Consider the following 56,164-nt stretch of genomic DNA (forward strand, 5'->3'; position numbering starts at 1 on the left):
CGCCGCGCGGACCATCGACGGGCTCTGGGATGCCATCCGCGACGCCCTGCCACGCTTTACCCCGGAAGAGTGCCGAAACTACTTCACCGCCGCAGGCTATGAACCAGAATGATCGGATTCCGCCCTATCCCGGCGACGCCTGCGAGGTCGCCTTCGAGGTCGAGGAGTTCATGCTGAACCCGCGCGGCACGCTGCATGGCGGCGTTCTGGCGACAGCGCTCGACATCTGCATGGGGCATCTGATCAACCGGCAGTCCGGACCCGGCGCGACGCTGGAGCTGAAGATCCAGTACATTGCGGCATTGCGCGCCGGTCGCGTGGTCTGCCGCGGCGAATCGCTGCGTCGCGGCGGCACTTGGTTTCTGCGCGCCGAGGCGCGGGATGCGGAAGGCGGGCTGGTGGCCTTCGCCACCTCCACCTGGAAGCTGCTGCGGAAGCCGGCGCCGGCTGCCGTGATGGTGGAAGGCGCCTGAACGGCCGGGTCAGTCGGGCGCGTTTCGGCTGAGTGGAAAGACGATGTCGCAGGCCAGCCCAGGGGCGTCCCAGGTCTGGCACAGCCTACCCTTGAGCTGGGCGCAGATGGTAGCCTGCAGCACGCGTGAGCCGAAGCCCCGGCGCGCCGGCTCACCCGCCACCGCGGGCCCGCCCGTCTCCGCCCAGCGCAGCCGCAGCACCCCTGCGGCCTCGTCGAACCGCCAGGACAGGCTGACGCGCCCATGCGGCGCCGACAGGGCGCCATATTTCATGGAATTCGTTGCCAGCTCATGCAGCGCCATCGACAGGGGCTGCGCTGCCGCCGGCGGCAGGATGATCGGTGGTCCGTCCAGCGTGGCGCGAGGCTCGGGGCTGCCGGCGCGCACGTCGGGGGCCAGGAAGGGCGCCAACTCGCCCTCGATCAGGCTGCGCATGTCGGCGCCACGCCAGCGTGATTCGGCCAGCAGGGTATGCGCCCGCGCCAGCGCCATGACACGCCCCTCGACCGCCCGCGCATAGGCCTCCGCATCATCCCTCGGGGTCAGCCGCAGCGCTGCCTGGACCACCGCCAGAACGTTCTTCGCCCGATGGTCCAGCTCCCGCGTCAGCAGCGCCTGGCGGTCCGCGGCGGCGCGCCGTTCGGTGATGTCCTGGGCAACGCCGGCGATCCGCAAGACTCGGCCGGACTGCCGGTCGCGCTCGACAACGGCGCCGTGAGAGGCGATCCAGAGCCACTGGCCGCTGGGCGCCCGGGCACGGAATTCGGCGGCGAAGGTCTCACGGCTGCCGTCGATCACCTGGGTGAAGGCCTGCTCGACATCCGCCTGGTCTTCGGGGTGGATATGCGCCAGCCAGTCGCGCAGGCCGAAGCCTGATTCCGGCACCGTCGGGATGGTGTTCGTCAACTCGCCCCAGCGCGAGCCGACCCCCTGGGATACATCGAAGTCCCAGGTGCTGAACCGTGCCGCATCGATTGCCATCCGAAGCCGCGCCTCGCCGGCCTGCAGCGCCTCATTGGCGCGGTGGAGAGAGCGTCGGAGATCCTCGAACTCGGCGACCCGACACGGCCTCCCGGCGCCGAGGCCGGCGAGGGCGTCCCCGGTGCCGGCGGCGACCTCATTGGCGTGCCGGCGCAGCGCCTCGATCGGCTGCAATATGCCACGCGCCAGCCAGATGGCGGCGAGCGAGCCGAGCAGCATGGCGCCAAGCGCGCCGCAGGCCAGCAGCATGAAAGGCTCGCGCCACATCGCGCGGGAGACGGCGCTCGGCTCGCCGACGATGACGCCCCAGCCCGTGGTCTGCGGTAGCCGGCGGAAGCCGACCACGACCGGCTTTCCCCTGGTGCTGACGCCGCGGAAGATGCCCTCCGTGCGGCCGCTGGTTGCCGCGTACCAGGATGGCAGCGGCTGGCCGACGAAGCGCGCGGCGTCGTGCGACCGGGCGATGATGCGCCGCTCGGCGTCCGCCAGCGCCGCGCCAGCGCCCGGGGTCATGACCTGCGCCCTGAGGATCGCCGAGAAGCGGTCCGGCGCCACATGGAGCACGACAATCCGCTCCACCCGGCCATCGCGCATGACCGGCGCCGCCACCGCGATAAGGTGGGTGCCGGGAGGCGGTGCGACGAGCAGGTCCGACACCGCGGGGCGGCCCGTCTCCACCACCTCGCGCAGCACGGCCGCGGCGCTCTCCGGCGGGGCCACGGCGCTGCCTGCCGTCACCGCTGTCGTCAGCAGCCGGTGCTGATCGGGCGCCGCAGCATGGACGTCGACCTGGGTCGCGCCGACTGCGGCGCCATACTCCGCGGCCCAGCCGGCAAGGCCGGCCATCTCCACATCCCCGATGAGGCGTAGCAGGGGCGATGTCGCCAGCGCCATGGCCGCGACCCGGACCGCCTCGAGTTCGCTGTCGAGGGCGAGCGCCAGGGCGCGCGCGGTGTCGTGCAGCCGGGACTCGAATTCGCGCTGATGGGACTGGATGGATTGCCACGCGGCCATGGCCCCCAGTCCGAAGGCCGGCACCAGCAGCACCAGGCCGAAGGCCAGCAGATACCGGGAAAGGCTCCAGCGGCGTTGTTCTCTGGCCTGATTGCGCAGGCCGGCGTGCGGAGGGGTCATGGCGGAGCACACGCCTCTGGCGCAGTGCTAGCGCTCATGGCCACGGAGTTGGATGTCATGGAAGCTATCGGCCGTTGTTGATCCGCCTTCCGGCAGCCCCAGCCATATCGGTCGCGCGCTCCTTCGACATACGCCGTCTTTGCGCAAAAGCATCTTGCCAGCAATCATCACGTGCAATTCTATCGCCGCATACACGTTGTTGTTCCATGGTGTCGGCGACATGCCGGCGATCGTGAGGCATGGCGAGTTGGGCTTCTTTCGCAGGCCGAATGCAGGGCCGGGGCCGGCTTCGCCGCATCGGCAGCGGGGCCGCCTTCGCAATCAGCGGCAGGGTGGGGAAGCGATTGGTTGCGCTTGCCGTCCCGCCGACTCAGCCGGTGGCGGAAAGCCCCTGCGCCTCGCTTGGCCAGTGCACCGCCTTGGGCGGCAGCATCATGTGGCATTCCAGCCCGGCGGGCTCCCAGTCGAAGGTGATGAGGCCCTGGAGTTGCCGTTCCACCGTGCGCGTCACCAGTTGCGAGCCGAAGCCACGGTGCAGCGGCGGCGCCATCACCGGCGGGCCGCCGGTCTCCCGCCAGTGCAGACAGAGGCCGCCATCGAACTGGCGCTGCCAGCGCAGCGCCACCCGGCCGCCCGGCGTGGAGAGTGCGCCGTATTTCGCCGCATTGGTCGCCAACTCGTGCAGGGCCATCGCCACCGGCTGGGCAGCGCCGGGGGCCAGCCCGGCCGCCGGCCCGGCCAGGGTCACCCGGCCACCGGCGAGATGCACTGCCAGCTCCTCCTGCAGCAGCGCCTGAAGGTCGACGGCATCCCAGCGGGTGCGCGCCAGCAGCGTATGGGCCCGCGCCATGGCACCGATTCGCCCGGTGACGGCGGTGCGGAAACCACTCAGGTCGTTGGCCCGGGTCAGCGCCAGCACGGATTGCACCACAGCCAGCGAATTCTTCGCCCGGTGATCCACCTCGCGCATCAGCAACAGGTGCCGCTCCTCGGCCTCGCGCCGGTCGGTCACGTCCCATGCGAGGCCGACGAAGCGCGCGCCGCCATCGCCGCGCACCAGATTGCCGCGGGCGGCAAGCCAACGTTCCCGGCCGCTATCGGGGCGGCGGATGCGGAACTCATGAGCGAAGGCCCCGCCCGTGGTCAATGGACCTTCGGCCGCCGCCCGCAGCGCCGGCAGGTCGTCCGGCAGGACCAAGGCCTCGAACTCCGCCAGAGCGATCGGTGCCGGTCCGTCCGGGCGTGGCGACGGCAGGCCGCAAAGGGCGAAGGCACGGGCGTCCCAGCTCGCCTGCCCGGTCGCCACATCCAGCTCCCAGGCACCCATGCCGCCGGCCTCAAGCGCCAGCCGCAGCCGCTCCTCGCTCTGTGCCAACGCCGCTTCCGCCGCCTTCCGCCCGGTCGCGTCGCGGACGATGCCGGTGACGAAGATGATGCCGTCGCTATCGAAGGAGCCGACCGAGAGCTCGATGGGGAATTCCGCGCCGCCGGCCCGTATCCCCAGCAGCTCGCGGCCGGGCACGCCGATGATCCCTGGCGGCGCCCCGCTCCGTCGCGCCGCGAGATAGGTGTCGTGCCGTGCCGACTCAACCATCGGAATAAGTATGCCAAGATCCTGGCCGAGCAGCGCCGACTCGTCCGGATAGCCGAACATGCGGAGGGCAGCGGCATTGGCCGACAGGATCTGCCCCTCGGCAGTGGCCAGCAGGATGCCGTCGGCGGCGCTATCCACCACCGCCCGCCAGCGCGCCTCGCTGACCCGCAATGCCGCCTCCGCCCGATGCAGCGGGGTGAGGTCGGCGATGCTTTCGACCACCTGTGACGGTCGGCCGGGCGTGCCACGGCGCAGCGCCTTGTTGACGGTGACCACCAGCGGGGTGCCGTCGCGGTCGCGGTGGCGCAACTCGCCGGTCCAGGTGCCGTCGCGTTCCAGCCGCGCCGCGATCTCGGCCTGCGGCACCGGGAAGACTGTCCGCAGCAGCGCCGGCGCGGATTGCCCGATGGCCTCTGCCGCGCTCCAGCCGAACAGCTTCTCGCAACCGGCCGACCAGCTGCGGATGGTACCGTCGGTGTCGCGCGTCATCACCGCGACGAGGTCGATCGTCGCCAGCAACTCGCGGTGCTCCGCCTCGCTGCCGGCGAGCGCGGCATGGGCGGCGCGCGCCTCCGCGGCCGAACGCCGCAGCGCCGCCTCGGCCTCGGCGAAGCCCTGGCGCAGCTCTTCCAACTCGGCGATCGGGGCCGGCGGAATGATGGAGGCGCTCTCCGCGGCACCGGCGGCGACCGCGCCGGCGTGCCGCGCCAGGCGGCGTACCGGAGCCAATACCCGGCGGGCGAGGGCCAGGGCAAGAACGGTGGCAAGCAGCAGCGCCCCGCCGCTGCCGATCGCCAGCCGCTCCAGTGGGCGCCAGACCGCGTCGTAAGTGGCTTCCGGCTCGGCGACCAGGATAGTCCAGCCCGGCACAACGGACAGGCGGCGGAAGGTGAAGATCCTTGCCTCCCCGTCGAGCCCATCGCCAACGAAGCTGCCTTCCGTCCGGTTGGTAATGTTCTGCCAGTTCCTCGCCGGCATTTGCTGGCCGAGCCGGCGATAGTGCCATTCATCCGAGCGGGCGACCACCCGGCCCTGGCTGTCGATCAGCGCGGCGAAGCTGCCCTGCGGCAGGTTCTGCCCCACCAGGATCCGCCGCAGCCGCTCAGGTGGAAGTTCGAGCGCCAGCATCGCGACCAGCTGTTCGCCCTCCAGGACCGGCTGGAAGGCGATCGACAGCCCGCCCTCGGGCAGCAGGTCGCCGACCCGCGGCTGCCGGCTCGCGGCGGCCGCGCGGAAGGTCGGGTCATCGGCCGCTTCCAGGGGTGGGCTCCCGGATGGCCGGCCGATAGCATCGGCGGAGGTGATGGTGTCGGCCAGGATCCGGCCGGCGGGATCATAGGCGCGTAGCGGTGCGCCCAGCAGCGCGGCGGCGCGGTGGAGCTGCCCCGCGACATCCTCCGTCTCAGCCGCGCCGAAGGCTGGCAGGGTGGCGAGGACGGCAAGGGCGCGAAGGTCGCCGCCGAGCCTGGCATCGATGGCAAGGGCAAGGGCGCGGGTGGTATCCGCCATCCGGGCGTAAAAGGCCGCGCGGTAGCCTGCCACCGCGTACCAGGCGGCCAGCCCGCCGGCTCCGACGGCCGGAAGCAGAACGGCGAGCACCAGCGCCAGGAGATGCGCGCGCAGGCCCCGCCGCCAGCGCGTACGTGTGGCCCGGTCCACCGGTTCCAGCGCCAGAGGCGATATGATCGACGTTTCAGCCACTCCTTGCCGCGGCGCCGCATGCCTCCCCACCTGGGACGCGGCGCCTGCTGCGCACTGTATTCAGACGGGCTTTCAGTCGGGCCAGGTCAGCCGCAATGAGCGCAAAGGTTGTATACTCAGCGCGTGGCGGCGAGCAAGCACCAGTGCGGCCTCGAGGCGACCGCTGGAGTCGCCAGGCCGTTTGACGGGCCGCTGCCGTTCCCCGAACCGGGGCCTGGAGAGCATGGCGAGGTGGGCGTGAATGCCCCGAAGCAGGACTCCGCCCTACAAGTCAATTGCCAGGATGGAATGACGTTCAGGTATGAGCTCAATCCGCTTTGACAGGCTGCGAAAAAGCCGACGCGCCTCCATGTCCGTCATGGCGGGATTGACCCGCGCATCCGGATGTTCAGCGATATAGGTTGGTTAGGGATGCCCAGGTCACGCCCGGGCATGACGAGGAAGGTGGCGGTCACGAGCGTTGTCTGCGCTGTTCCGCAGCCTGCCGAACCTGCGAAGGTTCAGGGTCGCTGCCTCAGGAGAGGATATCGGCGGGCGCGTCCCGCCGCAGTGCCTCGCCGAGGCTGCGGCCGAGCGCCTCGGCCTCCGCCGCGGCGCCTTCGATGCGGCGCTTCAGCAGGTAGCTGCCATCCGGCCGGGCGATCAGCCCTTCCAGCGCCAGCCGATCGCCCGGCAACAGCCGCGCATGCGCGCCGATCGGCGTGCGGCAGGAGCCGTCGAGCGCGCCGAGCATCGCCCGCTCAGCGGTGCCGACCAGCCGCGCCTCCCGGTCCTCGATGCCGGCCAGCAGGGTGCGCAGCGCGGTATCCTCGGTGCGCACCGTGACGCCGACGATGCCCTGGCCGGCCGCCGGCAGCATCACCGTCGGGTCCAGCACCATCGCCGCCTCTGCCTCCAATCCCATCCGCTTCAGCCCCGCCAACGCCAGGAAGGAGGCAGCAAAATCCCCGGCCCGCACCCGGCCGAGCCGGGTCTGCAGATTGCCACGGATGATACCGCAGCGCAGGTCCGGCCGCAGGTGCAGGACCTGCGCCTGCCGACGCACCGAGGCGGTGCCGATCAGCGCCCCGCGCGGCAGGCAGGCCAGCGGGTCGGCCGGATCGGGCGCGCCGCAGGCCTCGTTGAGGATGATGGCGTCACGGCAATCCTCCCGCGGCAGCAGGCAGGCGAGGGTGATGCCGGGCGGCAGCTCGGTTTCCAGATCCTTCAGGCTGTGAACCGCGCATTCCACCTGGCCATCCAGCAGCGCCTCATGGATCTCCTTGGCGAAGAGTCCCTTGCCGCCGATGTCGGCCAGGCGGCGGTCCTGAACCCGGTCGCCGGCGGTGCTGATGACCTGCTCCTGCAAGGCCCCGGCCTCGCGCAACTCCGGACAGGCGTCACCGAGCCGGGCCAGGAAGTAGCGGGCCTGCCACAGCGCCAGCGGCGAGCCGCGGGTGCCGGCCCGCAGCGGAGGCATCGCCGGTCCCGGCGGGCTCACGCGCCCACCCGCCCGAATGGCCGGGCCGCAGCCCCGTTGAGGCGCCGGATCCGCGCCGGCCGGGCGCGCCGCGCCACTGTCTTGGTCATATCGAGTCCCAACTGAGCCGCTGCCGTCCCTGTCGGCAAGGCGGGCGCGAGGCAATCCTGCCGCCTCATTAGAGCAGTTTCATACAGGTTGGAAACAGTCTGCGTGAAAAGCTACCATAGAATCAAACGCTTCCAACGCAGCTTCGGGCTGACCGCCACGGTCAGCCCGAAGCTGCTCTAGCGGACAGCCGCGGTAATGCGCCTATCCGGAAGGCCGCGTCGCGCGGCAGATGGCAGGCACCGCCAGCGCGCCCATGCCTCCGCCTGAGAGCAGGCGCCCCGGCCGGTGTTAGGCCACCACCCGCCGGTACAGGTGCCAGGTCGCATGCCCCAGCACCGGCATCACCACCGCCAGACCGATGAAGGCCGGCAGGCAGCCGAGCAGCAGCAGCACCGCAACAATCAGGCCCCACAGCGCCATCGGCCCAGGGTTGGTCAGGCAGGCCCGCACCGAGGTCTGCACCGCGGTTGCCATGCTGACGTTGCGGTCCAGCAGCATCGGCACCGAAACCACCGTCATCACCAGCACGAACAGGGCGAAGAGGAAGCCAGCGCCATTGCCCAGCAGCAGCAGCCGGTGGCCCTGCGGCGTGTTGAAGGTCAGGTCCAGCAGCGCACCGAGGCCGGGGGGGACGGTGCCGATGGTTGCGGCGAAGATCGCCCTTGCGGCGAAGAGCCAGGCGACGAAGACGATCGCCAGCATCAGACCGATGCCGGCGATGGAGCCGAATGCGGGCGAGCGCAGCACGTCGAAGGCGTTGAGCCAGGAGGCGTCCTGCCCCGCCTCCCGCCGCCGGCTGATCTCGTAGAGGCCGACCGCGGCGACCGGGCCAACCAGCGACAGCCCGGCGACCAGCGGCCAGAGCAGCGGCAGCAGGGCGCCACCCGACATGGCCCGCGCCGCGACCAGTCCGACGAGGGGATAGAGTACGCAGAGGAAGATCAGCTGGGTCGGGGTGGCAAGGAAATCATCAACCCCCCGCGCCAGCGCCTCACGCAGGTCATGGAGGCCGATCCGGCGAATGGCCGGGGCGTCGGTGGCGGTGGGGACGGCATGCAGCAGGGCTTTGGCCATGGCCTGTCCTTCCGTGGCGGCCCCGGTGCGGCCGGGCCGCATGGTGGTGCTGGTCGCCCGAGCCTGGGCCCAGCGATAGCGACCAATTCCTACGCCTGCGCGCGGCAGGCGTGCTTCACCATCCCGCGATGCCATGGGCGCAACGGGACGCCGGTACCCGGGGGTGACACCCGAACTGCCTGCGGCTCGGGCGGCGCGCCGGGTTGCGGGATTTGCCGCTTCGGTTATATCGGGCCTGTCCTTTCCCTTGCCTTGCCGAGGTCGTCCTCTCCGATGAATTCTCTCGAGCTGAACAAGGCCTGTGCCGCCGTCCTGACGGCGGGCATCGTCTTCATGCTGGCCGGCCAGCTGGGCAAGGTGCTGGTGCATGGCGAGAAGCCGCATGAAAGCGCGATCCGCATCGGCGACGTCGGCGCCAGCGCGCCCGCCGCCGCACCAGCCGCGGCGCCGGCGCTGGAGCCGATCTCCGGCCTGCTGGCCGCTGCCAATGTCGACAACGGCAGGACCATCGCCCAGCGGCAGTGCGCGTCCTGCCACACCTTCACCGAAGGCGGCCGGAACGGCGTCGGCCCCAACCTCTACGGCATCGTCGGCGCGCCGCATGGTCATGTTGAGGGCTTCAACTACTCCGCAGCCATTAAGGGCAAGGCCGGCCCCTGGAACTACGAGGAGCTGAACGCCTGGCTGCACAAGCCGAGCAGCTATGCCCCTGGCACCCGCATGGCCTATGCCGGGCTGTCGAACACCCAGCAGCGGGCCGACCTCATCGCCTATCTGCGTAGCCTCGCCGCCAATCCGCAGCCGCTGCCATAAGGCGGCGATACACCCCGGCCGAAGGGCCGGGGCTCTGGTTTCAGCGGCTCAGTTCGCGGGTCATCGCATCGATCCCGCCCAGGGTCAGCGGGAACATCCGCCGTTCCATCAACTGCTGGATCAGCACGGTGGAGTGGTTGCGATCCCAGACCGCCTCCGGCAGCGGGTTCAGCCAGGCGCTGCGGCGGAAATGCCGAGTGAGGCGGTCGATCCAGACGTTTCCTGCCTCCTCGTTCCAATGCTCGACGCTGCCGCCGGGCTGTACCACCTCATAGGGGCTCATCGCCGCGTCGCCGACGAAGATCGCCTTGTAGTCGGGGCCGTATTTCCGCAGGACCTCGAAGGTCGAGACCTCGCTTTCCTTGCGCCGGCGGTTGTTCTTCCATAGCCGCTCATAGGGGCAGTTGTGGAAGTAGTAGTGCTCCAGGTGCTTGAACTCGGCGCGGCAGGCGGAAAACAACTCGGCGCAGACGCGGATGTGGTCGTCCATCGATCCGCCGATGTCGAGGAACAGCAGCACCTTCACCGTATTATGCCGCTCCGGCACCAGCTTCAGGTCGAGCGTGCCGGCGTTGTTGGCGGTGGAGCGGATGGTGTCCGGCAGGTCGAGCTCGGTCGCCGCGCCCTGGCGGGCGAAGCGGCGCAGCCGGCGCAGCGCCAGCTTCATGTTGCGGGTGCCAATCTCGATGTCGCCGTCCAGGTCGCGGAACTCGCGTTTGTCCCAGACCTTCACCGCGCGACGGTGGCGGCTTTCCTCCTGCCCGATGCGCACGCCTTCGGGGTTGTAGCCATGGGCGCCGAAGGGTGAGGTGCCAGCAGTGCCGATCCATTTGGAGCCGCCCTGGTGGCGGCCCTTCTGTTCCGCCAGCCGCTGCTTCAGCTTCTCCATCAACGCATCGAAGCCGCCGGCGGCCTCGATCGCGGCCTTCTCCTCCTCGGTCAGCAGCTTCTCCGCCATTTTGCGGAGCCATTCCTCCGGCAGGGTCTGGGTCGGGTCGCCCTCGGGTGGCTCCAGCCCCTTGAACACCTCACCGAATACCCGGTCGAAGCGGTCCAGCAGGCGCTCGTCCTTCACCAGGGTGGCGCGGCTGAGGTGGTAGAAATCGTCAATGTTGTAATCGGCGACTCCCTCCCTCATGCCGCGCAGCAGGGTGAGGTATTCGGTGATGCTGGCCGGAATTCCGGCACCGCGCAGCGCGACGATGAAATGCGCGAGCATGGCGGTCTCCTACAGCAAGCGGTTCAGCGCTGTTGGCGGCGCGACAGGAAGGCCAGCCGCTCGAACAGGTGCACATCCTGCTCGTTCTTCAGCAGCGCGCCATAGAGCGGCGGGATCGCCGTCTTCGGGTCGGTGGACCGCAGCACCTCGGGCGGCAGATCCTCGATCATCAGCAGCTTCAGCCAGTCCAGCAGCTCGCTGGTGGCGGGCTTCTTCTTCAGCTCGGTCACGCCGCGCACCTGGAAGAAGACGTTCAGCGCCTCCCGCGCCAGCTCCTGCTTGATATCGGGGAAATGCGCCTGAACGATCTTCTCCATCGTCTCGCGGTCGGGGAAGCGGATGTAGTGGAAGAAGCAGCGGCGCAGGAAGGCGTCCGGCAGCTCCTTCTCGTTGTTCGAGGTGATGATGACGATCGGCCGGTGCTTCGCCACCACCGTCTGCCGGGTCTCGTAGACGAAGAACTGCATCCGATCGAGTTCGAGCAGCAGGTCGTTCGGGAATTCGATGTCCGCCTTGTCAATCTCGTCGATCAGCAGCACCTGCTGCGCATCGGCCTCGAAGGCGTCCCACAGCTTGCCACGGACGATGTAATTGCCGATGTCATGCACCCGCTCGTCGCCGAGCTGGCCGTCGCGCAGCCGTGACACCGCATCGTACTCGTAGAGGCCCTGCTGTGCCTTGGTGGTGCTCTTGATGTGCCATTCGATCAGCGGCCGGCCGAGCGCCTTCGCCACCTCATGCGCCAGCACCGTCTTGCCGGTGCCGGGCTCGCCCTTCACCAGCAGCGGCCGCTGCAGTGCGACGGCGGCGTTGACCGCCACCTCCAGATCGCGCGAGGCGATGTAATTCTCGGTGCTCCTGAAGCCGGCCACGCCTACCCCCCATTCTGCTACGGGATAGCGTGGCGTTTCTCACCGCATCGCACAAGGTGCCCGGCGGCTCGGCATCACCTGGGGCGTTCGGCCGCGGCCGGGATCGGCCAGTGGCGCTGCCCCGGCTCTCATACCGCTCCTGTCGCATGCGTCAGGCGGTCATTTGCCCTTTTCCTTCTAAGAAGCTGCAGGCAAACCAAGCGGGTGCCTTCAGGCCGGTATCGAGACATAAGCGTGATGGCGGCTGAGCCTGACCACGTTGGGCGGATACCGGGCACCAGCTTCCCGAAATTTGCCGATCTGGCTCCGCCTTCTGTCCTGTGTGTTCCTTGCCGGGCAGGTTTGGATTGCGCTGATCTCCAGCATCTCTCGCCACCTCGTCGCCCGAGCCGAGGCGCAGCAAGGCTTATGATCGCGTACAGCTTCTCACCCCGAAGCGCGGCAGCAGGGCAGTGCACCGGGCCTCCGCCATGGGCCGCAGCATAGCGGAGGTCCGGTCTACCTCCATCCTTCGCTCGCCGTGGGCGACAGCCGCTCGGCCTCAGTCGCTCAGCACGAAGCCCTCATACCCCTTGGCCGCCACCGCGTCACAGATCTTCCGGTAATGTGCCATGCCGCCGGCATAGGGCATGAAGACCCGCGGCTTGCCTGGCACATTGGCGCCGAGATACCAGGAATGCTTCGCCTGCGGCAGCAGCGTGGCATCGGCCGCCCGGTTCACCTCCTGCACCCACCCCTCCATCGCCTCCGGCTTCGCTTCGATGCGGGCCATGCCTTGGTCGCGCATATGGGCGATGCAGTCGGTGATCCACTCCACATGCTGCTCGATGCAGACCGGCATGTTGCACAGCACGGAAGGGCTGCCGGGGCCGGTGATGGTGAAGAGGTTGGGGAAGCCCGCCACTTGCAGACCGAGGTAGTTGCGCGGCCCGGCCTCCCAGGCATCGGCCAGCCGCTGCCCATCGCGGCCGCGGATGTCGATGCGCAGCAGCGGCCCGGTCATCGCATCGAAGCCGGTGGCGAAGACGATGATGTCGAGCGGGTACTCGCCCTTCGTCGTCCGGATGCCGCCCGGCGTGATGCGCTCGATCGGCTCGGCGCGGAGGTCGACCAGCGCGACATTGTCGCGGTTGTAGGTCTCGAAGTAGTCAGTGTCGATCGGCGGACGCTTTGCCGCATAGGGATGATCGATATCGGAGAGGATCGCTGCGGTCTTCGGATCCCTCACGATCTGGCGGATCTTGTTGCGCAGGAACTCCGCGGCTGTGTCGTTGGCCGCCTTGTCGGCCAGCAGATCCTGGAAGGTGGCGCGGAATTGCAGCCCGCCCTTCTCCCATGCCGCCTCGTACAGCGCCTGCCGCTCCTCCGCCGTCACGTCGAAGGCCTTGCGCTCGGCGATGACGAAGGGGTGGCCGTTCGGCGTGCCGTGCATCACCTGGCGGATCTCGGGGTGGCTGCGCTTGACGTATTGCTTGAACTCGTCCGTCAACGGGACATTGCGCGCCGGCACGCTGTAATTGGCCGTGCGCTGGAAGACGGTGAGGTGACCGGCGGCCGCGGCGATAACCGGTGCCGCCTGGATGCCGGTGGAGCCCGTGCCGATCTGGCCGACCCGCTTGCCGGAGAAATCCACCCCCTCATGCGGCCATTGGCCGGTGTGGTACCAATCCCCGGCGAATTCCTCGAGGCCCGGGATCTTCGGCACATTCGCGGTCGAGAGGCAGCCCACCGCGGTGATCAGGTATTGCGCCGAATAGCGCTGGCCGGCTTCCGTCGTCACCTGCCAGCGGTTGGCCGAAGCGTCGTAATGCGCGGCGGTGACGCGGGTGTTGAAGCGGATGTCGCGCTTCAGGCCGAAGCGATCGGCCACATGGTTCAGGTAGCGCATGATCTCGGGCTGGCCCGGATAGCGCTCAGACCATTCCCATTCCTCCAGCAACTCCTTCGAGAAGCCGTAGCAGTAGGAATGGCTCTCGGAATCGCAGCGCGCGCCGGGGTAGCGGTTCCAGTACCAGGTGCCGCCGACGCCCTCGCCGGCTTCCAGCACCAGCGCCTTCAGCCCCAGACGGTCGCGCAGCGCATGCAACTGATACATGCCGGAGAACCCGGCGCCGATGATCAGTGCATCACAGCTTTCCGCCCGATCCGGCGACGAGGTGGTGGTCATCACTTCGGACATATCCATCCCGCTCTGCAATAGTGTGGGCCCGCCGCTCCGCCCTGCCGAAGCAGGGTGGGGCGCGGCCGGCGCATGCTTCCATGCACCGGCCGGCGTGAACCGGCAGGCCCCTGCACTATAGCCAGCTTCGGCCGGCGAGTGGAAATCGCCGGATGGAACGGGCGGTTCAGGTCGCCTTCGCCAGCCCCGCGGCCTTCATCGCATTGCCAAGCGAGGCATCGGCCTGTTCCATGAACTTCCCGAAATCAGCGGCATTGGCATAGACCAGGCCGAAGCCGCGGGCGTTCAGGAAGTCCTGGTATTCCTTCGATTTGAACGCGCGGTCCAGCGCCGCATCCATGGTGCTCCGCGCCTCCGCCGGAATGCCCGGCGGGCCGGCGATGCCCCGCCAGGCGCCGGTCTGGTAGTCGATGCCCATCGCTTCCTTCAGGGTCGGAATGTTGGGGAAGGCGGTGATCCGCTCGCCCGCCATCACCGCCAGGCTGCGGGCCCGGCCGGCATCCAGCATCGCCCGTGCCTCAACCACGGAGTTGGTGGTGAAGTCGAGCCCGCCGGCCGCGAGGTCCTGCATCGCCGGCGCCGCGCCATTGCTCGGCACCCAGCGGACATGGTTGGCCGGCAGCCCCATGGCACCGAGCCAGCCGGCCAGCGCCAGGTGCCAGATGCCGCCCTGGCCGGTGCCGCTCGCTTTCATCTGTCCGGGGCGGCTCGCCTTGATGGCATCGGCCAGCGCCTTCACATCGCGATAGGGCGAGCTGGCGTTCACCTGGATGCCCGGCGGGTCGTTGTTCATCAGGCCGAGCGGCGTGTAGTTCTTGTAGGTGATCTCGGTCAGGCCCTGCCAATGCAGCATGCAGATCTCGGCGGTGAGCATGCCGAGGGTGTAGCCGTCCGGATTGGCCTGCGCGATCGCCGCATGGCCCACCACGCCGGAGCCGCCGGTACGGTTCACCACGTTGAAGGGCTGGCCGAGATCCTTCTCGAGGATGGCGGCGATGATGCGCAGCACCGCGTCGGTGCCGCCGCCGGCCGCCCAGGGGCAGAGCATCTGCACCGGCCGTACCGGCCAGCGCGGCTGGGCGAGGGCAGGGGCCGCCAATGGCGCGGCAATCAGCGTGGCGCCGAGCAGGGTGCGGCGGGTCGTCTCGGTCATGATGTCCTCCCGGTTGTTACGACCATTGCTACTCCGCGGCGCCCGAGGCCGGCAAGCGCCGCCCCTGCGTGCGGTTCCAGATCCAGACGCCGAGCGGCCAGAGCAGCGCGCCGAAGGTCAGCGCCGCCAGCACGCTGGAGACCGGGCGTTCGATGAAGGGCATCACGTCGCCGTCCGACTTGATCAGGCTGGTGATGAAATTCTGCTCCACCATGCTGCCCATGACGATGCCAAGGACCAGGGCCGCCACCGGGTAGCCGTTGCGCTCCATGACAAAGCCGAGGATGCCGAACAGCCCGACCAGCAGCACCGCGAACAGGTTGTTGCCGGTGGCGAAGCTGCCCACCGCGCAGAGCAGCAGGATCAGCGGCATGATCCCGGCCCGTGGCGCCCGCAGCACCAGCGAGGCCATGCGGATCATCATGATGCCGAGCGGGATCATGATGATGTTGGCCAGGATGAAGATGATGTAGAGCGCGTACATGCTGCGCGCATTCTCGGTGAACAGCGTCGGCCCGGGGTTCAGCCCCTTCATGTAAAGCACGCCGATGGCGATGGCCGTGATGGTGTCGCCCGGGATGCCGAACAGCAGCGACGGCACCCAGCCGGAGGCGAGGGAGGCGTTGTTGCTGGCGCTCGCCTCCACCAGCCCTTCGGGATGGCCGGTGCCGAATTTCTCCGGCTCCTTCGAGAATTTCTTGCTTGTGGCGTAGCTGACCCAGGCCGCCATGTCGGCGCCGGCGCCTGGCAGCACGCCGATGATGATGCCGATGACGTTCCCTCGCCACATCGGCCACTGGTACTTCTTCGTCAGCGTCCACTGGTTGGCGAGGATCGAGCCGAACTTCCGCCGCGGCAGCTTTGGTGGCTCCGCCGTCACCATCGCCCGCATCACCTCGCTGACCGCGAAGACGCCCACCAGCGCCGGGATCACCTCGATTCCGCCCAGCAGGTCAGGCACGCCGAAGGTGAAGCGCGGCGTTCCGGCCGGGTTCTCCATCCCGATGCAGGCGATCAGCAGCCCCAGCAGCATCGAGGCGATCGCCTTGATCGGCGAGGAGCGTGCCACCAGGGTGGCGCACATCAGCCCGAGGAAGGCTAGCCAGAAATACTCATAGGTGGAGAAGGACAGCGCCACCTCCGCCAGCAGCGGCGCCATCAGCACCAGCGAGAGCGTGCCGACGATGCCACCGATGGCGCTGAACCAGAGCCCGGCGCCGAGCGCCAACTCGGCCTGGCCCTTCCGGGTCAGCGCATAGGCCTCATTCGTATAGGCGGCGCTGGCCGGCGTGCCGGGAATGCGCAGCAGGCAGCCCGGGATGTCGCCGGAGAAGATCGCCATGGCCGAGGCGGTGATGATGGTGGCGATGGCGGCGATGGGCGACAGCCAGAAGGTGACCGGCACCAGCAGCGCCGTCGCCATTGTGGCCGACAGGCCGGGCAGCGAGCCGACCACCAGCCCATAAATCGCCGAGGCAAGGATGGCGATCAGCACATCCGGCGCGGCAACCAGCCGGGCGCCTTCAAGAAGCTCGGTCATGCTGCCGCCATCCTACCACGGTGCCGCCAGCAGCCCTTCGGGCAGCGGTACCCGCAACAGCTTGTAGAAGGCCAGATGCATCAGCGGCGGCGCAACCAGCGCCAGCGGCACCGCCAGCGACAGCCGGGCGCCCAGCGCCAGCGCCGCGGCGAAGACGATGACCGCCGCGGTCAGCAGGAAGCCCAGCGGCTCACTGGCCAGCATGTAGAAGAGCAGCAGCGCAAATGGCACCAGGGCGCGCAGCCCGTACCACCAGGGGTGCGGCGCCTTGGGCTCCTCCGGTGCCTCGAAGCTGCGGCCGATGCCAAGGGCGATCAGCACCCCGCAGCCGATGAGGCCGCTGCCGATGAGCATGGGGAAAGCGGCTGGCCCGACGTCCTGGCCCGGCACCGCGGGCAGGCGCGACCCGCCCCAGGCCGCGAGGCTGCCCAGAACCACCAGGACTCCACCACTGACCCGGTCGGATATTTGCACGCCGCCGCCTCCCGTTCTGCCGTTGTGACCAGCATAGAGACGGCGTGGTGGGTCATTCCAGCCGGATATTCGCTTCCGCAATCATCCGCTGCCAGAAGGCCATCTGCTGGCGGACGAAGCCGGCGAGATGTGTTGGCGAGGAGTCCGGCAGCACGATGCCGAGCTCGGCATAGCGCGCCCGCAGCGCCGGGTTGCGCGTCGCGGCGGCGATCAGCGCCGACCAGCGCGCCACCACCTCGGCCGGCAGCCCGGCCGGTCCGGCGATGCCGTTCCAGCTTTCCACCAGATAGCCCGGTAGCTTCTCCTGCACCGCCGGCACATTTGGCAGCAGTGTGCTCCGCTCGGTGCCGGTCACCGCCAGGATGCGCACCCGGCCGGCTTGGTGATGCGGCATCGCGGTCGGCAGGTTGTCCACGATCAATCCAGCCCGGCCGCCCAGCAGATCCGCCCAGGCCGGGCCGGTGCCGCGGTAGGGCACGTGCAGCAGCGGCAGGCGGCCCATCACCCGCAGCATCTCGACCCCCAGATGCCCGCTGGTGCCGTTGCCGGGGGAGGCGGCCGGCATCTCGGTCTTCAGCGCGAGCAAATCATCCAGGCTGCGCAGCGGCGAATCGGCCGCCACCGCCACCGCCGTCGGCTGGCGCGACACCAGTGCGATGAAGCTGAAATCGGTCAATGGATCAAAGCCCTGGCGGGCGAAGAGCCAAGGGTTGGTGCCATGTGTCCCGATGGTGATGAAGCCGAGCGTCTGCCCGTCCGGCGGCGATTTCGCCAGCACCTCCGTTCCGACATTGCCGCCGGCGCCTGGCCGGTTCTCGATGACCATGGTCGGCGCCCCGGGCAGCGCCGACATCGTCGGCAGCAGCAGGCGGGCGATGGTGTCGGTGCCGCCGCCCGGCGGGTAGGGCACGATGAAGCGGACCGGCTTGCTGTCCTGGGCCGATGCGGCGAAGGGCAGGGCCGCAAGCAGGCCAAGCGCCCGGCGCTGGATGGGCGGCATGACGTTTCTTCCCTTTGGTGGTCGCCCGGCCGATTTGGCGTGCCGGGCGTGCTGGTCCATCATGGCAGCAGATCCACCGGAGAAGTCCAGAATGGTGCAGACCATCGCATGACCCCCGCCTGGCATGACCGCCTCTGTTCCATCGAGGCGACCGAGGATGGCCTGCAATCCGCCGGCTATATCGCCAGCCGGCCGATCTCGACCGCCGTCTACCTGGCGCACCACCTGACCAAGCCGATCCTGGTCGAGGGCCCGGCCGGCGTCGGCAAGACCGAGCTCGCCAAGGCCGCGGCCTCCTGGCTCGGCCTCGGGCTGATCCGGATGCAGTGCTACGAGGGGCTGGATGAATCCAAGGCGCTGTACGAATGGAAATACGGCAAGCAGCTGCTCTACACCCAGATCCTGAAGGACCGGATGGGCGCGCTGCTGGGTGATGAGCCGGGGATGGACGCCGCCATGCGCAAGCTGCACGGCGTCAGCGACCTGTTCTTCTCCGAGGAGTTTCTCGAACCGCGCCCGTTGCTGAAGGCGCTGCGCGAGCCCCAGGGCGCGGTGCTGCTGATCGACGAGGTCGACAAGGCAGACCAGGAATTCGAGGCCTTCCTGCTCGAGCTCCTCTCCGACTACCAGGTCAGCATCCCGGAGATCGGCACGATCAAGGCCAAGGTGGCGCCGATCGTCATGCTGACCTCCAACTCCATGCGCGACCTCGGCGATGCGCTGAAGCGCCGCTGCCTGCATCTGCACATCGGCCTGCCGGATGCGCGGCTGGAAGCGCGGATCATCGCCAGCCGGGTGCCGGGGGTGGAGGAGGGGCTGCGCCGCCAGCTGGTCGCCTTCGTGCAGCAGCTGCGCACCCTGGATCTGAAGAAGCTGCCCTCTGTCAGCGAGACCATCGACTGGGCGCGGGTGCTGGTGCTGCTGCACAGCCGGCAGTTGGAGCCGGAACTGGTGCGTTCCACTCTCAATGTGCTGCTGAAATTCGAGAGCGACATCGAGACGGTGGAACCGCAGCTCGGTGAGCTGCTGCAGAAGTCGAGGCGCGAGGCGGTGCCGGTGCGCTGAGATGTCCGAGAGCACGATGGATCTTCCGCTGCTCGACTTCTTCCGCGCCGCCCGCAGCGCCGGGCTGCGTATCTCGCCGGCGGAGAGCATCGACGCCTCGCGCGCCGTGCAGGTGGTGGGCTTTGCCGACCGCACGCGGCTGCGCGACACGCTGGCGCTGGTGCTGGCCAAGACAGTGGAGGAGAAGCAGGCCTTCGCCGAATGCTTCGAGCGCTTCTTCCGCCGCGGCAGCTTCGCCAATGATGCGGCCGAGGCGGCGAGCCCCGCCGCCGATGGCGGCCCCGCGGCTGGCGGGGAGGGCGAGGGCGGCGGCGGTGGCCTCGCCCAGATGCTGCTGAACAACGACCAGGCTGCGCTGGCGGCCGAGACCGAGGCCGCCGCCGCCGCCGCTGGCCTCGTCAATATCACCATCTTCACCCAGGTGAACCTCTACACGCGGCGCATCCTCGACCGCATGGGCCTCGCCGCGCTGGAGCGCGAGATCGCCGAAACCCGCGACGCCGATCGCGCCGCCCGGCTGCGGGGTGCGCGCGACCGGCTGCGCGAGCAGGTGCGCGACTTCGTTCAACAGAACCTGCTGCTGTTCGCGGAAGGCCAGAACCAGGCTTTCCGCGAACGCATGCTGCAGCAGACCCGGCTAACCGCCATCGACCGCCGCGACCATGACCGGATGCGGGTGCTGGTGCGCGCCATGGCCCGGCGCCTGGCGACGCAATACGGCCGCAACCGCAAGCGGGACCGCCGCGGCGTGCTCGACGTGCGCCGCACCCTCCGGCGCAACATGGGCTGGGAGGCGGTGCCCTTCCTCACCGTCTGGAAGCAGGAGCGCATCGAGAAGCCGAAGCTGGTCGTGCTCTGCGACGTCAGCGGCTCGGTCGCGGCGCTGGCGCAATTCCTGCTGCTGTTCCTCTACTCGCTGAACGAGGCGCTGGCCGGGCTGCGCGCCTTCGCCTTCAGCGGATCGCTGATCGAGGTGTCGGAGATCCTGGAACAGCACCCGATCGAGCGCGCCATCCCGGAGATCATGGAGCGCATCGGCTTCGGCTCTTCCAACTACGGCAATGCGCTGGTGGATTTCGAGCATGGCTGGCTCCGGATCCTCGACAGCCAGACCACCGTCATCATCCTGGGCGACGGCCGCGGGAACCGCACCGATCCGCGCACCGAGATTCTTCGCCAAATGGCCGACCGCGCCAAGCAGATCGTCTGGCTGAACCCGGAGCCGCGCACCATCTGGGGCACCGGCGACAGCGACATGCCGCGCTACGCGCCGTTTTGCCGTGTCACCGCGGTGTGCAACACGTTGAAGCACCTGGAACGGGTGATCAGCGACCTGCTGCGGGACGGCGCCTGAGCGCTGGCCGCGGGGGGCGGCGGTCGGCCGACCCTGGAACGCGCGGCAGGCGGCGTCTGGCCGGATGGGTATTGCACAGCATGACGGGCCAGAAATTCAACCATTCAAGAATGTGTAATGGGATGGCCTGGCCGCAGGGCGCCGTGGATGACGCGCTCAGGTCCTTTGGGAAAGCTCCGCCCTGAGATCCAGTTCAATCCTCGCTTCACGCGCGGAATCGGGTCTGCCTGGCATGATCGAACCGTCTTCGGAAGGGTGCCTTAATCACGCCTAAGCCGCGCGCATATCAGGTTCCACAGATTTTCATGCATTAATCATTGACAGAATACGATCAATGATCGCTATATAGGGCCGTCGTCATCGCATACTGCGATGGCCCCGCGGATTTTGAATGATGCAGCTTGCACCGCGTTACCAAGCGCTAAAGCGCCGCCCCTTCGGCCACACCTCCCGTGTGGCCGTCCGGACCGCTCCCTGCCCAGGGATGCGCTGTCGGCGCTGAGCGCCCCGGGCGCACCGCGCCCGCCAACCCTCCCCAAACCGCCACAGCCATCCCTTTGGCGCGCCGCTGCGCGCGCCAGGAGCCAGAGTCATGCACACATCCCGCCCCATCGAGGTGAGGGGCCGCTTCCTCGGCGTCGCCGTCGCCCACGCCAGTAGCTGGCGCTTCATCGCCACCGATCCGGTGGTGGAGGATATCGACGGCGTCTCCTTCCCGAGCCCGGCGGAAGCCCAGCGCGTCGCCGGCCTGGTCTTCGGCCGCCACAACCGGCCGCGCATGGAGCGCCCGGAACCACTGCGCCTTGCCCCGCTCCGGCTGGTCCCGAACGGGCCGGCCCGATGAACGCGCTTGCCTCACCCCTGGCGGCGCTGCCCGATGTGCTGCCCGGCATCGCCGCGGCGGCCGTGCGCCACGACCGTGACGCCAGCTTCCCGCATGACAGCTTCGCCGCACTGCACCAGGCCGGGCTGCTGGCGCTGACCGTGCCTGCCGCCCTTGGTGGGGGCGGTGGCGGGCTGCGGCTCACGGCGCAGGTGGTGGAGTGGGTCGGCGCAGCCTGCCCGGCGACCGCCCTGGTGCTGGCGATGCAGTACCTGAAGCATGCCACCCTGGCGCGCAGCCCGGCCTGGCCGGCCGCCCTGCGCGAGCAGGTGCAGCATGACGCGGTGGCCAAAAGGGGCGCTGATCAACGCGTTGCGGGTGGAGCCTGAGCTCGGTTCCCCCACCCGCGGCGGCCTGCCCGCCACGGTGGCGCGGCGTACCCCGGATGGCTGGCTGCTCTCCGGCCGCAAGCGCTACTGCACCGGCGCGCCCGGCCTGCGGTGGCTGGAGGTCTGGGGCCGCACCGAGGATGCGGAGCCGCTGGTCGGCGGCTTCCTGGTGCCGGCCGATGCGCCGGGCATCGGGATCGTCGAGAGCTGGAACCATCTCGGCCTGCGCGCTTCCGGCAGCCATGACGTGGTGTTCCACGACGTGCCAATCCCGGCTCACCATGCCATCGGCCTCGCGCCACCTGGTGCCGCCGCGCCGGACGCGGCGCAGCTCGCCTGGAATGCCGTGCTGGTGCCGGCGGTCTACAGCGGCGTCGCCCGCGCCGCCCGAGACTGGATCATCGGCTTCGTCCAGGACCGGGTGCCGGGCAGCCTCGGTACCCCGCTGGCCAGCCTGCCGCGGGTGCAGGAGGCCGTCGGCCGCATCGAGGGGCTGCTGGCGGCCAATGCCCGCATCACCGAGGCATTGGCGCTGGCGACCGATGCCGGCCAGCCGCCCGGCGCGGCAGAGGCCGGCGTGCTGAAGGTGGTGCTGGCGGAGAACGCGGTGCGGGCGGTGGAGGAGGCGACGCTGCTCGCCGGCAACCACGCGCATGACCGTGCCAACCCGCTGGAGCGCCACTGGCGCGACGTGCAATGCGCCCGGATGCATGCGCCGGCGAGTGATGCCGCGCATCTCGCCGCCGGCCGCGCTGCCCTGTCCGCCCCGCTGGCGGAGCCGCGCGCGTGATCCGCCTCGCCCTTCGGACCCTGCTCATCTTCACCCTCATGCTGGGCGTGCTGGCGCTGACCGACCTCGCCCAGCCGCCTCGCCTGTCGGCCGTTTCTCAGGATATTGCCCGATGATCTCTCGTCGCCTGCTGCTTGGCGCCGGCCTCGCCGCGCCCTTCATCGCCCGCGCCGAAACCGCGGCCTTCCCCAACCGGGCCATTCGCTACATCTGCCCTTACCCGCCGGGGGCCACCAACGACAATGTCGCCCGCGTCATGGCGCGGGCGCTGGGTCAGCGGCTCGGCGTGACTGTGGTGGTGGAGAATCGCGCCGGCGCCGGTGGCGCGGTCGGTGCCCGGCTGGTCGCTGAGGCGAAGCCGGATGGCTACACCGTGCTCAACGCCTCGGCCGGCAACCTGACCACCACGCCGCATCTCACCGCGGTGGGCTACGACCCGCTGCGCGACCTGGCACCGGTCGCCTATGCGGGCGAGGCCTATAGCGTCTTCGCGGTGAACCCCGCGCTGCCGGTGCGCACCCTGGCGGAACTGGTCGAATTCGCCCGGGCGCGGCCTGCCTTCCTCAACTACGCCTCGGCCGGCATCGGCTCCAGCGGCCATCTGCGCGGCGCGCTGCTGGCCGCCGAGGGTGATTTCGAGGCAGTGCATGTACCGTTCCCCGGCAGCGCCCCGGCCGCCAGCAGCGTCGTCGCCGGCGATTGCCATCTGATGATCGACCCGATCACCGCGCCGCATGTCCAGGGCGGCAGGCTGCGGGCCTTGGCGACGCTGGGGCCGGACCGCTGGGATGCATTACCAGATGTCCCGACCGCGGCCGAGCAGGGAATCGGGCGCGCATGGCCGGGTCGTGGATGGTTCGGCCTGTTCGCCCCGGGTGCGACGCCGGCGCCTATCGTCACCCGGCTGAACCAGGCCTTCAACGACAGCCTGGCCGACCCGGCGGTCTCCGGCGCGCTGCGCCGCTTCGGGCTGAAGCCGGAGCAGATCAGTCCGGAGGAACTCGGCCGCCGCGTGGCCGAGGATTACGCCGCCATCGGCCCCGCCCTGCGCCGACTCAACATCGCCTGATCATCCGGAGTTCGTCAGATGACTTATCCTCTCGAATTCATCGGCATGATTTCGCATCGTGCGCAGTCGGAGATCCATCCGCCGCAGGGTTCGGTGGTCGATCCCTCCTACATCCAGCGCTTCGCCCAGGCGCATGAGGAGGGCGGCTTCGACCGCATCCTGGTCGCCTGGGGCAGCACCTCTCCGGATGCGCTGCTGGTGGCGAGCCATGCTGCGGCGGCGACCTCGCGCATCGGCTTCATGGTGGCGCATCGGCCGGGCTTCATCGCGCCCACGCTGGCGGCCAGGCAATTCGCCACCTTTGACCAGCTCTCGGGCGGCCGCGCGGCGATCCATGTCATCAGCGGCGGCAGCCCGGCGGAGCAGAAGAAGGACGGCGACTATCTCTCCCACGCCGAGCGCTATGCGCGGTCGGAGGAATATGTCGCCCTGCTGAAGCGGCTTTGGACCAGCGCCACGCCTTTCGACCACCAGGGCACCTACTACCGCTTCGAGGGCGGCTTCGCCGAGGTGAAGCCGCGGCAGCAACCACATATCCCGGTGTTCTTCGGCGGTTCCTCCGATGTCGCCATCGACATCGCCGGGCGCATCGCCGATGTCTATGCCTTCTGGGGCGAGACGCTGGACCAGGCGCGGGAGACCATCAGCAAGGTCCGCGCCAGCGTCGCCAGGGCCGGGCGCGATCCGGCCTCCATCCGCTTCAGCCTCTCGGTCCGCCCGGTGCTGGCCGGGACGGAGGCCGCGGCCTGGGCCCGCGCCGACCGCATCATCGCCCGCATCCGCGAACTGCGCGCCGGGGCGGTCGGCTCTGGCGGGCCGAAGCCCGAGAGCATCGGCTCGAAGCGCCTGCTGGAGGCGGCGGCCGGCGGAAGGGTGCGCGACACGCGGCTGTGGACGGAAGTCGCCGCCGCGGTCGGTGCCGGCGCCAACACCACCGCCCTGGTCGGCACGCCGGAGCAGGTGGCGGAGGCGCTGGCCGAGTACCAGGCGCTTGGCGTGACAACCTTCCTGATCCGCGGCTTCGATCCGCTCGAGGATGCCATTGCCTTCGGCCGCGACCTGCTGCCGGCCACCCGCGCCGCCGTCGCCGCCCGCGCTGCCTTTCCGGTGGCCGCGGAATGACCGCGCTCAGCCTTTCGCCCGGTAGGACCGGGCCGGGTTGGCCGCGCGTGGCACGCGCCGCCATCGCCGCGCCGCGGCAGGCGGAGCCGCCGGTCGAGGCGCCGGAATTCGGCTTGGCGCTCTGCGTCGCCGGGCCGGCGTCACCGGCCGAACTCGCCGCGCTGGCGGCGCTGGGCCGTGGCCTGCTGCGCCGCCTCGGCGCGCTGGCGGCTGGCGTGATCTGGCCGTGGCCGCCAGCGGGCAAGCCGTAGCCGCGGCATCAAGCCGCAAACATCCGCACCGCCAGCGGCCGCATCCGGCAGGGCTCGCCCTGCACCGGACCACGAATAGCAGGCAGACGAAGGTCAGCGCCACGCCGGCCCCGAGCGGGGTGAAGGCGGCCTTCGCTGCCAAGGCTTCCAGCGGCGCCCCCGGCAACCATTCGGCGGGTGGAGCGCGGTCAGCGCCAGCCCGGCGGATGCGGTCGGCAGGCGAAGGGCAAATCCACCGCCGCATCCAGCAATTGGCGGCCGGGGACGCGGTAGCGGATGACCTTCCAGGCGACCAGCAGCTCAACCGGCAGATTGGCCAGCGGCGCCAGCAGCGCACCGCCCGGGGCGGCACACGAAGCTGGAGGCCGAGCCTCGGGCGCCGGTGTCCAGCACCGGCACGTAGCGCAGCAGCTTGCCGAAGAACGCAGCAGCGGTGGCAACCGATCCACCCGGCTGGTGCTGGGCCCAGGCTGCCAGGTCGTTCCAGCGGGCGCCGCTGGAGGTCTTCAAGTTGGGGGTGATGACGCCAGTGTCGATCCGGAGCGTCCTTGCGGTGGTCAGGTTTGTCGTAGGCCGAGGGAGAGGCGGTTCAGGGCAGGGGGCGGCGACATCGCAGTCCGCGATGTGGCGGGGCGCCGGGCTGCGGCGGAACTAGCATCGATCAGGGGGGCCGCGCAGCCGGGGCATCCAGGACTACCGGGATGGCCCGCTCACCCCAAGAAAAATCACTTCATATAATAGTGTAATTTCATGCGATAATTTTTTGATTTTCCGAGAAAAATTGGAAGTAACGCGGTTTTCTTGGGGCAGAAGTGGTTAATCTACGCTTGAATTTTGATGAATCTGGATCATGATCATCATTGATTGATCGTGAAATTCCCCTGACCGCAAGCGGCCAGTGCGGGAAATTTGGAATGGAACAGCGAAATGCAGGGATCTGCGCGGAGGAGGGGGCTTCTGGGCGTTCGGAACCGCTGTCGTGCGGACCATGCCGCCGACCATCCGACCATTCCCTGCCCGGAGATCGTGTGATGGACATCCGGCCACTGCACTCGCTGTTCGCCGTGGAGGTCACCGGTCTTGACCTGGGCGGTCCGGTCGATGCCGCGACCCTCGAAGTACTGTATGACCTGTTCCTGGAGCATGCGGTCCTGCTGTTCCGGGGCCAAAGCCTGACCGTATCCGCCCAGGCGGATTTCGGCCGGCGACTGGCGGCGCTGGAAGCGCCGCTGCTCGCCCGCGGCAGCCAGTTGCCGCCGGCGCTGCGGGTCATGTCGGAGCCGCGTCCCGGCGCAGCGCCATCCAGCGCTGCCTGGCATGCCGACAAGACCCATGATGCCGAGCCTGCCCTGGCCTGCATCGTCCATAGCCTTGCCGCGGCACCGGTAGCCAGTTCGATCGGCTTTGCCGATCAGCGTGCCGCACTGGCCCTGCTGCCGCCCGGCCTACGCCGGCGTGCGGAGGAGTTGCGGGCAGAGCATCGGCATTCCAGCCGGATGGCCGAACACCCCGTGGTGCGCAGCCATCCCGTCACCGGGGAGGCGGCGTTGTTCGTCAACCCGGCCTTCACCAGCCGCATCCTGAATCTGCCGGAGGCAGAGAGTGACCGGCTGCTGGTAATCATGTTCGCCGCCGCGACGGCAGCGTCGGTGAGCTGGCAGCATGACTGGCAGCCGGGCGACCTGCTGCTGTGGGATAATCGCGCCGTGCTGCACACCGGTGCCTCGAGCGCGGTGCTGCAGCGGATCCGCATCGAAGGCGACCGTCCGACCGGCACGCACGCGCTGGACATGCCCTGGGTGATGGCCGGGTAGGGCTTCCTGCCCTGAAGCCGTCGGAGCGAGGTGCCCGAGCGGCATGCCACCAGTGACCTGCATCACTGACCGTGCGGCTGGACCTGGTGCTCCGGTGGTTTCCCGCGCGCTCCTGGGCCGTTCCGGTGTAGCTTCGGTCGTTGCCGGGTGGAGAGGCTTCGATGCGGCTCGCCAGCTTCAATGTGGAGAACCTGTTCGAGCGCGCCCGCGCTCTGAACCAGACCGACCGGGAGGCCACGAGGCGCCTGCTCGACGCCCAGGCCAGCCTTAACGCCACCTTCCGCAAGCCGAAATACACCGCCGCCGACCGGCGGAAGATGGTCGGATGGCTGGCCGACCTCGGCCTGGCCAGGGCGGATGAGTCGAAGGACGCCCTGTTGCGGCAAAACCGCGGCAAGCTGCGCCGGCGTCAGGTCGGCAGATTGGAGATCACCGCCGCCGGCGGCGAGGACTGGATCGGCTGGGTGGAACTGAAGACCGAGCCGGTGAACGCCCGTGCCCTCGACAACACCGCCCGGATCATCGCCCTGCTGCGGGCCGATGTGCTGGCAGTGATCGAGGCGGAAAGCCGCCCGGCGCTGCGCCGCTTCGCCACGTTGATGCTGCCCGGCGTCGGTTTCGACCCGGCCGATGCGCCGGAGGAGCCGCCGCCGGCCTATCCGCGGGTGATGCTGGTCGATGGCAATGACGACCGCGGCATCGATGTCGGCCTGCTGGCCGGCGAGGGATTCGCCATCCACTGCGTCACCAGCCATGTCGACGACCGCGACGCAAAGGGCAGGCTGATTTTCAGCCGCGATTGTCCGGAGTACGAGGTGGCGCTGCCTGGCGGCGGCACGCTGCATCTGTTGGTCAATCATTTCAAGAGCCAGGGCTTCGGCGGCAAGGCCGCGAGCGATGCGAAGCGGCTGGCCCAGGCCGAGCGGGTCCGGGCACTCTATGAAGCCCGACTCCAGGCCAACACCGAGTTCGTCGCGGTGCTCGGCGACCTGAATGACCGGCCGGAAAGCGCTCCGCTGGCGCCGCTGCTCGGCAACGGTGGTCCGCGCGACGTCAGCACCCACCCCGGCTATCAGGACGACGGCCGCCCCGGCACCTGGCGCAACGGCACCGCGGCGAACAAGCTGGACTACATCCTGCTCTCGCCGGCGCTGTGGGACCGGGTGGAGGCGGCGGGTGTCGAGCGGCGCGGCGTCTGGGGCGGCACCAGGGGCACGCTCTTCCCGCATCTGGCGACCATCACGCGGGAGGAGGAGGCGGCCTCCGACCATGCAGCGATCTGGGTGGATCTGCGTCTCTGAAGCCTTGGCCGGACCCGCGGCCGGGGCCACTGCCGCGGGCGTTTCCTCCGGCCAATGGCATGCGATCGGCCGGTGGCACTGGACACATTGCCGCTTCCGGCACCCGCATTCGCCGACGCCAATCCGTCGTGGGCCGTGCAAAAGCCGAAGGATTGGCTGAAAATTGATGCTTTCTGCCATAAAATCGGTTCGGTAGCGTGCGTTGTGCCCTGGCCTGTACCCGGCGGCCAGCGCCTTGCCGGGGGGCGGGCCGCGTGGCACTTGTGCCGCGCGATCGCTGCCCAACCTGGTCGCGAGCCCTTCCAGGCGGCGCCGCCAACGCGAGGAGGTTCTGCTTGCCCGTCACCAAGCCGTTGAAGAAGGCCGTCCTCCCCGTTGCCGGGCTCGGCACCCGCTTCCTGCCGGCAACCAAGGCGCTGGCGAAGGAAATGCTGCCGGTGGTCGACCGGCCGCTGATCCAATACGCCATCGATGAGGCGCGCGCCGCCGGCATCGAGCAATTCTGCCTCATCACCGGCCGCGGCAAGACCGCCATCGTCGAGCATTTCGACGTGGCCTACGAACTGGAGAAGACGCTGGAGGAACGCGGCAAGAACGACATACTGGCCGAGCTGCGTGATCTGGCGATTGAGCCCGGAGCGATGATGACGGTGCGCCAGCAGGTGCCGATGGGCCTCGGCCACGCCATCTGGTGCGCCCGTGCCTTCGTTGGCGACGATCCCTTCGCCATCCTGCTGCCCGACGATCTGATGCAATGTGACCCACCCTGCATGACCCAGCTCGCCGAGGCCTACCGCGAGACCGGCGGCAATGTCGTCGCCATCGAGGAAGTGCCGATGGAGCGGGTGAACCGCTACGGCGTGCTCGACGTGGCCGAGGACAAGGGCCGCTTGGTCTCGGTCAAGGGGCTGGTCGAGAAGCCGCCGGCCGACAAGGCACCCTCCAACCTCACCATCATCGGCCGCTACGTGCTGATGCCGGAAGTGATCGGGCATCTCGCCAGGATGGAGCGTGGCGCCGGAGGCGAGGTCCAGCTGACTGACGGCATGGCCAAGCTGATCGGCAACCAACCCTTCCACGGGCTGCGCTACACTGGCCGCCGTTTCGACTGCGGCGACAAGATCGGCTTCCTGGAGGCGCAGATCGCCTTTGCGTTGAGCCGCCCGGATATGGCACCAGCCGTGCGCGAGTTTCTCAAACGCTACAGCTGATCCGGGGGCATAGGATATGCGTATCGCCATGGTGGGGGCAGGCTATGTCGGCCTCGTCTCCGGCGCCTGCTTTGCCGAATTCGGCACCGACGTCTGCATCGTCGACACCGACGCCAGCAAGATCGAGGCGCTGCGGGGCGGCCGTATTCCGATCTACGAGCCAGGCCTCGACAAGCTGGTCGAGGAGAATGCCCGGGACGGTCGGCTGACCTTCACCACCGACCTTGAGGAAGCGGTGCGTGGGGCCGATGCGGTGTTCCTGGCCGTTGGTACCCCGACCCGGCGCGGCGACGGTCACGCCGACCTTACCTATGTCTATGCCGCGGCCGAGCAGGTGGCGAAGGCCGCCTCCAACCCGCTGGTGCTGGTGACCAAATCCACCGTCCCGGTCGGCACCGGCCAGCAAGTGCTGGAGATCGTCCGCAAGGCCCGGCCGGGCCTCGCCATCACTGTCGCCTCCAACCCGGAATTCCTGCGCGAGGGCAGCGCCATCGGCGATTTCATGCGGCCCGACCGCGTGGTCATCGGGGTTGAGGAGGGCGAGGCGGGGGAGCGATCGCTCGCCGTGCTGAAGCGGCTGTACCGGCCGCTGAACCTGATCGAGGTGCCGATCCTCGCCACCCGGATCGAGACGGCGGAGCTGATCAAATACGCCGCCAATGCCTTCCTTGCGGTCAAGATCACCTTCATCAACGAGATTGCCGACCTCTGCGAGAAGGTCGGCGCCGATGTGCATGACGTGGCCCGCGGCATGGGGCTGGATGGCCGGATAGGCCGCAAATTCCTTCACGCCGGGCCGGGCTATGGCGGATCCTGCTTCCCCAAGGATACCCTGGCGCTGGCACGCACGGCGCAGGACCAGGGCGCCCCGGTGAAGCTGGTGGAAACCACCATTGCGGTGAATGATGCGCGCAAGGCCCAGATGGCTGAGCGGGTGATCGCCGCCTGCGGCGGCAGCGTCGCCGGCAAGACCATTGCGGTGTTCGGCCTGACCTTCAAGCCGGAGACCGACGACATGCGCGACGCACCCTCGCTTGTGGTGGTGCCGCGGCTGGTCGAGGCTGGCGCCACGGTGCGGGCCTTCGACCCGCAGGGCACGGCGATGGCCCGGCCGATGCTGCCGGGCGCGGTGCATTACGCCAGGAGCGCGCTCGATGCCGCAGAGGGGGCCGATGCGCTGGTGCTGCTGACCGAATGGAACGAGTTCCGCGCCCTGGCGCCGAAGCGGCTGCGCGCCGCCATGCGCGGGGATGTGCTGCTTGACTTGCGCAACGTTTACGACCCGGAGGCTATGCGCGCCGCCGGGTTCCGCTATCAATCCATTGGCCGCCCATGACGGCGTGCGGTCGGGAGAGCCTTGCATGACGGTCTTCAGCCACCGGTTCGACCCGACGGTGCTGCGGGAATACGACATCCGCGGCATCATCAGCGAGACCTTGCGTCCCGAGGATGCCTTCGCCATCGGCCGCTGCTTTGGCAGCCTGGTGGTGCGAGCCGGCGGAAGCAAGGTGGCGGTTGGCTACGACGGCAGGCTGTCCTCCCCGGATCTGGAGCCGCAGCTTGTCGCGGGCCTGCGCGCCTGCGGGCTGGAGGTGCTGCGGGTCGGGCTGGTGGCGACGCCGATGCTGTATTTCGCCGCCTACCAGCTCGGCACCGATGGCGCGGTCATGGTCACCGGCAGCCACAACCCGCCGAACTACAACGGCTTCAAGATGATGCTGGGCAGGAAGCCGTTCTACGGCGCGCAGATCCAGGAGATCGGCCGGATGGCGGCCGAAGGCGACGTGGTGCCGGTCTCGACCGCCGGCAGCGATGCCCAGGTGGATGTCGCCGCGGCCTATGCCGACCGGGTGATGCAGGATTATGACGGCGGCGAGCGCAAGCTGAAGGTGGTGTGGGATCCGGGCAATGGCTCCGGCTGCGCCATCACCAAGGTGCTGGCCGAACGGCTGCCGGGCGAGCATTTCGTCATCAACGGCGATGTCGACGGCACTTTCCCAAATCACCACCCCGACCCGACCGTCGCCAAGAACCTTGAACAGCTCATTGCCGCGGTGGCGAACGAGGGGGCCGACCTCGGCATCGCCTTCGACGGTGACGCCGATCGCATCGGTGTGGTGGACAATGAGGGCCAGATCCTGTTCGGCGATCAGCTGCTGGTGGTGCTGGCGCGGGACGTGCTGAAGGCGATGCCCGGCGCCACCGTCATCGCCGACGTCAAGGCGAGCCAGGTGCTGTTCGACGAGATCGCCAAGGCCGGCGGCAATCCATTGATGTGGAAGACCGGCCATTCGCTCATCAAGGCCAAGATGGCGGAGACCGGCAGCCCGCTGGCCGGCGAGATGTCCGGTCACATCTTCTTCGCGGACAAATGGTACGGCTTCGATGACGCGCCCTATTCCGCGGTGCGGCTGCTCGGCATCATCGCCCGGGCGCGCGAGACGCTGGCGGCGATGCGCGCGGCGTTGCCGCAGGTGATCAACACGCCGGAGTTGCGCTTCGATTGCGCCGAGGACCGCAAATTCGCGGTGGTGCAGGAGGTGAAGGACCGCCTCGCCGCTGCCGGCGCCAAGGTCCAGGCGGTTGATGGCGTGCGTGTGCTGACCGGCGATGGCTGGTGGCTGCTGCGCGCCTCCAACACCCAGGCGGTGCTGGTGGCGCGCTGCGAGGCAAGCTCCGAGGCCGGGCTGGAGCGGCTGAAGGCGCAGCTTGCCGAACAGCTTCGGGCCTCCGGCCTGGCGGCGCCGGACTTCTCGGGTGCCAACGCCGGGCACTGACGCCGATCCGCTTCAACCCTCTGCGCCAGGTGGCGCAGAGGTCATCGGGCCGGTCACTGAAGCCGAGCCGATTCAGCCTTCGCATCGTGCGGCACTGCGGCCATCGGAGCGGTTGTGCAAGCCGGTCCGATTCAGCCCTTCGCGCCATGCGGCGCCGCGGCCATCGGATTGGTCAGGGCGCCAGCTTGACCATCGACAGATGCGGTCGGAATACGCGGCCTTCCTTGTCCTTCACCTCGACACGGATGCCGCGGCCACTGTCTACGGTCTTGACGACAACGCCGCGCCGGTTCGAGGTGACGCCGGCGCCGACAGTCTTGAACTTCACGCTGTCGCCACGCTTGAACTGATTGGCCATGTCGTCCCTCCCATGCTTTGGGACTGACGACATAGGGGTTTCAGTTGCGTAAGGCAAAAGCGTGACCCGCACCTCATCTCCGTCGCAAGACTGTCAGTCTTCGGTCAGGCCATGCCGCCACGCGCAGCAATTGGCCAGAGACACTCCACCCGGCCGCCACGCACCCCGACATACCAGTCGTAGCGATCCACCGTCGGGTCGCAATGCCCCGGCACCAGCCTGAGCCTTTCGCCAAGTGCCGGTGCATTGCCATCCTCGACCAGCAGCTTGCCATGTTCATCGGAAGCACCGACGTAGCGCAGCCCGGGCCTGTCGTGCACCAGCGGCAAGCCGCTGTCGATCGCCACCGCCTTGTGCCCGGCATCGACCACGGCAACGCCAGGGATCGCCCGACTCATCACTGTCGCCAGCACGAAGAGGCTGTGGCGGAACGGCGGCGGTGCCTGGTTGCGGGCGTAGTCGCCATCCATGAAAGCGTAGGAGCCGGCCTGGATCTCGGTATAGACGCCGCTTGCCGCCTCAAGCCCGAAGGTGCCGGTGCCACCGCCGCCAACGATCGGGCAATCAAGCCCACGCTGCCGGAGTTGTTCGACAGTGCGCCGCGTCACCTCGGCGGCATGGCCGATGGCGGCAGCGCGTTCCTCCGGCGTGCGCTTGTGCTGGGCGCTGCCGTGGTAGCTTTGCAAGCCGCCGAAGCGCAGATGCGGACTCGCGGCAATGGTCTCGGCCAGTGCCACCGCGGCGGGGCCGGGTGCCACGCCGCAGCGGGCGGCGCCGCAGTCAATCTCGACCAGCATCGGGATGCGCACGCCGCCCGCCTCGGCGGCCGCGGCGATGGTGGCGACCTGCTCGGCGTCATCGGCACAGACCGCGACGCTGCTGATCTTCGCCAGCGCGGCCAGCCGCGCCAGCTTGCGGCCGCCGACCACCTGGTTGCTGACCAGAATGTCGGGGATGCCGCCCCACGCCAGCGCCTCGGCCTCGGCCACCTTCTGCACGCATTGCCCGACCGCGCCGCGGGCCATCTGCAGCCGCGCGATCACCGCCGACTTGTGGGTCTTGGCATGCGCCCGCAGCTTCGCTCCGGTTGGCGCCAGCAGTGCCGCCATGGCGTCGAGATTGGCTTCGAAGGCATCAAGGTCGAGCAGCAGCGCGGGGGTGTCCACCTCCTCCTCGCGCATTCCTGGTTCGGCGGGGGGCGGCTGAAGCATGGCGATTTCTCCGTGACCCGCCGCAGGTTAAGCCCCGTATCCGTGGCCGGCCAGCCAGCCGTAACGGACGGTGGTTGGCTTCAGCGCGATGGGCGGTGACGTCGCTGCGTCCGGACTGGCCGCGGCACCAGGGCAAGCCGCGGCTTCGGCCCGTGGGCAAGCCAGCCTGCCGCAGCCGGGCGTGGCCGGAAGGCGGCGATGCGCCGGGCACTGGCCGGCCGCAGCACCGGCCCAGCCGATCGGCCACGCCATGCGGCGCCGCCACCTCCACCCGGCGGCCCCATCCATGCGCGCATACGCCAGGCCGACACGCTACTCCGGCAGGACCGGCGGGCCGGCCTGCTTCTCGATGCAAGCGGCGGGCGGCACGCCCTCCACCTCGGCATTCTTTTGGATCGGCCTGATGACGCTGTCGTAGCGGAGCGCAGGCGTCTCAATCGCCGCCTGCGGCAGCACGCAACCGCCGGTGAGCGGCGCATGACCCGGCAGCCCGGCGAGCAGTATCCAGGGGGCCGGAAGCGGCGAAAGCGGGGATACAGGCGTGATGACCTCGATCCCAACTAGGTTGACGGGCCTCGGCCGGTTCGCGGAGGCTCGCAGCCGGCCAAGGCCGCCGCAGGGACCGACGTCACCCCACCCAGGACGCCGTCGAGGCCCGCCACCGCGCCGCGACCCAGGCCTGCGCCCAGACCGGCCCGCGTGCCGTGGTGACCCGCACTGGTCGCAACCGGTAGGACGGCCCCTCGTAGCACGCCAGATGCGCCCGCGCCGCCGCCGGGGCGCGGAGCAGCGCCCCCTCCGTCACCGCGCCCGGCCGGGCGATGAGGGTAGGGTAGGGCGTGCCGCGCAGCCCCACCCGGGCAAAGCCGGCCAGCCGGGCCGGCCGCAGCCGCCGCGCCAGTCCCGGCTCGCCGGACCGGCGTGCCAGCACGCGCGCATCGAGCAGTGTGCCGTAGAGGAAGAGGATCACGCGGTGCGCAAGGCTCTGGCCGCGAGCGGCGCGCATCAGCCAGCGGCGCCGGCCGGCTGGATGGTGCCCACGGTGCTGGTGGGGAGAGGGGTGTAGCCGGGCAGGGCGCGGCTCGCCGGCAGGGTGACCAGCAGCCGCTGTCGGTGGCCCGGCAAGGCCTCCGCCTCGACCCCGCCGCCGTGTGCCTCCACCAGGGCCCGGGCCAGCGGCAGGCCAAGGCCCGCTGGCCGGGTGAGCATCTCGGGTCCGGCGAAGGGTTCGAAGGCGCGCGGCGCATCCTCCGCTCCGGCGTGCTCGATCCAGATGCGGAACCCCGCATCTGCGCTGTAATCCGCGCCAAGCCTGATCCGCCCATCCGGCGGCGAGGCCCGCAGCGCATGCGACAGCAGCCGGTCGAGCGATTGGCGCAGCCGGGCAGGGTCGCCACGCAGCGCCGGCATCTCGGTCAGCGCCAGGCCGATAACGATGCCGCGCGCCGCGGCCTCGGGCGCCGCCGCCAGTGCCGCCTCGTCCAGCAGCCGCGGCACCGGCACGCGGTCTTCGGCGAGGCGGAGCTGCCCGGCCTCCAGCTGCGCCTGCTCCAGCACATCGTTGAAGACGTCGAGCAGCTGGCGGCCGCCGGCGACGATATGGCCGGCGAATTCCTGCCGGCGTGCCGTCGGGACCTCGGCGCCCTGCAGCAGCTCGGCGAAGCCGATGATGGCATTGAGCGGGGTGCGCAATTCGTGGCTCATGGCGCCGAGGAAGCGGCTCTTGGTCCGGCTCGCCGCCTCGGCGCGCACCACCGCCTCGGCCAGCCGGCCCATGGCGTCCGCCCGCCGCGCCGCTTCCAGCGCCAGGGCGGCAAGGTCGGCCAGGGAGGCGAGGAAGCCCTGCTCCTCGGTCGTCCAGACCCGCGCCTCGCCACCCGAGCAGGCGGAGACCAGGCCGAGCAGTTCGGCGCCGACCCGCACCGGCGCCGACAGCAGGGCGCCGATCCCGAAGGGCTGCACATAGGGCTGCAGCAATTCGGCGACGCGCGGGTCGGTCCGGGCGTTGCCGGCGGCGATCTGCCGCCCGGCCTGCAACGCGGTGGCAAGCACCGGGCCGCAGGGCAGCACCTGCAGCGCGGCATGCTTCGGGGTGGTGGGCGGGATCGGCCTGCCATCCATGCTGACCAGGGCCTGCAGCCGGAAGCTCGTGCCTGCGGCGTCCAGCCGCCATACCCCGGCTTCGACCCCATCGATCCCCTGCACCGCCGCCTCGCTGATCAGCCGCAGCATGCCCGGTAGATCGGCGGCAGCCTGCGGCATGGCATTGGCGATGCCGGTCAGCAGCCGGGCCTGGGTCTCGAGCCGGGTGGTGCGTACCGCGGCGTCCAGCGCGGCGCGGCGCCGGGCGCTGATGTCCTCAATCACCACTACCGCCCCGTCCGGACGGCCCTCGGCATCATATAGCGGCGCGGTCGAGATCGAGACCGGCAGCCGGGCTCCGTCCTTGCGCATCCGCACCGTCTCATAGGCCACCACCCGCTCGCCCCGCCGGGTCGGAGCCTGGACGGCACGGGCGGCTGCCTCCTGGTCGGGCGGAACATGCAGGCCAAAGCGGCCGATGGCCTCCGCCGCAGACCAGCCGAACACCCGCTCGGCGGCGGGGTTCCAGTCGGTGACGTTGCCCTCTCGGTCGATGGTGAGCAGCGGCAACGGAATCGCTTCGACCACCGCGCGGTGGTGCCCCTCCAGCAGGGCGTGGCGCTGACTGAGGCGTTCCGCCTCGGCCTCATGCTCCTCATGCCGTAGCAATTCGCCAGCCAGCGCGGCGATGTCGGCGAGCAGGTCGAGGTCGCCCGGTGCGACCCCGTCGGGATGCGGTATCATATCCAGGCCGCAGACGGTGCCGACGCAGTGTCCATCCGCGCCGCGGATCGGCATGCTGACGAAGAAGCGGATGCCAGGAAGGTTGGCGGGCAGGCTGCCGGGGTTGAAGCGCGGGTCGCCGGCTGCGTCGCAGATCACCAGCGGGGTATTGCTGTCGGCCGCGAGGCCGCAGAGGAGATCCGCTCGCGGTACCGGCTCGCGCGGCAGGCCGACGGTGGAGATGAGGCGGATCTCGTCGCTTCCGACCAGGGCGATGGTGGCCATCGGCACACCGAGTTGCCGGGCGGCCAAGCGGCAGAGCCGGTTGAAGCGTTCTTCCAGGAGGCTGGTCTGGCCGGTCGCCCTGTTGCAAATTATGGATGGCGGCTTCGGCATGCCATCGGCGCCCATGTGCGACCTTTCCTGTCGCGGCTCCTGCCGTGTCGCGCGCCGCCCGTACCATGCGCCGGCATTGCGCGCCCCGCTTGGCGCCAGGATTCCGTAGGCGGATAGTTCACGATTGCGCGGGAGTGGCGCAAGTCCACAGTGCAGGACCTCGCGCAATTTCGCTGAATTGCGACAGGGCGCCGCCCTGCCAACCGAGATGAGGCGCTCAGGCGAAGCGGCTTCGCCCGGTGTCTTGCGTGCGGCACATCCGGGTCCGGGATCACCCGACCGGGCATGGTGCTTGCTTCGGTGCGGCCTGCGCTGTTCCCGTGACTATCGGGACGTGCGGGCACGCCGCGCCGGGGTGCCGCGGGTCGGCGCGGCCCGCACCGGTCCGGACCGGCTGGTGTCGCCCTGTTCGATGCGCGTCCTCCCGGCCGACCGGGTCGTGGTCATCCGCAAGAGGCTGTTGCGGGTCTGGACCGGTGGCCGTGATGTGGTCCGTGTCGCGGTGGTTCGCACTGTACTGGCCGCCGGCCTGGTTCGGGCCGCGCTGGCCTTGGCCCGGCGGGCCGGCGATGTTGCGGCGCTGGCGCGGGACACCAGGGTAGAGCCGTTGCGCCGGGGCGGCGTCGCGGCCCGGGCGGCCATCACGCCATTGTGCCTGGCCGACGGGGTGGCGCGCGCCAGCGCTGACCCGCCCCGCGCCACCGGAGCGACCCCCACCTGGGCAAAGCCCTGGTCGAGCAGCGCCATCATGTGGCGGTCCCGCTCACGCCCGCTGCGGCCGCCGAACACCGTCCCGATCAGCCGCACGCCATCGCGCTGGGTACTGGCGACGAGGTTGAAGCCGCTATCGTTGACGTAGCCGGTCTTGATGCCGTCGGTGCCCTCGTACTCCGAGAGCAGCCGATTGTGGTTCCAGTAGGTGCGGCCGCGGAAGACGAAATGGGGCGTCGAAAAATAGGAATAGCGGTCGGGGAAATCCTGCAGCAGCCGTCGTCCCAGCAGCGCCATGTCGCGCGCCGTCGAGACCTGGTCGAGGTCCGGCAGGCCGGAGGCGTTGCGGAAGGTGGTACGGCTCATGCCCAGCGCCCTGGCCTTCAGCGTCATCATCTGGGCAAAGCGCATCTCGCTGCCGCCGCCGAGGTGCTCGCCGAGCGCGGCAGCGGCGTCATTGGCGGATTTGGTGACCAGGGCGAGGATCGCCTCCTCCGCCGTCAAGGTCATACCGGCGACCAAGCCGAGACGGGAGGGCGGCTTCGACGCTGCTTCATAGGAGACGCGGACCGGCGTGCCGAGCGAGAGCCGGCCGTCGCGCATCGCCTCGAAGGCCATGTAGACGGTCATCATCTTGGTCAGCGAGGCCGGGTAGCGCGGCTCATCCGGGCTGGCGGCGATGAGGGTGTTGCCCGACCGGGCGTCCACCACGATGGCGGCATATCGCTCGCTGCCGATTTGGGCGGTGGCGGGTTTTGCGGCGCCGAGGCCGCAAGCGATGGCGAGGGCCAACGCGACCCCCATGCGCAGTGTGGCGCGGTCCCAGAGCATGATGTCCCCCGACGCGCGGCTTGCCCCCCGGCTCGCCAGCGAATCGAGAACAGGCTAACGAGAGAACCCCTTGGTTGTCTACCGGAATGGAAGGTGAACCTTGCTGCGGCAACGGTTTACATGGCGGAGATGCAACGGCGCCTGATCTCGCGGCAGGCCAAGCTGGACGGTTGCCGCGACCGTTTGGCGAGAATGGTTCCGCAGTTTTCTGGAAGCCTCACGTGCTTGTTTTGCTGCATTGCAAAAAAAACTTGCTTTGGTGGACTAGGCCGACCTAAAAGGCCCATGTTGCAGTGCAGCAAAATGCGTCTCCCCACTCGGGGTGGCGCCCCGCGGCCGCGGACCGGCAGCTCCGCAGCCGCTGGATCCATGAACCCCGGGACGGAGGACCAGCCAATGTCTACGACGACCGATACCAAGATCTCGGATGTGAAGAAGCTGGTGAACGAGGCGGCCGCGACCGGTGCCGCCCGCACCCGCAAGCTGGTGGACAACAGCGCGCAGACGGCGCGCCTGACGATGGAGAAGAGCGTGACCGATGTGACCAAGGCGACCGAGGGCCTGTTCAAGGCGGCGGAAGAGGCAGCCGAGTTCGGCCGCGGCAATGCCGAGGCGGTGGCCAAGGCGACCCAGCTCTACGTCGCTGGCGTGCAGGATCTCGGCAAGCAGACCTTCGCCATGCTGCAGGGCCTGTCCGATCATGCGATCGAGAGCGCCAAGGCGCTGTCCGGCGTGAAGTCGCTGAAGGAAGCGGCCGATCTGCAGGCGAGCTTCGCCCGCGCCACGCTGGAGAAGACCTTCAGCGAATCCGCCAAGCTGCAGGAAGCCGCGCTGAAGCTCGCCGAGACCTCCTTCGCCCCGCTCTCCGCCCGGATGACGCTGGCGGTCGAGAAGATGTCGAAGCCGCTTGCGGCCTGAGACGCGGCATTTTCCGGGGCCCGCGGCCCCGGATCCTGCCTGGGGCCCGGATGGGCCGTCTGGTCGCCCCCATTGGGCGGCCGGGCGGCTCTCCGGGCCCTTTCGGTTTCTAAACCCTCTGACCATATCTTGCCGCACAACCGCGCGTGGCCCTTCACCTTAGGCCATGCACGGCGATATCCTCTCACCCGGGGCGGCGGTGGCCGGTCCTGGAATGCCCGCAGGCGGGGGCGTTGGCCCGCCGACCAGGAATCCGATGAGCGATCAAGACAAGCGGCCGAACGGGGGGAACATGCCGGGGGACACCACCCCGAACACCGGCGTGGTGGTCAAGACCCGTCCGCGCACGAAAAAGCCGGCGATGTACAAGGTGCTGATGCTGAACGACGACTACACGCCGATGGAGTTCGTCGTTCATGTGCTGGAACGCTTCTTCCAGAAGAACCGGGAAGAGGCGACGCGCATCATGCTGCATGTGCATCGGCGGGGCGTGGGGGTCTGCGGGGTCTTCACCTATGAGGTCGCCGAGACCAAGGTCACCCAGGTCATGGACCTTGCCCGGCAGAACCAGCACCCGCTTCAGTGCACGATAGAAAAGGAGTGAGGTCCGCGGATCGCCTGGACCGGCGGCTTGTGGCCGCCATCGGCTCGCGCGAGCCTCGGCTGCCAGCCCGAACCGCCACCCCGCCGAACGGGGGGCTCGTCGACGGGATCGGGAACGCCCAGGATTTCACCAGGGGAAACCCCCCACCGCCCCCGGGCGCTTTCCGGTGCGACGGGTTTCAACGGGAGCGTCGCTAGCATGCTGTCACGCAACCTCGAGCAGACGCTCCACCGCGCCCTCGGCCTCGCGAACGAACGCCGGCACGAGTATGCGACCTTGGAGCATCTTCTCCTCGCCTTGACCGACGATACCGACGCGGCCACCGTGCTGCGCGCCTGCGGTGTCGACAACGACAAGCTGAAGCGGGACCTGACTGAGTTCCTCGACAAGGACCTGGCGGGGCTGGTCACCGAGCGGGCCGGCGACCCGAAGCCGACGGCCGGCTTCCAGCGCGTGGTCCAGCGGGCCGCGATCCATGTCCAGTCCAGCGGGCGGGACGAGGTGACCGGCGCCAACGTCCTGGTCGCGCTGTTCTCCGAACGCGAGAGCCATGCGGTCTACTTCCTGCAATTGCAGGACATGACCCGGCTGGACGCGGTGAACTTCATCTCGCACGGCATCGCCAAGGCACCGGGACGGACCCAGAACCGGCCCGTGCAGGGTACGCCGACCACCTCCGCCGCCAACAACGAGGGCGAGGGCGAGAAGGAGGAGAAGCCGCGTGGCGGCCGCAGCCAGGACGCGCTGACGAATTACTGCGTCAATCTCAACAAGAAGGCCCAGGCCGGCAAGATCGACCCGCTGATCGGTCGCGATCAGGAGATCGAGCGAACCATCCAGATCCTCTGCCGCCGCACCAAGAACAACCCGCTCTATGTCGGCGATCCCGGCGTCGGCAAGACCGCCATCGCCGAAGGGCTGGCCAAGCGCATCATTGAGGGCGATGTGCCGGAGGTGCTGCACAAGAGCACCATCTACGCGCTCGACATGGGCAGCCTGCTGGCCGGCACCCGCTACCGCGGCGATTTCGAGGAGCGGCTGAAGGCGGTGGTGAACGAGCTGGAGCAGCAGCCCGGCTCCATCCTCTTCATCGACGAGATCCACACGGTGATCGGCGCCGGCGCCACCTCGGGCGGCGCGATGGATGCCTCCAACCTGCTGAAGCCGGCGCTGGCCCAGGGCACGCTGCGCTGCATCGGCTCGACCACCTACAAGGAATACCGCAACTACTTCGAGAAGGACCGCGCCCTGGTCCGTCGCTTCCAGAAGATCGACGTCAACGAGCCGACGATCGAGGATTCGGTGAAGATCCTGCAGGGTCTCAAGACCAACTACGAGAAGCACCACAAGGTCCGCTACACACCGGAGGCGATCCGCGCCGCGGTCGAGCTTTCGGCCAAGTACATCCACGACCGCAAGCTGCCGGACAAGGCGATCGACGTGATCGACGAGGTCGGCGCCTCCCGCATGCTGCTGCCGGAGAACAAGCGGCGGAAGACCGTCACCCTGAAGGATGTCGAGGAGATCGTGGCGAAGATCGCCCGCATCCCTCCGAAGACCGTCAGCAACGACGACAAGGAGACGCTGAAGACGCTGGAGCGCGACCTGAAGGCCATGGTCTTCGGGCAGAACAAGGCGATCGAGACGCTCTCGGCCGCCATCAAGCTCTCCCGCGCCGGGCTGCGCGACGCCGAGAAGCCGATCGGCAACTACCTGTTCAGCGGCCCGACCGGCGTCGGCAAGACCGAGGTGGCGAAGCAGCTGGCCAAGACCTTGGGCATCGAGCTGATCCGCTTCGACATGTCGGAGTACATGGAGCGGCACAGCGTCTCCCGCCTCATCGGCGCGCCGCCGGGATATGTCGGCTTCGACCAGGGCGGGCTGCTGACCGATGCCATCGACCAGCATCCGCATGCGGTGCTGCTGCTCGATGAGATCGAGAAGGCACATCAGGATCTCTACAACATCCTGTTGCAGGTGATGGACCACGGGAAGCTGACCGACCACAACGGCAAGACCGTCGATTTCCGCAATGTCATCCTGATCATGACGACCAATGCGGGGGCGGCGGACATGGCCAAGCCGGCGATCGGTTTCGGCAGCGCCGTCCGGATCGGCGAGGACACCGAGGCGATCCAGCGGATGTTCACCCCGGAGTTCCGCAACCGCCTTGACGCGGTGGTGCCCTTCTCCGGCCTGACGCCGGAGATCGTCGGCCAGGTGGTCGAGAAATTCGTCATGCAGCTGGAAGCGCAGCTTGCCGACCGCAACGTCACCATCGAGCTGAGCTCGGCGGCGAAGGAGTGGCTGGCGGAACGCGGCTACGACCCGCTGTATGGCGCGCGGCCGCTGGCCCGGGTCATCCAGGAGCATGTGAAGAAGCCGCTCGCCGAGGAGCTGCTGTTCGGCAAGCTGGTCAAGGGCGGCGCGGTGAAGGTCGGGCTGCGCGATGGGGCGCTGTTCTTCGACTATGTCGAGGCGGTGCCACCGGCGCTGCCGCGGCCAGAGGAAGGCGACGGCGAGTCGGAGAAGGAGCCGGAAGCGGCTGGCTGAGCCAGAACAGCGCCGCCACGCATCATCGAAGGGGCGCCGGCCGCAGGGCCGGCGCCCTTTCCACATGAGGGAGAGACACCAAGAATGAGCGCGATCAAGGATTGGGATGCTTACAACGCCGCGGCGCGGGAACAAGGCAAGGCGCTGAACGGGTTGCATCCGGAACTGGTCAAGGGCTTCCTTGCGCTCAACCGCGGCGCCGCGACGACGCAGCACCTGGATGCCAAGACCCGTCAGCTGATCGCGCTGGCCGTTGCTATCACCACCCGCTGCGACGGCTGCATCGATGCGCATGTGCGGAAGGCCAAGGTTGCCGGCGCCAGCCGTGAGGAAATGGCCGAGGCGCTGGGCGTGGCCATTGCGCTGAACGCCGGTGCCGCCTTCACCTACGCACTACACGTGCTGGACGCCGCGGGCGGGGAGTAAGAACGCCCCGCAAAAGCCGCTTCGCGGCTTTGTGGGGGCCCGATGATCCTCACGACCGGCGCTTCGGCACGCCTGCCATGGCAGAGCCGCGGGAGGACACCAGGACGCGTTCGGTATTGACCGGTACTGTAGGCCCCGAGCCGGGGCGTCAGAGCATCGGCAGGCCCGGCCCGGTCTCGGCCCAGCCTGCTGCATCGCTCCCAGATCGGCCGCGACGTCGCCTTGCCCATGGCCCGGGGCAGGTGCCAGGCCCGAGCATCCTGCAGCCCGGGATGGGCAGCGGGTCAATTCTCAGGCGTTGGGCAGTGCCAGGCTGAGCATCAGCGTGACGAGACCGCTTTCCTCCACCGCCATGGCGGCCTGAGGCAGGGTGAACCAGCGCCGCTCACGTTCCTGCTTCTCCGGCCAGTCATCCAGGACTTCGGCCACCTGCATGCGGAAGACGTCGACCTTGCAGGGCAGGGTGCGGCCATCACCGGTGCGCTTCAGATAGGCGTAGCTGCCGATCGGCTCGGCGGAGATTTCGCCGCGAATGCCGGCTTCCTCGAAGGCCTCGACCGCCGCCTGTTCGGCAGCGCCGTGCCAGCGTTCGGTCCAGCCCTTGGGCAGCACCCAGCGTCGCGTTTCCCGGCTGGTGACGAGCAGGACCTCGACCTCGCCATCCTTCTCCCGCAGCGGGAGGGCGGCACATTGGCGGCCGCGCCGGCGTTGTGCCGCGCTACCTGGCATGATGGATGTGGGACATCGGACGTTTAGTTTGGAACCTCCAACTTTTGGTAGGATATGAGTGGTCCAACGGCAGATGTCCAGACCTTTCCAAAAAGCCGCAATCATCCTGCTCAGCGGGAGTGGTGACAGCGCGCCGCCGGGCCGCAATGAACCATGGGTCGCAACGGTGGTTGGCCAGGCGCTTGCCATATCTGGAACCTGAGCCCAATTTCCCGCGATGCCACCGCGCCATAGCGACGCGCCCTCCCGCGACCAGCGCCACCGCCGCATCCTGGCGGCGCTGACAGGCGACCCTACGGTGCGGATCTCCGCGCTGGCGGCTGAATTTGGCGTGTCTGCCGAAACAGTGCGGCGCGATGTGGAAGCCCTCACACGCCTTGGCGCGGTACGGCGCACCTATGGCGGTGCATCGGTCACCCATGCCGCGGTGCAGCCGGTGCTCGACCAGCGGGCGCGCATGGCGGTGGCGGAACGTGAGCGGATAGGGGCCGCCGCCGCCGCGCTGGTCGAGCCGGGTGCGGTGGTGATGGTCGATGCCGGCTCCACCACGACGCATGTCGCCCGGGCGTTGGCGGCGCGCGGCCTGACCGGCACGGTGTTGACCAACAGCCTGACGGTGGCCGAGGCCTGCGCCGTCGCCCCAGGGCTGCGCGTGCTGCTCTGCCCCGGCGAGTTCTATGCGCCCGAACGTGCGGTCTATGGCCCGGAAACCCAGGCCTTCCTCGCCGGCTTCAATGCGGATCTTGCCTTCCTCGGTGCCTCCGGCCTGACTGCAGAGGGGCCGTCAGATGTCGAATCCCGGGCCAGTTGGGTGAAGCGGGCCATGCTTGCCCGGGCGGCGCGGCGGGTGCTGCTGGTGGACCGGGGAAAGTTCGGCATGGCGCATCTGCAGCGGATCGCCGGGCTGGAGGCGGTGACCGACCTGATTACAGATGGCGAGCCGCCGCCCGCCCTGGCCGCGGCGCTGGCGCGGGAAGCAGTGCAGCTGACCATCGCCGCAGCGGCATGAGGGTGTTTGTCGCCGGTATCGGATTTGGTAGGTTCCACATGCGGGTGGCCAGACAGGGCGATGATGCGCGACAGCTTCGATCTTCTGGTCATCGGCGGGGGCATCAACGGCTGCGGCATTGCCCGTGACGCCGCCGGCCGCGGACTGTCGGTGCTGCTGGCCGAGCGCGGCGACCTGGCCGGCGCCACCTCCTCCGCCTCCTCAAAGCTGATCCACGGCGGGCTGCGCTACCTGGAGCAGTACGAGTTCCGGCTGGTGCGGGAGGCGCTGGCGGAGCGCGAGGTGATGCTGCGCATCGCCCCGCACATCGTCTGGCCGCTGCGCTTCGTTCTGCCGCACCGCCCGGCGATGCGGCCGCGCTGGATGATCCGGGCCGGGCTCTTCCTCTACGACCATCTGGCGCGGCGCGTGAGCCTGCCGGGTGCCGAGCGCCTGGACCCGCACCGCCACCCTTGGGGCGCCCCGCTCAGCCCGGATATCGGCGCTGCCTTCGCCTATTCGGATTGCTGGGTGGAGGACAGCCGGCTGGTGGTGCTCAATGCCCGGGACGCCGCGCGGCGCGGCGCCGAGGTGGTGGTGCGCACCGGCTTCACCGGCGCGGTGCGGGATGCTGCGGGCTGGCGCTGCACCCTGCGGGCGGCGGATGGCAGGGAACGCCGCGTCCATGTCCGCGCCCTGGTCAATGCCGCCGGCCCCTGGGTCCTGCAGGCGCAGGCCGCCACCGGCACCAGGGCGCCGGACCGGGTGCGGCTGGTGCGTGGCAGCCACATTGTGCTGCCGGCGCTCTACCAGGGCGCCCAGGCCTATATCCTGCAGAACGACGATGGCCGCGTCGTGTTCGTCATCCCCTATGAGGGCCGCTTCAGCTTGGTCGGCACCACTGACGTGCCGCATGAGGATGATCCCGCCACCGCCCGCTGCACGCCGGAGGAAGCCCTCTATCTCTGCACCGCGGTTGGTCGGCAATTCCGCCGTGCGCCGCGGCCGGAGGAGATCGTCTGGAGCTATTCCGGCGTGCGGCCGCTGCATGACGATGGTGCCGCCAACCCCTCGGCGGTGACGCGCGACTATGTCCTGAAGCTCGACACCACCGGCGGCGCGCCGCTGCTCTCGGTGTTCGGCGGCAAGATCACCACCTATCGCCGGCTGGCCGAGGAGGCGCTGGCGAAGCTCGGCCCGGCGCTTGGCACCGCCGCGCCGGCCTGGACGGCGACCGCGCCGCTGCCGGGTGGCGATCTCGGCGGGCTCGGCCTGTCAGGCTTCGAGGCCGAGGCGGCCCAGCGCTGGCCCTGGCTGCGGCCGGCCCGATTGCAGCGTCTCGTCCGCGCCTATGGGTCGGAGATCGGGAAGCTGCTGGAGGGGGCGACCAGCCCGGCCGACCTCGGCGAGGATCTTGGTTGCGGCCTGACCGAACGGGAGCTGGACTGGCTGATGCGCGAGGAATGGGCGCGCAGCGCGGAGGATGTATTGTGGCGCCGCAGCAAGCTCGGGCTGCGGTTTTCGGCCCAGCAGCGGACGGTGCTGGAGGAGCGGATGGCCAAGCTGGTAAGCAGCCTTGGCGCAAGCCCGGGCGTTCCTGCAGGTTACGCCAACGCGCCGCCAAGATAGTCATCCCGCACATTCGGGTTGCTGCGCAAGCTCAGCATCGACATCTCCGGCAAATTCGCCGAGGTGGTTGCCATGCTGCGCCGACAGATCGACGACGGCGCGTTGGGTAAGGCCCGCAGATCGCCCACACTCTCAAGGGTGTCGCCGGATCGGCCGAGATCCGCGACGTGCCGGAAGCGGCGCTCTACGTCACGGTGCGCGTCAGTGTCGCGACTGCGATCTGCAGCGCGGATGCCGATTCGCTGAGCTGGATCAAGGCTGCCGATACGCAGCAGGCCGAACCGGTGTGATGGGTCGGGTTTTCACCGAGGCGGAGATGCGGACGATCAAGGCCATCCGATGCCGCTGCGGTCACGCTGTCAGCTGCGCCGTCGTCAGCCCATCCCGCAGCGCCGTCTCTGCTCTGAGATTCGCCGAGCACCGTGGCCGCCGCCCCGTCCTCCGGATCCGTCCCGCAGACAAACCGAGCTTGGCCCGCTGGCCGAGACCCCGGGGCCAATTCAATGATCAGCGGGCCAAGCATGCGTGACGCCCGTCGCTACACCACCAGCACCGCCCGCACATCATTCACATTGGTCAGGGTCGGTCCGGTTACCACCAAATCGCCGACCGCCTGGAACACCGCGTAGCTGTCATGCGCCGCCAGCTTCGCCCGCGGGTCGAGGCCGGCGGCGCGGGCGCGGGCCAGCGTATCCGGCGTGGCGATCGCCCCGGCGGCGTCGGATTTGCCGTCGATGCCGTCGGTGTCAGCCATCAGCGCCCAGATGCCGGGCGCCCCCTCCAGTGTCAGGGCAAGGCCCAGCAGCCCCTCCATGCTTCGCCCGCCGCCGCCTGCCATCGCGTCCGGCGGCAGGGTCACCGTGGTTTCCCCGCCCGAGAGCAGCACCGCCGGGCGCGAGAGCGGCGTGCCATGCGCGGCGACACCGCGGGCAATGCCCGCCAGCACCCGGCCCAGCTCCCGCGCCTCGCCCTCCAGCGCATCGCCGAGGATGAGCGGCGCCAGCCCCTCGGCCCGTGCCGCCTCGGCCATTGCCCGCAGCGAGAGCATGGGAGTGGCGATCATCCGCAGCTCGCCTGTGGCCAGCCGCGGGTCTCCGGGCTTCGGGCTTTCCTCCTCCGCCGCGGCCAGGTGCCGGATGGCGGCTTCGGGCAGGCGCATGCGGTAATGTGCGACCAGCGCCCGTGCCTCGGCGAAGCTGGTCGGGTCCGGCACGGTGGGGCCGGAGGCGATGACCGCCGGATCGTCGCCGGGCACGTCCGAGATCGCCAAGGTCACCACCCGGGCCGGATGCGCCGCCGCTGCCAGCCGGCCGCCGGAGAAGGCGCTCAGATGCTTGCGGATGCAGTTCATCTCCTGGATCGGCGCGCCGGAGCGCAGCAGCTCCCGGTTCACCGCCAGGAGGTCGTCCAACGTCAGCCCCGGCGCCGGCAGGGTGGACAGGGCGGAACCGCCGCCGGAGACCAGGAACAGCACCAGATCCCTGGCCGAAAGCCCGCGCAGCAGGGCCAGGAGTTCGGCCGCGGCGGCGGCGCCGGCGGCATCGGGCAGCGGGTGGCTGCCGAAGCGCAATGCGATGCGGCGGCTGGCCGGCGGGTCCGGCACATCGGCGCCATGTGGGGCGATGACCAGGCCGGTCAGCGGCACCTCCGGCCAGGCCCGCTCCACCGCCAGCGCCATCTTCGCTGCCGCCTTGCCGACGCCGACCACGATCGTGCGGCCCTGGCAGGGCGGATCCGGCAGGTGGCGGGGCAAGGCGGTCAGCGGGTCGGCCGCGGCCAGCGCCGCCGCGAACAGCCGCTTCAGGCAGGCTCGCGCCTCGGTATCGCTCCAGCCCATCCGATCCGCCTCCCCGATTTGCCGGGCAGTATGGCGAAGCCGGGGGGAATGGACCATCTAGGGCAGAAGGTTCTGCAAGGAGGATTCCATGGCCGTACCCGAGATGGACGAGAAGACCCGCACCGAGCTGGAGGCCGCCGCCTTCCGCACCCTGGTGGCGCATCTGCGTGAGCGGACCGATGTGCAGAACATCGACCTGATGAACCTGGCCGGCTTCTGCCGGAACTGCCTCGGCAAATGGTACCGCGCCGCCGCCGAGGAGAAGGGCCTGCCGCTGACCGACGCGGATGCGCGGGAGCTGATCTACGGCATGCCCTACAAGCAGTGGCAGGCGCTGCACCAGAAGGAGGCGACGGCCGAACAGAAGGCCAAATTCGCCGCCAGCAACCCGGGGCATTGATCCGGCCCGTGGCCCTGCGTCGGCCACGGGTCATTGATCGGTCACCACCCGCCCGGTAAGACCCCCGGCCTGTTGGGCCAGCCTGTTGGGGGAGTGTGGGGATGAGCGACGCTGAGGCTACAGCCAACCGGGCGAGGACCGATGATCCCGAGGTCGGCGGCATCGCTGTCGACCGGCTGCGCTCGATCATTGAACGGATTGAGCGGCTGGAGGAGGAGCGCAAGGCGCTCGCCAACGACATCAAGGATATCTACGCTGAGGCCAAATCCGCCGGCTTTGACGTGAAGGTGGTCCGTCAGATCATCTCCATCCGCAAGAAGGAGCCGGCCGAGGTGGAGGAGCAGGAGACCTTGCTGGAACTCTACCGCCGCGCCCTGGGGATGTGACAATGTCCGATCGTCCGAGCGACAGCGAGGGCGTGGATCGGCCAGACGCCGTGCCATCCGCTACGCCAGGCGGAATCAAAAGCGTCGGTGGGACAGGAGCCTCGCCGGCCACGACCGGCGGTGGCATCGAGGGATGGCATGCCCATCTCTACTACGCCACGCCGGAGGAACGGGCGGTCGCGGCCGAGATCCGGGAGGCCATCGCCGCGCTTTTTCCGGCGGCGATGCTCGGCCGCTGGCGGGATCAGCCAGTCGGGCCGCATCCGATGGCGATGTACCAGGTCCCCTTCACGCCGGAGTTGCTGCCGGCCCTCTTGCCCTGGCTGGCGCTCAATCGGCGTGGGCTGACGGTGTTGGTGCATCCGGAGACCGGGCGACAGCGGGCTGATCATTCGGCGCATGCGCTGTGGCTTGGCGCGGTGCTGCCGCTGAAGCTCGACAGCCTGCCGGAGTAGCCACGGGCCGCCGCCTATACGGTGAGCAGCCGACGTACCGCCTCATCGTCCAGCGTCTCCACCGGGCCGCCGAGGGCGACCTCGCCCCGGACCATCACCGCGATGCGGTCGGCAAGCTCGCGGGCGAATTCGAAATACTGCTCCACCAGCACCACCGCGAGGTTCTTCTCCCGAGCCAGCAGCCGGATGACGCGGGCGATGTCCTTGATGACGCTCGGCTGGATGCCTTCGGTCGGCTCATCAAGGATCAGCAGCCGCGGCCGCGCCGTCAGCGCCCTGGCGATCGCCAACTGCTGCTGCTGCCCGCCGGACAGGTCGCCGCCGCGCCGACGCAGGAATTGGCGGAGGATGGGGAAGAGCGAGAAAATCTCCTCCTCCGGCACCTTGCTGCCGCGCGGCGCCGCGGCCAGGGCGGTTTCCAGGTTTTCCTGCACGGTCAGGAAGGGAAAGATCTCGCGGCCCTGCGGCACGTAGCCGATGCCGGCGCGGGCACGTTCGGCCGGAGCCATGGCGGCGACATCGCGGCCCTCCCACATGATCCGTCCACCCTGCACCCGCTCCAGCCCGACGATCGCGCGCATGAGCGAGGATTTGCCCACGCCGTTGCGGCCGAGCACGCAGGTGATGCGGCCCGGGTCGGCGTCCAGCGAGACGCCGCGCAGGCAGCGGCTGGCGCCATAGGACAGGTCGATGGTTTCGACTCGCAACATGGCCTAGCGTCCCAGATAGACTTCGATGACCCGCGGGTCGTTCTGCACATGGTCGATGCTGCCCTCGGACAGCATCGCGCCCTCGCACAGCACCGTCACCTTGCTGCCCAGGGCCCGGACGAACTCCAGGTCATGCTCCACCACCACGACGCTGCGTTGTCCGGCGATGCGGACCAGCAGGGCGGCGGTGTGCTCGGTTTCCTGGTCGGTCATGCCGGCGACCGGTTCGTCGACCAGCAGCAGCTCGGGATCCTGCATCAGCAGCATCCCGATCTCGAGCCATTGCCGCTGGCCGTGGGAGAGGATGGCGGCGCGGTCGTGCATCCGCGCGGTCAGCCCGACCTCCTCCAGCACCTGCTCGATCCTGCGGCGCGCGCCCCGGTCCAGCACCCAGCGGAGGCAGGCCAGCGGGCCACGTGGCGCCTTCAGGGCCAGCTCCAGATTCTCGAATACCGTCAGCGCGTCGAACATCGTCGGCTTCTGGAATTTCCGGCCGATACCGAGGTTGGCGATGGTCGCCTCGTCGAGTCTCGTCAGGTCGTGCTCGCGGAAGCGTACTACGCCCGCGGTCGGCCGGGTCTTGCCGGTGATGACATCCATCATCGTCGTCTTGCCCGCGCCGTTCGGGCCGATGATGGCGCGCAGTTCGCCGGGATCGACGATGAGCGAGAGTCCGTTCAGCGCCTTGAAGCCGTCGAAGACGACGGAGACCCCGTCGAGGTAGAGGATCGGGTCGGGGGCGGGACGCGTGCCCGATGCGGGGGAGGCGTTCATTTCGGCGCTTTCGAGAACAGGCCGATCAGGCCGCGCGGCAGGAACAGGGTGACCGCGACGAACAGCCCGCCCAGCGCGAAGAGCCAGAGGTCGGGCGCCACCGTGGTGAGCCAGGTCTTCAGCGCATTTACCGAGAAGGCGCCGAGCAGCGCGCCCACCAGGCTGCCGCGGCCACCGACCGCGACCCAGATGACCGCCTCGATGCTGTTGCCCGGGCTGAACTCGCCCGGGTTGATGATGCCCACCTGCGGCACGTAGAGCGCCCCGGCCAGCCCCGCGATCATCGCCGAAAGGACGAAGACGAAGAGCTTGTGGTTGGTCACGTTGTAGCCGAGGAAGCGTACCCGGCTCTCGGCATCGCGGATCGCCACCAGCACCCGGCCAAGCTTCGACCGGGTCACGATGGTGCAGAGCCAGAGTGCGCCGAGCAGCAGGATGAGGGAGGCGTAGAACAGCGTAGACCGGGCGCTGGAGGTGTTGAGCGGCATGCCCAGCAACTCCTTGAAGTCGGTAAAGCCGTTGTTGCCGCCGAAGCCCATGTCGTTGCGGAAGAAGGCCAGCATCAGCGCATAGGTCAGCGCCTGGGTGATGATGGAAAGGTAGACGCCGGTGATCCGGCTGCGGAAGGCGAGGAAGCCGACCACCAGCGCCAGCGACCCCGGTACCGCCATCGCCATAAACACGGCGAAGGGGAAGTGGTCGAAGCCCAGCCAGTACCAGGGCAGCTCCTGGTAGCCGAGGAAGACCATGAAATCCGGCAGGGTCGGGTGGCCGTAGACGCCGCGCGGTCCGATCAGCCGCATCAGATGCATGCCGATGGCGTAGCCGCCAAGCGCGAAGAAGGCGCCATGGCCGAGCGAGAGGATGCCGGCATAGCCCCAGGCCAAATCGATCGCCAACGCCAGCACGGCATAGGTGATCCACTTGCCAGTGATGCTGACAATGAAGTCCGAGACATGCAGCGCGCTGTCCATCGGCAGCCGGTTCAGCACCGGCAGCAGCGCCAGGAGCAGCACGGCACCGATCAGCACCAGCCGCAGGGTGATGCGGCCGAACCCGCCCGGGGCGGGGGCAGCGAGGGAAGCGCTCATGATTCGGCAGCCCGTCCCTTGAGTGCGAACAGCCCGCGCGGCCGACGCTGGATGAACAGCATGATGGCGACGAGGACGAAGACCTTGGCCAGCACCGCGCCGGCATAGGGTTCCAGCATCTTGTTGACGACCCCGAGGGTCAGGGCCCCGACCAGCGTTCCGGCGAGCGAGCCGACGCCGCCGAACACCACCACCATGAAGCTGTCGATGATGTAGCCGGTGCCGAGGTTGGGCGAGACATTGTCGATCTGCGAGAGTGCCACCCCCGCCAGCCCGGCCAGACCGGAGCCGAAGGCGAAGGTCATCGCATCCACCCGCCCGGTGCGGATGCCCATGGTGGCGGCGATGCGGCGGTTCTGCACCACCGCGCGCATCTCCAGCCCGAAGCGGGTGAAGCGGATGGCGGCGACCACCACCAGCAGCACGGCGATGCCGAAGACGATGATCCACAGCCGGTTCTGCGTCACCGCGATGCCGCCTGGCAGCAGCAGCGTGCCCTGCATCCAGGCCGGCGAGATCACCTCCCGGTTCTGCGCCCCGAAGGCGAGGCGCACCGCCTGCTGCAGGATCATGCCGACGCCGAAGGTCATCAGCAGCGTCTCCAGCGGCCGGCCATAGAGATGGCGGATCAGCCCGCGTTCCAACAGCGCGCCGGCGGCGGCGGTCAGCAGAAAGGCGGCCGGCACCGCCAGCGGCAGCGCCCAGGGCGCCAGCCAAGGGATGCCGCGGCAGAGCTCCTGCACCATGAAGGTCGCGTAGGCGCCGAGCATGACGAACTCGCCATGCGCCATGTTGATCACGCCCATGACGCCGAAGGTGACGGCGAGGCCGAGCGCCGCCAACAGCAGCACCGAGCCGAGCGAGAGGCCCTGGAACAGCGTCTCGGCAATGCGGCGAAGCTGCAGCCGCTGCTCGATGGCGGCGATCGAGACGTTGATGGCGGTGGCCAGCTCGGGGTTGACGATGCGGGCCTCGATCAGCAGCGCCCGCGCCTCGGTGGTGGCGGCGGTGCCGAGCCGGGCGATGGCGTCGCGCTTTCCCGCCGGATCATCGGCGCGGAGCTGGGAGGCGGCGAGGGCGAGCTCAAGCTGCGCGCGGATGCGCGGCACCGTCTCACGCGCCAGCGCGGCCTGCAGCAGCGGAACGTTCTCCAGGCCTGGCGTGCGGAACACCGCCTCGGCCGCGGCCAGCCGCTCCACCGCATCAGGCGAGACGAGCTGCAATCGGCCGAGCGCGCCGCGCAGCACCTGGCGGACACGGTTGTTGATGCGCACGCCTTCGGCGCCGGCCGCATCGGCCTTTGCGCCGGTCATGGCATCGGTGTCATCGGGCAGCAGGACCGTGCCGGCAGGAGTGCGCCGCAGCGTGCCATCCTGCAGAGCGCGCAGCAGCGGTATGGCGCGCGGGTCGCCGAGCGCGCCAAGGCGCTCCACCGCTTCCGCGGTCTGGCCGAAGCCGTCGCCGAGGCCCGTCAGGGCAGTTGCGAGATGGTCCTGGGCGGAGGCCGGCAATGCCAGCAGCAGGACCAGGAGGAAGCCGAGGAGGGAGCGTTTCATGTTATGATTGATGGCGCGGCGCCGGGCGTGACCCCGGCGCCGCGCTGGTCCTTCTGCTACCGGCGGCGGTTCGCGTTCTCGGGAATGAAGGGCGACCAATTCTCGGCCTTCACCGCGTTCGGCGTCTTCCAGACGATGTTGAACTGGCCGTTCGCCTCGACCTCGCCGATCAGCACCGGCTTGGAGAGGTGATGGTTCGGCAGCATCTCCTCCTCATAGCCGCAGGGCGCCATCAGCTTCTGGCCGATCAGCGCCGGCGTCACCGCATCCACCGCGGTGGTGCCGGCCTTGGCGGCCGCCTGCATCCACATCCTGAAGCCCGTGTAGGTGGCCTCCATCGGGTCGTTGGTGACGCGCTTCGGGTTCTTGATGTAGGCCTGCCAGAGTTGCTTGAACTCGGTGTTCGCCGCGCCGGGGCTCGACATGAAGTAGTTCCACGCCGCCAGATGGCCGACCAGCGGCTTGGTATCGATGCCGGCCAGCTCCTCCTCGCCCACGCTGAAGGCAACGCAGGGGATGTCCTCCGCCTTGATCCCCTGGTTGCCCAGCTCGCGGTAGAAGGGAACGTTGGCGTCGCCGTTGATGGTGGAGACGATGGCGGTCTTCTTGCCCTCGCCGGCGAAGCGCTTCACCCGGGCGACGATGCCCTGCCAGTCGCTGTGCCCGAAGGGGGTGTATTCCTCCATGATGTCGGCATTGGTGATGCCCTTGGAGTTGAGGAAGCCGCGCAGGATGCGGTTGGTGGTGCGCGGATAGACATAATCGGTGCCGAGCAGGGCGATGCGCCTGGCCGCGCCGCCATCCTCCGACATCAGGTACTCGACCGCCGGGATCGCCTGCTGGTTCGGCGCGGCGCCGGTGTAGAAGATGTTCTTGCTCTCTTCCTCGCCCTCATACTGCACCGGGTAGAACAGCAGGCCGTTCAGCTCCTCGAACACCGGCAGCACGGATTTGCGGGAGACGCTGGTCCAGCAGCCGAAAGTGACGTCCACCTTGTGGACCTGCAGCAGCTCCCGCGCCTTTTCGGCAAACAGCGGCCAGTTGGAGGCGGGATCGACCACCACCGCTTCCAGCCGCCGGCCAAGCACGCCGCCGCGGCTGTTGGCCCATTCGACCATCATCAGCACCGTGTCGCGCAGCGCGGTCTCGCTGATCGCCATGGTGCCCGACAGGGAATGCAGCACGCCGATCTTGATCGGGGCAGCCTGGGCGAAGGAAGGGCGGAAGGCCGGGGCGGCCAGCGCGGCGCCCAGCCCGGCCAGCGCCAGGCGGCGGGTTAAGAGGGGGGTGGTCGCGGACATCGGCGTTCCTTCCTGTCTGGCCTTGGCGGCGAAGCAGCCGCCTCACCCCCTGCGGGGTGTCGGGATGCGCCATGGCTTTGCGAGATGCGTGCCAGCCCGAGCCGGTGCTTGATCGCAGGAAAGGAAAGCGCTTCTGCACACGTGTTGTGCAAATGGGTAGATTTGCAGCCAAATGCTGCGTTACGCCGAGGCAGCCGCTAGAATTCTCCTATCGGCGCGGCCTGGGCACCCCGAACTCGCCGGAGCTTCAGCCGCGCGCCGGCCGGTTCACCAGCCAGAGCCCGGCCGCCACCAGCAGCACCGCCACGCCGAACAGCGGCCCCAGCGCATCGCCCATGATCACCGCCCCGGCGAGCACGCCGAAAATCGGCGTCAGCACGCTGAACGCCGCCAGCCGCGACGCCGAATGGCGCGACACCAACCAGAACCAGGCCGCGTAGCTGATGCCGGCGATCCCCAGCGCCTGGTAGAGGAAGGCGCCCAGCACCAGCGGCGTCGGCTCGATCCGCCACGCCTCGCCCAGCAGCGGCGAGGCCAGCAGCAGCAGCGGCGCCGAGACACCGAGCTGGTACAGCAGCATCGATTGCGGCGGCGCCCGGCGCAGCCGGCTGGCCTTCACCAGCACCGTCGTCGCCCCCCACATCGCCCCGCCGAAAAGGCACAGCGCATCGCCGGCCAGCGCATCCGGCCCGGCCGGCGCCTGCAGCCCCTCGGCGAAGGCCAGCAGCAGCCCGGTAAAGGCGACCAGCAAGCCGCCGGCCTTGGCCCGCGTCAGCCGGTCCTCCGGGATCAGCCAGTGCGCGCCGAGCGCCACGAAGAAGGGCGCGCCATAGAGGAACACCACGGCGCGCGAGGCGGTGGTCAGGTCGACGCCGATGAACAGCGCGATGAACTCCAGCGCGAAGAGAACGCCCGCCAGCAGCCCCGGCGCCAGCGAGCCATTGTGCCGCCAGTCGCCGAAGCGCAGCCCGCGCCAGCGGCACCAGCCATAAAGCGCCGCGCCCCCCCACCAGGCTACGCAGTCCGGCCTGCAGCACCGGCGGAATCCCCGCCGCCGCCAGCTTCATCGCCACCAGGTTCAACCCCCATACCAGGCAGAGCAGCAGCATCAGGGCAATGGCCGTGAGCGGCAGGGCGCCGCTGGCGGTGGGCGCAGGCGAGGAGTCCGGCATCCGGGCAGGGTGCGGTGCTGCCGCTGGCGCGTCCAGCCCGCTTGCCGCGATCCTGGCGGTTGCCTACCGTCGCCGCGGGGACGGAGGACGAGAGATGCTGCGACGCAATTTGCTGCTGACCGGGGCCAGCACCACGGCGGGGTTGCTGACGGGGTCCGGGGCGCGGGCCCAGAAGGCGCAGGATACGGTGCGTATCGTTGACCGCTTCGCCCTGCCGAACATCGACCCCTACTACAACTCGCTGCGTACCGGGCTGGTGCAGGCGCACCAGGGCTGGGACACGCTGGTCCACCGCGACCCCGAAACCTTCGAGCTGAAACCGCTGCTGGCCACCGAATGGCGCTGGGTGGACCCCAAGCAACTCGAGTTCACCCTGCGCCGCGGCGTCACCTTCCACGATGGCAGCGCCTTCTCGGCCGATGACGTGGTCTACACGCTCAACCTGGCTTGCAACCCGGACAGCCGGGTGGCCACGCCGAGCAACTACTCCTGGATCGCCGGCGCCGAGAAGGTCGACGACTTCAAGGTGCGGGTGACCCTCAGGCAGCCGACCCCGGCGGCGCTGGAGTATTTCGCGCTG

At 69.2% G+C, this 56,164-nt stretch carries 51 protein-coding genes and 1 pseudogene (1 of these 52 cut by a window edge); 27 read left to right on the top strand and 25 right to left on the bottom strand.

Features of this window, described 5'->3' with window-relative positions; all coding sequences use genetic code 11:
- Positions 1-112: pseudogene (locus tag H7965_RS11940) on the top strand (IS630 family transposase); the annotation flags it as partial.
- Entirely contained in the window at positions 99-473 is a 375-nt protein-coding gene (locus H7965_RS11945; RefSeq protein WP_186770812.1) for a PaaI family thioesterase, read from the top strand. The pseudogene H7965_RS11940 and the gene H7965_RS11945, both read left to right, overlap by 14 nt.
- A gap of 9 nt (positions 474-482) precedes the next feature.
- Here the strand turns inward: H7965_RS11945 and H7965_RS11950 are convergent, their stop codons facing one another.
- The 4 genes from H7965_RS11950 to H7965_RS11965 all read right to left on the bottom strand — a co-directional run bounded on the left by H7965_RS11950 (position 483) and on the right by H7965_RS11965 (position 8,527).
- Positions 483-2,588 carry an HWE histidine kinase domain-containing protein gene (locus H7965_RS11950; RefSeq protein WP_186770813.1) on the bottom strand — a complete coding sequence of 702 codons (2,106 nt, stop codon included), beginning with the start codon at positions 2,586-2,588 and terminating at the stop codon, positions 483-485.
- 370 nt (positions 2,589-2,958) lie between these two features.
- Positions 2,959-5,841 (bottom strand): PAS domain S-box protein, encoded by a 2,883-nt coding sequence (locus H7965_RS11955; protein ID WP_186770814.1) that lies wholly within the window; start codon positions 5,839-5,841, stop codon positions 2,959-2,961.
- Positions 5,842-6,397: 556 nt separating this feature from the next.
- The gene (hemC, locus tag H7965_RS11960) at positions 6,398-7,342 is read right to left on the bottom strand and encodes a hydroxymethylbilane synthase (RefSeq protein WP_186770924.1); all 945 of its coding nucleotides are present in this window, start codon (positions 7,340-7,342) and stop codon (positions 6,398-6,400) included.
- Positions 7,343-7,741: 399 nt separating this feature from the next.
- Complete coding sequence (locus H7965_RS11965) at positions 7,742-8,527, bottom strand: DUF2189 domain-containing protein (protein ID WP_186770815.1); 786 nt, start codon at positions 8,525-8,527, stop codon at positions 7,742-7,744.
- A 273-nt stretch (positions 8,528-8,800) separates the two neighbouring features.
- Between H7965_RS11965 and H7965_RS11970 the strand changes: the two genes are divergently transcribed.
- Entirely contained in the window at positions 8,801-9,340 is a 540-nt protein-coding gene (locus H7965_RS11970) for a c-type cytochrome (RefSeq protein ID WP_186770816.1), read from the top strand.
- A gap of 40 nt (positions 9,341-9,380) precedes the next feature.
- On the opposite strand, the gene H7965_RS11975 is transcribed toward H7965_RS11970, so the two are convergent.
- From H7965_RS11975 to H7965_RS12005, 7 genes are all read right to left on the bottom strand, one after another.
- Complete coding sequence (locus H7965_RS11975) at positions 9,381-10,559, bottom strand: vWA domain-containing protein (protein ID WP_186770817.1); 1,179 nt, start codon at positions 10,557-10,559, stop codon at positions 9,381-9,383.
- Between the two features lie 23 nt (positions 10,560-10,582).
- A complete protein-coding gene (locus H7965_RS11980; RefSeq protein ID WP_186770818.1) occupies positions 10,583-11,431 on the bottom strand; it encodes an AAA family ATPase in 849 nt (282 codons plus the stop codon).
- Positions 11,432-11,972: 541 nt separating this feature from the next.
- The gene (locus tag H7965_RS11985) at positions 11,973-13,616 is read right to left on the bottom strand and encodes a flavin-containing monooxygenase (RefSeq protein ID WP_229682591.1); all 1,644 of its coding nucleotides are present in this window, start codon (positions 13,614-13,616) and stop codon (positions 11,973-11,975) included.
- A gap of 160 nt (positions 13,617-13,776) precedes the next feature.
- The gene (locus H7965_RS11990; RefSeq protein WP_186770819.1) at positions 13,777-14,763 is read right to left on the bottom strand and encodes a tripartite tricarboxylate transporter substrate binding protein; all 987 of its coding nucleotides are present in this window, start codon (positions 14,761-14,763) and stop codon (positions 13,777-13,779) included.
- A 28-nt stretch (positions 14,764-14,791) separates the two neighbouring features.
- Positions 14,792-16,303, bottom strand: a complete 1,512-nt coding sequence (locus H7965_RS11995; RefSeq protein WP_186770820.1) for a tripartite tricarboxylate transporter permease — start codon at positions 16,301-16,303, stop codon at positions 14,792-14,794.
- A 12-nt stretch (positions 16,304-16,315) separates the two neighbouring features.
- Positions 16,316-16,777, bottom strand: coding sequence for a tripartite tricarboxylate transporter TctB family protein (locus tag H7965_RS12000; RefSeq protein ID WP_186770821.1), 462 nt, complete (start codon positions 16,775-16,777; stop codon positions 16,316-16,318).
- 52 nt (positions 16,778-16,829) lie between these two features.
- Positions 16,830-17,777: a Bug family tripartite tricarboxylate transporter substrate binding protein gene (locus tag H7965_RS12005; protein WP_186770822.1), complete on the bottom strand. Its 948-nt coding sequence runs from the start codon at positions 17,775-17,777 to the stop codon at positions 16,830-16,832.
- Positions 17,778-17,885: 108 nt separating this feature from the next.
- On the opposite strand from H7965_RS12005, the gene H7965_RS12010 reads away from it, so the two are divergent.
- From H7965_RS12010 to pgmG, 13 genes are all read left to right on the top strand, one after another.
- Entirely contained in the window at positions 17,886-18,842 is a 957-nt protein-coding gene (locus H7965_RS12010) for an AAA family ATPase (RefSeq protein ID WP_186770823.1), read from the top strand.
- A 1-nt stretch (position 18,843) separates the two neighbouring features.
- On the top strand, positions 18,844-20,196 hold the full coding sequence (locus tag H7965_RS12015) for a VWA domain-containing protein (RefSeq protein WP_222440579.1): 1,353 nt from the start codon (positions 18,844-18,846) through the stop codon (positions 20,194-20,196).
- A gap of 592 nt (positions 20,197-20,788) precedes the next feature.
- Positions 20,789-21,040 carry a hypothetical protein gene (locus H7965_RS12020; RefSeq protein ID WP_186770824.1) on the top strand — a complete coding sequence of 84 codons (252 nt, stop codon included), beginning with the start codon at positions 20,789-20,791 and terminating at the stop codon, positions 21,038-21,040.
- On the top strand, positions 21,037-21,408 hold the full coding sequence (locus H7965_RS30850) for an acyl-CoA dehydrogenase family protein (protein WP_229682590.1): 372 nt from the start codon (positions 21,037-21,039) through the stop codon (positions 21,406-21,408). Before H7965_RS12020 ends, H7965_RS30850 begins: the two co-directional genes overlap by 4 nt.
- Positions 21,356-22,198, top strand: coding sequence for an acyl-CoA dehydrogenase family protein (locus H7965_RS12025; protein WP_229682589.1), 843 nt, complete (start codon positions 21,356-21,358; stop codon positions 22,196-22,198). Before H7965_RS30850 ends, H7965_RS12025 begins: the two co-directional genes overlap by 53 nt.
- A 112-nt stretch (positions 22,199-22,310) precedes the next feature.
- The gene (locus tag H7965_RS12030) at positions 22,311-23,267 is read left to right on the top strand and encodes a Bug family tripartite tricarboxylate transporter substrate binding protein (RefSeq protein ID WP_186770825.1); all 957 of its coding nucleotides are present in this window, start codon (positions 22,311-22,313) and stop codon (positions 23,265-23,267) included.
- An 18-nt stretch (positions 23,268-23,285) separates the two neighbouring features.
- Positions 23,286-24,389 carry an LLM class flavin-dependent oxidoreductase gene (locus H7965_RS12035; RefSeq protein WP_186770826.1) on the top strand — a complete coding sequence of 368 codons (1,104 nt, stop codon included), beginning with the start codon at positions 23,286-23,288 and terminating at the stop codon, positions 24,387-24,389.
- A 47-nt stretch (positions 24,390-24,436) separates the two neighbouring features.
- On the top strand, positions 24,437-24,640 hold the full coding sequence (locus H7965_RS12040) for a hypothetical protein (protein ID WP_186770827.1): 204 nt from the start codon (positions 24,437-24,439) through the stop codon (positions 24,638-24,640).
- 860 nt (positions 24,641-25,500) lie between these two features.
- Entirely contained in the window at positions 25,501-26,454 is a 954-nt protein-coding gene (locus H7965_RS12045) for a TauD/TfdA dioxygenase family protein (RefSeq protein WP_186770828.1), read from the top strand.
- A 161-nt stretch (positions 26,455-26,615) separates the two neighbouring features.
- Positions 26,616-27,755 (top strand): endonuclease/exonuclease/phosphatase family protein, encoded by a 1,140-nt coding sequence (locus H7965_RS12050; protein WP_186770829.1) that lies wholly within the window; start codon positions 26,616-26,618, stop codon positions 27,753-27,755.
- Positions 27,756-28,090: 335 nt separating this feature from the next.
- Positions 28,091-28,966 (top strand): UTP--glucose-1-phosphate uridylyltransferase GalU, encoded by an 876-nt coding sequence (gene galU, locus H7965_RS12055; RefSeq protein WP_186770830.1) that lies wholly within the window; start codon positions 28,091-28,093, stop codon positions 28,964-28,966.
- Between the two features lie 16 nt (positions 28,967-28,982).
- On the top strand, positions 28,983-30,302 hold the full coding sequence (locus H7965_RS12060) for a UDP-glucose dehydrogenase family protein (protein WP_186770831.1): 1,320 nt from the start codon (positions 28,983-28,985) through the stop codon (positions 30,300-30,302).
- 25 nt (positions 30,303-30,327) lie between these two features.
- Positions 30,328-31,743, top strand: coding sequence for a phosphoglucomutase/phosphomannomutase PgmG (pgmG, locus tag H7965_RS12065; protein ID WP_186770832.1), 1,416 nt, complete (start codon positions 30,328-30,330; stop codon positions 31,741-31,743).
- Between the two features lie 172 nt (positions 31,744-31,915).
- On the opposite strand, the gene H7965_RS12070 is transcribed toward pgmG, so the two are convergent.
- From H7965_RS12070 to H7965_RS12095, 6 genes are all read right to left on the bottom strand, one after another.
- Positions 31,916-32,101, bottom strand: coding sequence for a hypothetical protein (locus H7965_RS12070; RefSeq protein WP_186770833.1), 186 nt, complete (start codon positions 32,099-32,101; stop codon positions 31,916-31,918).
- A gap of 104 nt (positions 32,102-32,205) precedes the next feature.
- A complete protein-coding gene (locus H7965_RS12075; protein WP_186770834.1) occupies positions 32,206-33,312 on the bottom strand; it encodes a DSD1 family PLP-dependent enzyme in 1,107 nt (368 codons plus the stop codon).
- 312 nt (positions 33,313-33,624) lie between these two features.
- Positions 33,625-33,768 (bottom strand): hypothetical protein, encoded by a 144-nt coding sequence (locus tag H7965_RS12080; RefSeq protein WP_186770835.1) that lies wholly within the window; start codon positions 33,766-33,768, stop codon positions 33,625-33,627.
- Between the two features lie 172 nt (positions 33,769-33,940).
- Positions 33,941-34,318 carry a gamma-glutamylcyclotransferase family protein gene (locus H7965_RS12085; RefSeq protein WP_186770836.1) on the bottom strand — a complete coding sequence of 126 codons (378 nt, stop codon included), beginning with the start codon at positions 34,316-34,318 and terminating at the stop codon, positions 33,941-33,943.
- Positions 34,318-36,528, bottom strand: a complete 2,211-nt coding sequence (locus H7965_RS12090) for a GAF domain-containing protein (protein ID WP_186770837.1) — start codon at positions 36,526-36,528, stop codon at positions 34,318-34,320. Before H7965_RS12090 ends, H7965_RS12085 begins: the two co-directional genes overlap by 1 nt.
- A gap of 309 nt (positions 36,529-36,837) precedes the next feature.
- Entirely contained in the window at positions 36,838-38,055 is a 1,218-nt protein-coding gene (locus H7965_RS12095; protein ID WP_186770838.1) for a D-alanyl-D-alanine carboxypeptidase family protein, read from the bottom strand.
- Positions 38,056-38,451: 396 nt separating this feature from the next.
- On the opposite strand from H7965_RS12095, the gene H7965_RS12100 reads away from it, so the two are divergent.
- The 4 genes from H7965_RS12100 (at position 38,452) to H7965_RS12115 (ending at position 42,556) form a co-directional block, all read left to right on the top strand.
- A complete protein-coding gene (locus tag H7965_RS12100; RefSeq protein WP_186770839.1) occupies positions 38,452-38,973 on the top strand; it encodes a phasin family protein in 522 nt (173 codons plus the stop codon).
- A 256-nt stretch (positions 38,974-39,229) separates the two neighbouring features.
- The gene (gene clpS / locus H7965_RS12105) at positions 39,230-39,577 is read left to right on the top strand and encodes an ATP-dependent Clp protease adapter ClpS (protein WP_186770840.1); all 348 of its coding nucleotides are present in this window, start codon (positions 39,230-39,232) and stop codon (positions 39,575-39,577) included.
- A 198-nt stretch (positions 39,578-39,775) separates the two neighbouring features.
- The gene (gene clpA / locus H7965_RS12110) at positions 39,776-42,130 is read left to right on the top strand and encodes an ATP-dependent Clp protease ATP-binding subunit ClpA (protein ID WP_186770841.1); all 2,355 of its coding nucleotides are present in this window, start codon (positions 39,776-39,778) and stop codon (positions 42,128-42,130) included.
- A 93-nt stretch (positions 42,131-42,223) separates the two neighbouring features.
- On the top strand, positions 42,224-42,556 hold the full coding sequence (locus H7965_RS12115) for a carboxymuconolactone decarboxylase family protein (protein WP_229682594.1): 333 nt from the start codon (positions 42,224-42,226) through the stop codon (positions 42,554-42,556).
- 291 nt (positions 42,557-42,847) lie between these two features.
- Here the strand turns inward: H7965_RS12115 and H7965_RS12120 are convergent, their stop codons facing one another.
- Positions 42,848-43,285, bottom strand: coding sequence for an NUDIX hydrolase (locus H7965_RS12120; protein WP_186770843.1), 438 nt, complete (start codon positions 43,283-43,285; stop codon positions 42,848-42,850).
- Positions 43,286-43,502: 217 nt separating this feature from the next.
- On the opposite strand from H7965_RS12120, the gene H7965_RS12125 reads away from it, so the two are divergent.
- The 3 genes from H7965_RS12125 (at position 43,503) to H7965_RS30865 (ending at position 46,192) form a co-directional block, all read left to right on the top strand.
- On the top strand, positions 43,503-44,294 hold the full coding sequence (locus H7965_RS12125) for a DeoR/GlpR family DNA-binding transcription regulator (RefSeq protein ID WP_186770844.1): 792 nt from the start codon (positions 43,503-43,505) through the stop codon (positions 44,292-44,294).
- Positions 44,295-44,357: 63 nt separating this feature from the next.
- Positions 44,358-45,902 carry a glycerol-3-phosphate dehydrogenase gene (gene glpD, locus H7965_RS12130; RefSeq protein WP_186770845.1) on the top strand — a complete coding sequence of 515 codons (1,545 nt, stop codon included), beginning with the start codon at positions 44,358-44,360 and terminating at the stop codon, positions 45,900-45,902.
- A gap of 167 nt (positions 45,903-46,069) precedes the next feature.
- Positions 46,070-46,192 (top strand): hypothetical protein, encoded by a 123-nt coding sequence (locus tag H7965_RS30865; protein WP_261394171.1) that lies wholly within the window; start codon positions 46,070-46,072, stop codon positions 46,190-46,192.
- Between the two features lie 248 nt (positions 46,193-46,440).
- On the opposite strand, the gene H7965_RS12135 is transcribed toward H7965_RS30865, so the two are convergent.
- Entirely contained in the window at positions 46,441-47,739 is a 1,299-nt protein-coding gene (locus H7965_RS12135; protein ID WP_186770846.1) for a glycerate kinase type-2 family protein, read from the bottom strand.
- Positions 47,740-47,827: 88 nt separating this feature from the next.
- On the opposite strand from H7965_RS12135, the gene H7965_RS12140 reads away from it, so the two are divergent.
- The 3 genes from H7965_RS12140 (at position 47,828) to H7965_RS12150 (ending at position 48,980) form a co-directional block, all read left to right on the top strand.
- Positions 47,828-48,139 carry a DUF1244 domain-containing protein gene (locus tag H7965_RS12140; protein WP_186770847.1) on the top strand — a complete coding sequence of 104 codons (312 nt, stop codon included), beginning with the start codon at positions 47,828-47,830 and terminating at the stop codon, positions 48,137-48,139.
- Positions 48,140-48,240: 101 nt separating this feature from the next.
- Entirely contained in the window at positions 48,241-48,525 is a 285-nt protein-coding gene (locus H7965_RS12145) for a DUF2312 domain-containing protein (RefSeq protein ID WP_186770848.1), read from the top strand.
- 2 nt (positions 48,526-48,527) lie between these two features.
- Positions 48,528-48,980, top strand: coding sequence for a DOPA 4,5-dioxygenase family protein (locus tag H7965_RS12150; RefSeq protein ID WP_186770849.1), 453 nt, complete (start codon positions 48,528-48,530; stop codon positions 48,978-48,980).
- A 14-nt stretch (positions 48,981-48,994) separates the two neighbouring features.
- Here H7965_RS12150 and urtE read toward each other — a convergent pair whose 3' ends face one another.
- The 6 genes from urtE to H7965_RS12180 all read right to left on the bottom strand — a co-directional run bounded on the left by urtE (position 48,995) and on the right by H7965_RS12180 (position 55,256).
- A complete protein-coding gene (gene urtE / locus H7965_RS12155; protein ID WP_186770850.1) occupies positions 48,995-49,690 on the bottom strand; it encodes an urea ABC transporter ATP-binding subunit UrtE in 696 nt (231 codons plus the stop codon).
- Positions 49,691-49,693: 3 nt separating this feature from the next.
- Positions 49,694-50,464 carry an urea ABC transporter ATP-binding protein UrtD gene (urtD, locus tag H7965_RS12160; protein ID WP_186770851.1) on the bottom strand — a complete coding sequence of 257 codons (771 nt, stop codon included), beginning with the start codon at positions 50,462-50,464 and terminating at the stop codon, positions 49,694-49,696.
- A complete protein-coding gene (gene urtC / locus H7965_RS12165) occupies positions 50,461-51,555 on the bottom strand; it encodes an urea ABC transporter permease subunit UrtC (RefSeq protein ID WP_186770852.1) in 1,095 nt (364 codons plus the stop codon). Before urtC ends, urtD begins: the two co-directional genes overlap by 4 nt.
- The gene (urtB, locus tag H7965_RS12170; RefSeq protein ID WP_186770853.1) at positions 51,552-53,111 is read right to left on the bottom strand and encodes an urea ABC transporter permease subunit UrtB; all 1,560 of its coding nucleotides are present in this window, start codon (positions 53,109-53,111) and stop codon (positions 51,552-51,554) included. Before urtB ends, urtC begins: the two co-directional genes overlap by 4 nt.
- Before the next feature lie 56 nt (positions 53,112-53,167).
- Positions 53,168-54,412 carry an urea ABC transporter substrate-binding protein gene (gene urtA, locus H7965_RS12175; protein WP_186770854.1) on the bottom strand — a complete coding sequence of 415 codons (1,245 nt, stop codon included), beginning with the start codon at positions 54,410-54,412 and terminating at the stop codon, positions 53,168-53,170.
- A gap of 247 nt (positions 54,413-54,659) precedes the next feature.
- A complete protein-coding gene (locus tag H7965_RS12180; protein WP_456308153.1) occupies positions 54,660-55,256 on the bottom strand; it encodes a DMT family transporter in 597 nt (198 codons plus the stop codon).
- Positions 55,257-55,678: 422 nt separating this feature from the next.
- Here H7965_RS12180 and H7965_RS12185 point away from each other — a divergent pair, with 422 nt between their 5' ends.
- Positions 55,679-56,164, top strand: the 5' portion of a protein-coding gene (locus tag H7965_RS12185; protein ID WP_186770855.1) for an ABC transporter substrate-binding protein. The gene runs 1,041 nt beyond the window's last position; 486 of the gene's 1,527 nt are visible here — the first part of the coding sequence; the start codon lies at positions 55,679-55,681; the stop codon falls past the right edge of the window.

Origin of the sequence: Siccirubricoccus deserti (genome assembly GCF_014283215.1) — a bacterium.
GTDB lineage: Bacteria > Pseudomonadota > Alphaproteobacteria > Acetobacterales > Acetobacteraceae > Siccirubricoccus > Siccirubricoccus deserti.

Excerpts from the sequence above, each read along its gene's own strand:
- H7965_RS12095 (WP_186770838.1), bottom strand. The coding sequence starts at position 38,055 with ATGCTCTGGGACCGCGCCACACTGCGCATGGGGGTCGCGTTGGCCCTC.
- urtA (WP_186770854.1), bottom strand. The coding sequence starts at position 54,412 with ATGTCCGCGACCACCCCCCTCTTAACCCGCCGCCTGGCGCTGGCCGGG.
- H7965_RS11995 (WP_186770820.1), bottom strand. The coding sequence starts at position 16,303 with ATGACCGAGCTTCTTGAAGGCGCCCGGCTGGTTGCCGCGCCGGATGTG.
- urtD (WP_186770851.1), bottom strand. The coding sequence starts at position 50,464 with ATGAACGCCTCCCCCGCATCGGGCACGCGTCCCGCCCCCGACCCGATC.
- H7965_RS12100 (WP_186770839.1), top strand. The coding sequence starts at position 38,452 with ATGTCTACGACGACCGATACCAAGATCTCGGATGTGAAGAAGCTGGTG.
- H7965_RS12015 (WP_222440579.1), top strand. The coding sequence starts at position 18,844 with ATGTCCGAGAGCACGATGGATCTTCCGCTGCTCGACTTCTTCCGCGCC.
- H7965_RS12090 (WP_186770837.1), bottom strand. The coding sequence starts at position 36,528 with ATGGGCGCCGATGGCATGCCGAAGCCGCCATCCATAATTTGCAACAGG.
- urtC (WP_186770852.1), bottom strand. The coding sequence starts at position 51,555 with ATGAGCGCTTCCCTCGCTGCCCCCGCCCCGGGCGGGTTCGGCCGCATC.
- H7965_RS30850 (WP_229682590.1), top strand. The coding sequence starts at position 21,037 with ATGAACGCGCTTGCCTCACCCCTGGCGGCGCTGCCCGATGTGCTGCCC.
- H7965_RS11950 (WP_186770813.1), bottom strand. The coding sequence starts at position 2,588 with ATGACCCCTCCGCACGCCGGCCTGCGCAATCAGGCCAGAGAACAACGC.
- H7965_RS11965 (WP_186770815.1), bottom strand. The coding sequence starts at position 8,527 with ATGGCCAAAGCCCTGCTGCATGCCGTCCCCACCGCCACCGACGCCCCG.
- hemC (WP_186770924.1), bottom strand. The coding sequence starts at position 7,342 with ATGCCTCCGCTGCGGGCCGGCACCCGCGGCTCGCCGCTGGCGCTGTGG.
- H7965_RS12005 (WP_186770822.1), bottom strand. The coding sequence starts at position 17,777 with ATGCCGCCCATCCAGCGCCGGGCGCTTGGCCTGCTTGCGGCCCTGCCC.
- glpD (WP_186770845.1), top strand. The coding sequence starts at position 44,358 with ATGCGCGACAGCTTCGATCTTCTGGTCATCGGCGGGGGCATCAACGGC.
- H7965_RS12145 (WP_186770848.1), top strand. The coding sequence starts at position 48,241 with ATGAGCGACGCTGAGGCTACAGCCAACCGGGCGAGGACCGATGATCCC.
- H7965_RS12135 (WP_186770846.1), bottom strand. The coding sequence starts at position 47,739 with ATGGGCTGGAGCGATACCGAGGCGCGAGCCTGCCTGAAGCGGCTGTTC.
- H7965_RS12030 (WP_186770825.1), top strand. The coding sequence starts at position 22,311 with ATGATCTCTCGTCGCCTGCTGCTTGGCGCCGGCCTCGCCGCGCCCTTC.
- H7965_RS12150 (WP_186770849.1), top strand. The coding sequence starts at position 48,528 with ATGTCCGATCGTCCGAGCGACAGCGAGGGCGTGGATCGGCCAGACGCC.
- H7965_RS12020 (WP_186770824.1), top strand. The coding sequence starts at position 20,789 with ATGCACACATCCCGCCCCATCGAGGTGAGGGGCCGCTTCCTCGGCGTC.
- H7965_RS12125 (WP_186770844.1), top strand. The coding sequence starts at position 43,503 with ATGCCACCGCGCCATAGCGACGCGCCCTCCCGCGACCAGCGCCACCGC.
- H7965_RS11990 (WP_186770819.1), bottom strand. The coding sequence starts at position 14,763 with ATGACCGAGACGACCCGCCGCACCCTGCTCGGCGCCACGCTGATTGCC.
- H7965_RS12010 (WP_186770823.1), top strand. The coding sequence starts at position 17,886 with ATGACCCCCGCCTGGCATGACCGCCTCTGTTCCATCGAGGCGACCGAG.
- H7965_RS11970 (WP_186770816.1), top strand. The coding sequence starts at position 8,801 with ATGAATTCTCTCGAGCTGAACAAGGCCTGTGCCGCCGTCCTGACGGCG.
- urtB (WP_186770853.1), bottom strand. The coding sequence starts at position 53,111 with ATGAAACGCTCCCTCCTCGGCTTCCTCCTGGTCCTGCTGCTGGCATTG.
- H7965_RS12070 (WP_186770833.1), bottom strand. The coding sequence starts at position 32,101 with ATGGCCAATCAGTTCAAGCGTGGCGACAGCGTGAAGTTCAAGACTGTC.
- H7965_RS12085 (WP_186770836.1), bottom strand. The coding sequence starts at position 34,318 with ATGCGCGCCGCTCGCGGCCAGAGCCTTGCGCACCGCGTGATCCTCTTC.
- H7965_RS12050 (WP_186770829.1), top strand. The coding sequence starts at position 26,616 with ATGCGGCTCGCCAGCTTCAATGTGGAGAACCTGTTCGAGCGCGCCCGC.
- H7965_RS12035 (WP_186770826.1), top strand. The coding sequence starts at position 23,286 with ATGACTTATCCTCTCGAATTCATCGGCATGATTTCGCATCGTGCGCAG.
- H7965_RS12120 (WP_186770843.1), bottom strand. The coding sequence starts at position 43,285 with ATGCCAGGTAGCGCGGCACAACGCCGGCGCGGCCGCCAATGTGCCGCC.
- H7965_RS11975 (WP_186770817.1), bottom strand. The coding sequence starts at position 10,559 with ATGCTCGCGCATTTCATCGTCGCGCTGCGCGGTGCCGGAATTCCGGCC.
- H7965_RS11985 (WP_229682591.1), bottom strand. The coding sequence starts at position 13,616 with ATGGATATGTCCGAAGTGATGACCACCACCTCGTCGCCGGATCGGGCG.
- H7965_RS12140 (WP_186770847.1), top strand. The coding sequence starts at position 47,828 with ATGGCCGTACCCGAGATGGACGAGAAGACCCGCACCGAGCTGGAGGCC.
- H7965_RS12075 (WP_186770834.1), bottom strand. The coding sequence starts at position 33,312 with ATGCTTCAGCCGCCCCCCGCCGAACCAGGAATGCGCGAGGAGGAGGTG.
- clpA (WP_186770841.1), top strand. The coding sequence starts at position 39,776 with ATGCTGTCACGCAACCTCGAGCAGACGCTCCACCGCGCCCTCGGCCTC.
- H7965_RS12060 (WP_186770831.1), top strand. The coding sequence starts at position 28,983 with ATGCGTATCGCCATGGTGGGGGCAGGCTATGTCGGCCTCGTCTCCGGC.
- clpS (WP_186770840.1), top strand. The coding sequence starts at position 39,230 with ATGAGCGATCAAGACAAGCGGCCGAACGGGGGGAACATGCCGGGGGAC.
- pgmG (WP_186770832.1), top strand. The coding sequence starts at position 30,328 with ATGACGGTCTTCAGCCACCGGTTCGACCCGACGGTGCTGCGGGAATAC.
- H7965_RS12025 (WP_229682589.1), top strand. The coding sequence starts at position 21,356 with ATGACGCGGTGGCCAAAAGGGGCGCTGATCAACGCGTTGCGGGTGGAG.
- H7965_RS11945 (WP_186770812.1), top strand. The coding sequence starts at position 99 with ATGAACCAGAATGATCGGATTCCGCCCTATCCCGGCGACGCCTGCGAG.
- urtE (WP_186770850.1), bottom strand. The coding sequence starts at position 49,690 with ATGTTGCGAGTCGAAACCATCGACCTGTCCTATGGCGCCAGCCGCTGC.